The sequence below is a fragment of the Pseudomonas sp. SG20052 genome, from assembly GCF_031766055.1.
GTDB classification, from domain to species: Bacteria; Pseudomonadota; Gammaproteobacteria; order Pseudomonadales; family Pseudomonadaceae; genus Aquipseudomonas; species Aquipseudomonas mandelii.
In genome coordinates, this window is the sequence record NZ_CP134498.1 from 1,428,783 (window position 1) to 1,484,848 (window position 56,066).

General features: G+C 60.0%; 54 protein-coding genes and 1 pseudogene (2 of these 55 cut by a window edge). 18 read left to right on the top strand and 37 right to left on the bottom strand.

Annotated features, from left to right (window positions below):
- Positions 1–1,300: the 5' portion of an AmpG family muropeptide MFS transporter gene (locus tag RHP74_RS06380; RefSeq protein ID WP_010462667.1), read on the bottom strand. 260 nt of this gene lie to the left of the window's left edge; 1,300 of the gene's 1,560 nt are visible here — the first part of the coding sequence; the start codon lies at positions 1,298–1,300; its stop codon lies off the left edge, out of view.
- A 44-nt stretch (positions 1,301–1,344) separates the two neighbouring features.
- Positions 1,345–1,698 (bottom strand): MGMT family protein, encoded by a 354-nt coding sequence (locus tag RHP74_RS06385; RefSeq protein WP_077750279.1) that lies wholly within the window; start codon positions 1,696–1,698, stop codon positions 1,345–1,347.
- A 162-nt stretch (positions 1,699–1,860) separates the two neighbouring features.
- Between RHP74_RS06385 and RHP74_RS06390 the strand changes: the two genes are divergently transcribed.
- Complete coding sequence (locus tag RHP74_RS06390; protein WP_042932327.1) at positions 1,861–2,868, top strand: DUF481 domain-containing protein; 1,008 nt, start codon at positions 1,861–1,863, stop codon at positions 2,866–2,868.
- Between the two features lie 109 nt (positions 2,869–2,977).
- Here the strand turns inward: RHP74_RS06390 and RHP74_RS06395 are convergent, their stop codons facing one another.
- Positions 2,978–3,187 carry a cold-shock protein gene (locus RHP74_RS06395; protein WP_002554837.1) on the bottom strand — a complete coding sequence of 70 codons (210 nt, stop codon included), beginning with the start codon at positions 3,185–3,187 and terminating at the stop codon, positions 2,978–2,980.
- A 354-nt stretch (positions 3,188–3,541) separates the two neighbouring features.
- Between RHP74_RS06395 and dcd the strand changes: the two genes are divergently transcribed.
- Both dcd and RHP74_RS06405 read left to right on the top strand, forming a co-directional pair.
- On the top strand, positions 3,542–4,108 hold the full coding sequence (dcd, locus tag RHP74_RS06400; protein ID WP_010462661.1) for a dCTP deaminase: 567 nt from the start codon (positions 3,542–3,544) through the stop codon (positions 4,106–4,108).
- Positions 4,109–4,214: 106 nt separating this feature from the next.
- Complete coding sequence (locus RHP74_RS06405) at positions 4,215–4,424, top strand: hypothetical protein (RefSeq protein WP_010462659.1); 210 nt, start codon at positions 4,215–4,217, stop codon at positions 4,422–4,424.
- 112 nt (positions 4,425–4,536) lie between these two features.
- On the opposite strand, the gene pdeM is transcribed toward RHP74_RS06405, so the two are convergent.
- The 10 genes from pdeM to RHP74_RS06455 form a co-directional block, all read right to left on the bottom strand.
- Entirely contained in the window at positions 4,537–5,196 is a 660-nt protein-coding gene (gene pdeM / locus RHP74_RS06410; protein WP_311098403.1) for a ligase-associated DNA damage response endonuclease PdeM, read from the bottom strand.
- On the bottom strand, positions 5,196–7,679 hold the full coding sequence (locus RHP74_RS06415) for a ligase-associated DNA damage response DEXH box helicase (RefSeq protein WP_311098405.1): 2,484 nt from the start codon (positions 7,677–7,679) through the stop codon (positions 5,196–5,198). Before RHP74_RS06415 ends, pdeM begins: the two co-directional genes overlap by 1 nt.
- A gap of 196 nt (positions 7,680–7,875) precedes the next feature.
- Entirely contained in the window at positions 7,876–8,640 is a 765-nt protein-coding gene (locus tag RHP74_RS06420) for an ABC transporter ATP-binding protein (protein WP_010462652.1), read from the bottom strand.
- A gap of 13 nt (positions 8,641–8,653) precedes the next feature.
- Entirely contained in the window at positions 8,654–9,772 is a 1,119-nt protein-coding gene (locus RHP74_RS06425) for a M14 family metallopeptidase (protein ID WP_311098408.1), read from the bottom strand.
- Positions 9,773–9,801: 29 nt separating this feature from the next.
- The gene (locus RHP74_RS06430; RefSeq protein ID WP_311098410.1) at positions 9,802–10,512 is read right to left on the bottom strand and encodes an ABC transporter permease; all 711 of its coding nucleotides are present in this window, start codon (positions 10,510–10,512) and stop codon (positions 9,802–9,804) included.
- Positions 10,509–11,237: an ABC transporter permease gene (locus RHP74_RS06435; protein ID WP_010462647.1), complete on the bottom strand. Its 729-nt coding sequence runs from the start codon at positions 11,235–11,237 to the stop codon at positions 10,509–10,511. Before RHP74_RS06435 ends, RHP74_RS06430 begins: the two co-directional genes overlap by 4 nt.
- 56 nt (positions 11,238–11,293) lie before the next feature.
- Entirely contained in the window at positions 11,294–12,076 is a 783-nt protein-coding gene (locus RHP74_RS06440) for a transporter substrate-binding domain-containing protein (RefSeq protein WP_010462646.1), read from the bottom strand.
- Positions 12,077–12,394: 318 nt separating this feature from the next.
- A complete protein-coding gene (locus RHP74_RS06445; protein WP_311098412.1) occupies positions 12,395–14,083 on the bottom strand; it encodes an ATP-dependent DNA ligase in 1,689 nt (562 codons plus the stop codon).
- Positions 14,080–15,114 carry a ligase-associated DNA damage response exonuclease gene (locus RHP74_RS06450; RefSeq protein WP_154912954.1) on the bottom strand — a complete coding sequence of 345 codons (1,035 nt, stop codon included), beginning with the start codon at positions 15,112–15,114 and terminating at the stop codon, positions 14,080–14,082. Before RHP74_RS06450 ends, RHP74_RS06445 begins: the two co-directional genes overlap by 4 nt.
- Positions 15,115–15,306: 192 nt before the next feature.
- The gene (locus RHP74_RS06455; RefSeq protein WP_311098414.1) at positions 15,307–17,757 is read right to left on the bottom strand and encodes a penicillin acylase family protein; all 2,451 of its coding nucleotides are present in this window, start codon (positions 17,755–17,757) and stop codon (positions 15,307–15,309) included.
- A gap of 179 nt (positions 17,758–17,936) precedes the next feature.
- Between RHP74_RS06455 and RHP74_RS06460 the strand changes: the two genes are divergently transcribed.
- Positions 17,937–18,494, top strand: a complete 558-nt coding sequence (locus RHP74_RS06460; protein WP_311098416.1) for a cysteine hydrolase family protein — start codon at positions 17,937–17,939, stop codon at positions 18,492–18,494.
- Positions 18,495–18,615: 121 nt separating this feature from the next.
- On the opposite strand, the gene RHP74_RS06465 is transcribed toward RHP74_RS06460, so the two are convergent.
- The 4 genes and pseudogenes from RHP74_RS06465 to RHP74_RS06480 form a co-directional block, all read right to left on the bottom strand.
- Positions 18,616–18,825 (bottom strand): SEC-C metal-binding domain-containing protein, encoded by a 210-nt coding sequence (locus RHP74_RS06465; RefSeq protein ID WP_145307512.1) that lies wholly within the window; start codon positions 18,823–18,825, stop codon positions 18,616–18,618.
- Entirely contained in the window at positions 18,822–19,316 is a 495-nt protein-coding gene (locus RHP74_RS06470; RefSeq protein ID WP_311098419.1) for an LEA type 2 family protein, read from the bottom strand. Before RHP74_RS06470 ends, RHP74_RS06465 begins: the two co-directional genes overlap by 4 nt.
- A 45-nt stretch (positions 19,317–19,361) precedes the next feature.
- Entirely contained in the window at positions 19,362–19,838 is a 477-nt protein-coding gene (locus RHP74_RS06475; protein ID WP_010462636.1) for a YchJ family protein, read from the bottom strand.
- A 4-nt stretch (positions 19,839–19,842) separates the two neighbouring features.
- A pseudogene (locus tag RHP74_RS06480) lies at positions 19,843–20,339 on the bottom strand (DUF6231 family protein).
- 189 nt (positions 20,340–20,528) lie between these two features.
- On the opposite strand from RHP74_RS06480, the gene RHP74_RS06485 reads away from it, so the two are divergent.
- The 4 genes from RHP74_RS06485 (at position 20,529) to RHP74_RS06500 (ending at position 23,205) form a co-directional block, all read left to right on the top strand.
- Entirely contained in the window at positions 20,529–21,224 is a 696-nt protein-coding gene (locus RHP74_RS06485; RefSeq protein ID WP_311098422.1) for an OmpA family protein, read from the top strand.
- Positions 21,225–21,314: 90 nt separating this feature from the next.
- The gene (locus RHP74_RS06490) at positions 21,315–22,028 is read left to right on the top strand and encodes an OmpA family protein (protein ID WP_010462630.1); all 714 of its coding nucleotides are present in this window, start codon (positions 21,315–21,317) and stop codon (positions 22,026–22,028) included.
- Positions 22,029–22,175: 147 nt separating this feature from the next.
- On the top strand, positions 22,176–22,454 hold the full coding sequence (locus RHP74_RS06495) for a DUF1145 domain-containing protein (protein WP_010462628.1): 279 nt from the start codon (positions 22,176–22,178) through the stop codon (positions 22,452–22,454).
- Positions 22,447–23,205, top strand: coding sequence for a collagen-like protein (locus RHP74_RS06500; RefSeq protein WP_311098426.1), 759 nt, complete (start codon positions 22,447–22,449; stop codon positions 23,203–23,205). The genes RHP74_RS06495 and RHP74_RS06500 overlap by 8 nt, the downstream gene beginning before the upstream one ends.
- A gap of 121 nt (positions 23,206–23,326) precedes the next feature.
- On the opposite strand, the gene RHP74_RS06505 is transcribed toward RHP74_RS06500, so the two are convergent.
- Entirely contained in the window at positions 23,327–23,791 is a 465-nt protein-coding gene (locus RHP74_RS06505; protein ID WP_083374886.1) for a CopD family protein, read from the bottom strand.
- Between the two features lie 99 nt (positions 23,792–23,890).
- Between RHP74_RS06505 and dinG the strand changes: the two genes are divergently transcribed.
- From dinG to pdxH, 5 genes are all read left to right on the top strand, one after another.
- Complete coding sequence (gene dinG, locus RHP74_RS06510; RefSeq protein WP_077749573.1) at positions 23,891–26,035, top strand: ATP-dependent DNA helicase DinG; 2,145 nt, start codon at positions 23,891–23,893, stop codon at positions 26,033–26,035.
- Between the two features lie 96 nt (positions 26,036–26,131).
- Positions 26,132–28,642 (top strand): beta-galactosidase, encoded by a 2,511-nt coding sequence (locus RHP74_RS06515; RefSeq protein ID WP_311098431.1) that lies wholly within the window; start codon positions 26,132–26,134, stop codon positions 28,640–28,642.
- 204 nt (positions 28,643–28,846) lie between these two features.
- Positions 28,847–29,992 carry a serine hydrolase domain-containing protein gene (locus RHP74_RS06520; RefSeq protein ID WP_077749571.1) on the top strand — a complete coding sequence of 382 codons (1,146 nt, stop codon included), beginning with the start codon at positions 28,847–28,849 and terminating at the stop codon, positions 29,990–29,992.
- 113 nt (positions 29,993–30,105) lie between these two features.
- Positions 30,106–31,212, top strand: a complete 1,107-nt coding sequence (locus RHP74_RS06525; RefSeq protein ID WP_010462615.1) for an OmpA family protein — start codon at positions 30,106–30,108, stop codon at positions 31,210–31,212.
- Positions 31,213–31,236: 24 nt separating this feature from the next.
- Positions 31,237–31,884, top strand: a complete 648-nt coding sequence (gene pdxH, locus RHP74_RS06530; RefSeq protein ID WP_010462613.1) for a pyridoxamine 5'-phosphate oxidase — start codon at positions 31,237–31,239, stop codon at positions 31,882–31,884.
- A gap of 5 nt (positions 31,885–31,889) precedes the next feature.
- Here pdxH and RHP74_RS06535 read toward each other — a convergent pair whose 3' ends face one another.
- A complete protein-coding gene (locus RHP74_RS06535; RefSeq protein ID WP_077749569.1) occupies positions 31,890–32,126 on the bottom strand; it encodes a hypothetical protein in 237 nt (78 codons plus the stop codon).
- Positions 32,127–32,292: 166 nt separating this feature from the next.
- Here RHP74_RS06535 and RHP74_RS06540 point away from each other — a divergent pair, with 166 nt between their 5' ends.
- A complete protein-coding gene (locus RHP74_RS06540) occupies positions 32,293–32,757 on the top strand; it encodes a glycine zipper 2TM domain-containing protein (protein ID WP_010462609.1) in 465 nt (154 codons plus the stop codon).
- A 321-nt stretch (positions 32,758–33,078) separates the two neighbouring features.
- On the opposite strand, the gene RHP74_RS06545 is transcribed toward RHP74_RS06540, so the two are convergent.
- From RHP74_RS06545 to nhaA, 3 genes are all read right to left on the bottom strand, one after another.
- Entirely contained in the window at positions 33,079–33,309 is a 231-nt protein-coding gene (locus RHP74_RS06545; RefSeq protein ID WP_311098437.1) for a hypothetical protein, read from the bottom strand.
- Positions 33,306–34,493, bottom strand: a complete 1,188-nt coding sequence (locus RHP74_RS06550) for a colicin E3/pyocin S6 family cytotoxin (protein WP_311098439.1) — start codon at positions 34,491–34,493, stop codon at positions 33,306–33,308. The genes RHP74_RS06545 and RHP74_RS06550 overlap by 4 nt, the downstream gene beginning before the upstream one ends.
- Before the next feature lie 120 nt (positions 34,494–34,613).
- On the bottom strand, positions 34,614–35,801 hold the full coding sequence (nhaA, locus tag RHP74_RS06555) for a Na+/H+ antiporter NhaA (protein WP_311098441.1): 1,188 nt from the start codon (positions 35,799–35,801) through the stop codon (positions 34,614–34,616).
- Positions 35,802–36,038: 237 nt separating this feature from the next.
- Here nhaA and RHP74_RS06560 point away from each other — a divergent pair, with 237 nt between their 5' ends.
- Positions 36,039–37,136, top strand: coding sequence for a PLP-dependent cysteine synthase family protein (locus RHP74_RS06560; RefSeq protein WP_311100439.1), 1,098 nt, complete (start codon positions 36,039–36,041; stop codon positions 37,134–37,136).
- A 115-nt stretch (positions 37,137–37,251) separates the two neighbouring features.
- Here RHP74_RS06560 and RHP74_RS06565 read toward each other — a convergent pair whose 3' ends face one another.
- The 3 genes from RHP74_RS06565 to RHP74_RS06575 form a co-directional block, all read right to left on the bottom strand.
- Entirely contained in the window at positions 37,252–38,865 is a 1,614-nt protein-coding gene (locus RHP74_RS06565) for an NAD(P)/FAD-dependent oxidoreductase (protein WP_077749565.1), read from the bottom strand.
- Positions 38,866–38,959: 94 nt separating this feature from the next.
- Positions 38,960–39,613 (bottom strand): COG3650 family protein, encoded by a 654-nt coding sequence (locus RHP74_RS06570; RefSeq protein ID WP_010462597.1) that lies wholly within the window; start codon positions 39,611–39,613, stop codon positions 38,960–38,962.
- A gap of 181 nt (positions 39,614–39,794) precedes the next feature.
- The gene (locus RHP74_RS06575; protein WP_083374876.1) at positions 39,795–40,394 is read right to left on the bottom strand and encodes a short chain dehydrogenase; all 600 of its coding nucleotides are present in this window, start codon (positions 40,392–40,394) and stop codon (positions 39,795–39,797) included.
- A gap of 105 nt (positions 40,395–40,499) precedes the next feature.
- Here RHP74_RS06575 and RHP74_RS06580 point away from each other — a divergent pair, with 105 nt between their 5' ends.
- Positions 40,500–41,414 carry a LysR family transcriptional regulator gene (locus RHP74_RS06580; protein ID WP_010462593.1) on the top strand — a complete coding sequence of 305 codons (915 nt, stop codon included), beginning with the start codon at positions 40,500–40,502 and terminating at the stop codon, positions 41,412–41,414.
- 119 nt (positions 41,415–41,533) lie between these two features.
- Here RHP74_RS06580 and RHP74_RS06585 read toward each other — a convergent pair whose 3' ends face one another.
- The 9 genes from RHP74_RS06585 to RHP74_RS06625 form a co-directional block, all read right to left on the bottom strand.
- Entirely contained in the window at positions 41,534–42,028 is a 495-nt protein-coding gene (locus RHP74_RS06585) for a DoxX family protein (RefSeq protein ID WP_010462590.1), read from the bottom strand.
- A complete protein-coding gene (locus tag RHP74_RS06590) occupies positions 42,025–42,786 on the bottom strand; it encodes a DNA-binding domain-containing protein (protein ID WP_311098447.1) in 762 nt (253 codons plus the stop codon). The genes RHP74_RS06585 and RHP74_RS06590 overlap by 4 nt, the downstream gene beginning before the upstream one ends.
- Positions 42,783–43,637, bottom strand: coding sequence for a DUF692 domain-containing protein (locus RHP74_RS06595; protein WP_311098449.1), 855 nt, complete (start codon positions 43,635–43,637; stop codon positions 42,783–42,785). Before RHP74_RS06595 ends, RHP74_RS06590 begins: the two co-directional genes overlap by 4 nt.
- A 26-nt stretch (positions 43,638–43,663) precedes the next feature.
- The gene (locus RHP74_RS06600) at positions 43,664–43,972 is read right to left on the bottom strand and encodes a DUF2282 domain-containing protein (protein WP_010462585.1); all 309 of its coding nucleotides are present in this window, start codon (positions 43,970–43,972) and stop codon (positions 43,664–43,666) included.
- 300 nt (positions 43,973–44,272) lie between these two features.
- Positions 44,273–44,974 carry an ABC transporter ATP-binding protein gene (locus RHP74_RS06605; protein WP_010462583.1) on the bottom strand — a complete coding sequence of 234 codons (702 nt, stop codon included), beginning with the start codon at positions 44,972–44,974 and terminating at the stop codon, positions 44,273–44,275.
- Positions 44,975–45,742 carry a high-affinity branched-chain amino acid ABC transporter ATP-binding protein LivG gene (livG, locus tag RHP74_RS06610; RefSeq protein ID WP_010462581.1) on the bottom strand — a complete coding sequence of 256 codons (768 nt, stop codon included), beginning with the start codon at positions 45,740–45,742 and terminating at the stop codon, positions 44,975–44,977.
- A complete protein-coding gene (locus tag RHP74_RS06615; protein ID WP_145307490.1) occupies positions 45,739–46,995 on the bottom strand; it encodes a high-affinity branched-chain amino acid ABC transporter permease LivM in 1,257 nt (418 codons plus the stop codon). Before RHP74_RS06615 ends, livG begins: the two co-directional genes overlap by 4 nt.
- Positions 46,992–47,915, bottom strand: coding sequence for a high-affinity branched-chain amino acid ABC transporter permease LivH (gene livH / locus RHP74_RS06620; RefSeq protein WP_010462578.1), 924 nt, complete (start codon positions 47,913–47,915; stop codon positions 46,992–46,994). The genes RHP74_RS06615 and livH overlap by 4 nt, the downstream gene beginning before the upstream one ends.
- Positions 47,916–48,147: 232 nt before the next feature.
- Positions 48,148–49,275 carry a branched-chain amino acid ABC transporter substrate-binding protein gene (locus RHP74_RS06625; RefSeq protein WP_145307488.1) on the bottom strand — a complete coding sequence of 376 codons (1,128 nt, stop codon included), beginning with the start codon at positions 49,273–49,275 and terminating at the stop codon, positions 48,148–48,150.
- A gap of 350 nt (positions 49,276–49,625) precedes the next feature.
- On the opposite strand from RHP74_RS06625, the gene RHP74_RS06630 reads away from it, so the two are divergent.
- A complete protein-coding gene (locus RHP74_RS06630) occupies positions 49,626–49,931 on the top strand; it encodes a DUF2288 domain-containing protein (protein WP_311098457.1) in 306 nt (101 codons plus the stop codon).
- 299 nt (positions 49,932–50,230) lie between these two features.
- Here RHP74_RS06630 and RHP74_RS06635 read toward each other — a convergent pair whose 3' ends face one another.
- The gene (locus RHP74_RS06635) at positions 50,231–52,426 is read right to left on the bottom strand and encodes a hypothetical protein (protein ID WP_077749561.1); all 2,196 of its coding nucleotides are present in this window, start codon (positions 52,424–52,426) and stop codon (positions 50,231–50,233) included.
- Positions 52,427–52,624: 198 nt separating this feature from the next.
- Between RHP74_RS06635 and RHP74_RS06640 the strand changes: the two genes are divergently transcribed.
- Complete coding sequence (locus tag RHP74_RS06640) at positions 52,625–53,530, top strand: NAD(P)-dependent oxidoreductase (RefSeq protein ID WP_311098459.1); 906 nt, start codon at positions 52,625–52,627, stop codon at positions 53,528–53,530.
- Here the strand turns inward: RHP74_RS06640 and RHP74_RS06645 are convergent.
- The gene (locus RHP74_RS06645) at positions 53,483–55,693 is read right to left on the bottom strand and encodes a bifunctional diguanylate cyclase/phosphodiesterase (RefSeq protein WP_145307484.1); all 2,211 of its coding nucleotides are present in this window, start codon (positions 55,691–55,693) and stop codon (positions 53,483–53,485) included. The genes RHP74_RS06640 and RHP74_RS06645 overlap by 48 nt on opposite strands.
- Positions 55,694–55,824: 131 nt before the next feature.
- Positions 55,825–56,066: the 3' portion of a YkgJ family cysteine cluster protein gene (locus RHP74_RS06650; protein ID WP_042932325.1), read on the bottom strand. The gene runs 124 nt beyond the window's last position; the window shows 242 of its 366 coding nt (coding positions 125–366); its start codon lies beyond the right edge, outside the window; it ends in the stop codon at positions 55,825–55,827.

Sequence of the window (56,066 nt, forward strand, 5' to 3'; positions counted from 1 at the left end):
ACAGGTACGCGACGAACGCTGACGTCGCCAGGCCCGAGCTGAAGTTGTCCAGGGAAATGGTCAGGATCAGCATGTTCAGGTTGGCGCCCATGTCGGCGAGCATCAGGAACAGCAGGTTGGTGCCGGCCGATGTAATGCCGCCGATGAGCAGGATCGGCAGGATGCCGAAACGCACGATCAGCAGGCCGCCCATGCCGGCGCCGACCAGGGTCATGATCAGGCCGAAGATTTTGCTGACACTGGCGATCTGGTCCTTGGTGAAGCCCTGGTCGATGTAGAACACGTTGGCCATCACGCCCATGACCGTATCGGACATGCGGTAGGTGGCGATCAGCCCGAGCAGCAGGAACGCTTGCCAGCGGTAACGCAGAATGAAGTCGTTGATCGGCGTCAGCACCGGTGCCAGGCCGCGACGGCCCATGGCCGACAGGCACATAAACGTGAGCGTGGTGTAGAGGATGGCCCGCAGGAAGGCGCGGTCTTCGAGCAGCAGGTCGAGCGGGCTCGCGCCTTCGAACAGCACGCTGGCGAAGTCGGTGTTGTAGAGCTGGGTAAACATGGCCGGCACGGACACCAGCAGCACGATCAGCACGAACACCGACATCAGTTGATGCATAAAGCTGTAGCGGCCGGCTTGAAGTTGGGTGCGCAGGGGCACAGGCGGTTCGCGCATGAACAGCGTCGTCAGCAGCGCCGGGACCATCAGGGCGCCAAACAACACGTAGGTGCCGGCCCAGGCCGAATGCTGGTAATTGAAACCCGTGGAGCCAAAGCCTTCAGCGAAAAACAGCGCGCCGGCCGTCGCCAGCAACGCGGCGATCCGATAGCCGGACATGTAGCTGGCAGCGAGCGCTGCCTGGCGAGTGTCGTCGGCGATTTCCAGGCGATAGGCGTCAACCGCAATGTCTTGCGTCGCCGACGCGAAGGCGACGACCACGGCGATGGCGATCAGCCAGGACAAGTGCTTTTGCGGGTCGCAGAAACCCATCCCGATCAGACCGAGGATCACCAGTGCCTGGGAGAGCACCAGCCAGGAACGTCGTCGACCGAGTTTGCCGAGAAAGGGCAGGCGCCATTGGTCGAGCAGCGGGGACCAGACCCATTTAAAGGCATAGGCCAAGCCGATCAGACTTGCATAACCGATGGTTTCGCGGGCCACACCGGCCTCACGCAGCCAAACGGAGAGCGTCGAAAACACCAGCATGTAGGGCAGGCCGGCGGCGAAACCAAGCAACAACAACACAAGCGTCGAGGGGCTGGCATAGGCGGCGAGCGCGGCGCGCCAGGTTTTACGGGGCATGGGCTGGAGTCTGCCTCAAGAATTACGGAAACAAAGCGCGCACTCTAACCGCTGTGCTCTACCGGGCGCCAGCCATGGCGCTGAATATCAACACGATTGTTCAGGATACTGACGCCTTCGGAGCGCAATCGCGCGCGCTGCTCATCCCCTGAAGGGCTGCCCACGGGCAGGCTGATCCGACCGCCGGCACCCAGCACGCGGTGCCATGGCAGCTTGGTGTCGCCGGGCAGCTGGCTCAATGTGCGTCCCACCCAGCGCGCGGCTCGGCCCAGTCCGGCCAGTTCGGCGAGTTGACCATAGCTGACCACTTTGCCCTCGGGCACCTGCGCGAGGGTCAAGTAGAGCGCCGTGCGTCGGATTTGCGCTGCACTTTCGGTTTCAGTGGTTGGGTCGGTCACGTCCGTGGTTCCTGAAAAATTCGCCTTACCGTCCGTAGAGTAAGTCCTGGATGCGCAATTGAGAAATGAACTCAATAGAAATAGTCGGGTCAGTCCTTGCTAGGGTCTTATTCCCAGGGATAATGCCGACTTTTTTTCGCAAACTTGAGCCTGTATTTGCTTATGGTATCCAGAACCCTGCTGTGCCTTGCTGTCATGAGTGCCTCCACGCCGTTGCTCGCTGATACCGTCTGGTTGAAGAACGGTGACAAACTGAGCGGCAAGATCACGCTGTTCGATGGCGGTAAATTGCTGATACAGACCGAATATGCCGGTGCGGTTCCGATCGACTGGAAGCAGGTCAAGACCCTGGAAAGTGATCAGGAGTTGCTGGTCAAGCAAGATGCTTACACCGGCGAGAAGGCCAAGTCGCTGCATGCAGCGGACGACGGCAAGGTGACGCTGGAAAACGGCGAAGCGCCGAAGACGGTCGAGCTGGCGAGTATCCAGCAGATTCTCAAGCCCAAGCCAGTGGTTGAAGATCTGGTGTGGAAAGGCAATGTCGACGCGGCGCTGGATTACCAGCGGGCGGAAAAAGACACCGATGACTACGACATCGACTTCAAGACCACGGCGCGCCATGGCAAATGGCGGCACACGGCGGAAGGCGAGTACAACCGCGAATTTCAGGATGACGTGGTCACTACCGACAACTGGCGGGGCGAATACTCGCTCGACCGTTTCCTGACCGAGAAGTGGTTCTGGCAAGGCCGCGCGGTCTATAAGCGCGACAAGGTAGAAGACCTCTCCCGTCAGCGCACTGTCGGTACCGGTCCGGGTTACCAGTTCTGGGATAACGAACTCGGCGCATTCTCCCTGGGCTCGCTGGTCAACCGCACGGACTATGAGTTCTCCGACGGCAGCAAGGAAAACTTCTATTCCCTGGCGATGAAGTGGGACTACAACCGTTACCTGATCGGCAAGAAGGTGGAGTTCTTCACCAATGGCGAAGTGGGCAAGCCGTTGTCGGGCGTAGCGGATTACGCGCTCGATGCCGAAATGGGCTTGCGCTACAAGGTCACCGAGTGGGCTTCGCTTAACCTCAAGGCCGAGCGAGACATCATCAGCGGTACCGACGATGCTGATCTGGACAAGACGCGTTACACCGCAGGGTTTGGTGTGGCCTGGTAAGACGCAAAAAATCGCAGCCGTGGGCTGCGATTTTTTTTGCCTGCAAAACACACAGGCACAAAAAAGCCCCGCTTTTGAGGGCGGGGCCTTTTACTAAAGCAAGTACAAGTTAGATAACTTGAACTTCTTCAGCTTGCATGCCTTTCTGACCGCGGGTAGCGATGAAAGAAACCTGTTGGCCTTCTTTCAGGCTTTTGAAGCCGTCGGATTGGATAGCTTTGAAGTGAACGAACAGGTCGTCACCGGATTGTGGAGTGATGAAGCCGAAGCCTTTTTCATCGTTGAACCACTTAACGGTACCAGTTTGGCGATTAGACATGGTGTAACTCCTTGAACAAAGATAACTGCGACGCAGGAAGAACCCTGGCCGAGACTGAGTGCAAAGAGCAGGAAAAATTCTTGTAGATGGTTGGATCGAAATTCAACATATCGTGTAGAGATTCTCAGTGACACAAGCAGCACAGTGGCGCCACCTTAACCCTTTTTCCGGAACGTGCCAATGCTTCCGGTGAAGGTTTCTCTGATTTCATGACTGACGGTCCGCCAATTTACGGCGAAGGCCCAGATATCACAGGGGATCGGCGAGAATTATGCCCCGGACTTTGAACCCGGAGCGCGCGCCCGGTAAGATGCCGGACAGAATTTTTCCACCTCGCTATTCAGGACACCCGCCATGAGCATCAAATCGGACAAGTGGATTCGCCGCATGGCGCAGGAACACGGCATGATCGAGCCGTTCGTCGAGCGCCAGGTGCGCGGCAGCGACGATAACCGTGTGATCTCCTACGGCGTGTCGAGTTACGGTTACGACGTTCGTTGCACTAGTCATTTCAAGGTGTTCACCAATATTAATTCGGCCATTGTCGACCCGAAAAATTTTGATGCCGGCAGCTTCGTCGACATCCATAGCGACGTCTGCATCATCCCGCCGAACTCTTTTGCCTTGGCCAGCACCGTCGAATACTTCCGTATTCCGCGCAACGTATTGACCATCTGCCTGGGCAAAAGCACCTACGCCCGTTGCGGCATCATCGTCAACGTCACCCCGCTTGAGCCTGAGTGGGAGGGGCACGTGACCCTGGAATTCTCGAACACAACCAACCTGCCTGCGAAAATCTATGCCAACGAAGGCGTGGCGCAGATGCTGTTCCTTGAATCCGACGAAGAGTGCGAAGTGTCCTATAAGGACCGTGGCGGCAAGTATCAGGGCCAACGCGGCGTCACCTTGCCACGCACCTGATCCATTCATCTGGCAGGTCGCGGGAATTCTTGAGCGGGTAGACACTCTATTGGGTGTACTGCCCGGTTCGCGTACAGCGGACGGGGCCATCGCTCAGGAGTGCTTTATGAAGATCGATCCGCGAATAAGTGCCGAACTGGCAAGGCTTGAGCCCAATCAGATTGGCGTCCTGGCCTGGTCCTTGTTGGCACATCCAGCCATCAGCATGGCAGGGGGCATCCCCGGCCAGCCTGATCCTGATACCCCGAACGAACAGCCTACCGAGCCCGGTGAGCCTACCCTGCCGGATGAGCCACCTCCCGCGCCCGTAGCCTGATTGCTATTACCTGCAGGGGCGAAGCTTGCTTTGGACGGAGTTCCGACGAAGGCGGTGTGTCAGACAACATCATTCTTACCTGACACACCGCCTTCGCGAGCAAGCTTCGCTCCTACACGCTGACTGGCCATATTTCGTTGTCGCCGATGACAAAGATCCTGCAGCTGTCGTCCCGTTCGATCTGATAGCCGCCGGTAAACGCGCCGAAGGCCGGGAGCAGGCTGATGTCCTCGCCCAATCTGAAACACGCCAGGCGCAAACGTTGCCGACCTTTGCCGTTCAGCCGATAAACCGGATGCACATGCCCGGCGAGTACATGCCGGTGCGGATGCGGATCGGGCTCATGCTGCAAGGCGAACGGTCCGAGCAATAACGGTTCGGGCACTACGCGTATGTTTAACGAAGCCGGCGGGTCCCCGGCGCGTTTGTCGTGGTTGCCGCGGATCAGCGTCATTGGCAGATCCGGGTGCCGCGCTCGCCACTCAGCCAGGGCGCTTAACGTGCCGCAAGCATGGGAGCCGGGCCCGTGCAGAAAATCCCCGAGGAAAATCAGCTGACGGCAGGGTAGGGCGGCCAACATCCCGTCCAGCACTGCGACATTGCTGGCGGTGGTGCCATGGGGCACCGGCTGGCCAAGGCTGCGATACGCCGCCGCTTTGCCAAAATGCACGTCAGCGATCAACAGGGCTTGTTGCGCCGGCCAGTAAATGGCTTTTTCCGGCAGCAGCCACAGTTCTTCACCGGCCAGACTCACGGGATAGGGCGTACTCATCAGGTTTTCCCGGTTTCGGCGGTTTTCTCAAGGTCGGTGACCATGCGACGGATACGGTCCGCGAGTTTTTCCGAGCTTATGCTTTCCCGCATGCGTTCAACCAACAGGGGAAACCCCAGCGGCGTAGGACGTTTGATCTGATGCAGGTCCAGTTTCAGACGATTGATACGCGCCAATGTCTGTTCCAGACGATGAATATCCAGTTCTTCCCGTAGGACTTCTTCCCCGGCCTGCGCCAGCAATAGATTCCCCGCGTCGTACTGCTTGAACACCTCGAAGAACAGTCCGCTGGAGGCTTGAACCTGCCGTGTGCTTTTCGGTGCGCCGGGGTAGCCGGCAAACACCAGTCCGGCAATGCGGGCGATTTCCCGAAAGCGGCGAAGCGCGAGTTCGCCGGCATTCAAGCTCGCGAGGACATCGTTCAACAAGTGCTCGGCGCTCAACAGGCCTGGGTTCAACACCTGCGACCAATCCACAGAGGTGGCGCTGAGTAACTCCAGCCCGTAATCATTGACCGCGATGGAAAACGTCACCGCCTGCTGCTGGCTGACCCGCCACGCCAGCAAACTCGCCAGGCCCAGATGCACCTGACGCCCGGCAAAGGGGTACAGGAACAGGTGCCAGCCTTCGCGGGATTTCAGTGCTTCGGCCAGCAACGAGTTCGAGGTCGGCAACCCGGACCAGCGTCGCTGCACCTCCAGCAGCGGCCGCAGAGCCCGCATCTCCGGGCCGATGAACTCGCCTTGCTCCGCTGCACTGAAACGCGCGACCACCGCCTGCGCCAGTTCGTTGGAAAGGGGCATCCGCCCGCCATTCCAGCGCGGCACCGCGGCTTTTTTCGCGGTGCTGCGTTTGACATAAGCGGTCATGTTTTCCACCCGCACCAACTCCAGCAAGCGCCCCGCGAACAGGAAACCGTCGCCCGGCTTCAGTCGCGCAATAAAACCTTCCTCGACACTGCCCAACTGCTTGCCGCCGCCCTTGCTCCAGAACTTCAGCTGAATGCTCGCATCGCTGACGATGGTGCCGATGCTCATGCGATGCCGCCGCGCCAGCCGCGCATCCGGTACACGCCAGACGCCAAACTCGTCAGGCTCGACCCGGCGATAATCCGGATAGGCTGTCAGGGAAAGCCCGCCATGGCGTACAAACGCCAGCGCCCAGGTCCAATCCGCCGCCGTCAGGTCTCGATAAGCCCAGGTTCTACGAACTTCTTCATACAATTCGCCGGGAGCAAACCCACCGCCCAGCGCCATGCTGACCAGGTGTTGAACCAGCACATCCAGCGGTTTGTGCGGCGACTCCCGAGGCTCGATGCTGCGTTGCGCCACGGCATCTTGAGCCGCCGCCGCTTCGATCAGTTCCAGGCTGTGGGTCGGCACCAACGTCACCCGTGACACTCGCCCCGGCGCATGACCGGAACGCCCGGCCCGCTGCATCAGGCGCGCCACACCTTTGGCCGAGCCGATTTGCAGCACCCGTTCCACCGGCAGGAAATCCACCCCCAGGTCCAGGCTTGAAGTACAGACCACCGCTTTGAGCTGGCCTTCCTTCAGCGCTCGCTCGACCCAGTCGCGGGTGTCTCGCGACAGTGAGCTGTGGTGCAAGGCAATCAGCCCGGCCCAATCGGGGCGCGCCTCCAGCAACGCCTGATACCAGATCTCGGATTGCGCGCGAGTGTTGGTGAACACCAGGCTGCTGGGGCTTGAGTCTATTTCAGCGACGACTTGCGGCAACATCTTCAAGCCAATGTGGCCGGCCCAGGGAAATCGCTCGATGGCTGGCGGTAGCAACGTGTCGACCCGCAGTTCCTTGGACGTCTGGCCTTGAACACTGATGCCGCCACCTTGTGGGATCAACACCTGTTCGGCGTGGGCCTGATTACCCAGCGTCGCGGAAACGCCCCACACGATCAGGTCCGTATTCCATCGACGCAAACGGGCGAGGGCCAGTTGCAGCTGCACGCCGCGTTTGTTGCCGAGCAGTTCGTGCCATTCGTCGACCACCACCATGCGCAAGGTCGATAGCGCTGCTTGCGCATCGGCACGGGCGAGCATCAGCGTCAGGCTTTCAGGGGTGGTGATCAGCGTGGTGGGCAGGCGCCGGCTCTGACGCGCACGTTCGCTGCTGCTCGTGTCGCCGGTGCGCAGGCCGACGCTCCAGGGGATCTGCAGGTCGTGCAGCGGCGCTTCAAGGGCGCGAGCGGTGTCGGCGGCCAAGGCGCGCATGGGGGTTATCCACAGCACCGTCAGCGGTTCGGCCAGCGGTTTTCGTTTGCGAGGTTTTTCAACAGGGGCAATGGACTTGGCGTAGTGATTGAGCGCGGCAAACCAGACTGCATAGGTTTTACCGGCACCCGTGCTGGCATGCAGTAATCCGGACTCACCGCGCTTGACGGCCGTCCACACTTGCTTCTGAAAGACGAATGGCTTCCAGTCGCGGGCGCTGAACCATTGTGATGCGTAGTCGGTGGACGATCCCATGCCGGCGGTGTGCGCTCTGAAAGTCTTCTTTCAGTGACCGCGGCGTGGGTGAACAAGTTTAATCGCAGTACTGCTGATCGGAATCTGAACCCAGTAGGAGCGAAGCTGGCTCGCGAAGGCGGAGTGTCAGGCAACGATGATGTCGGCTGATACTCCGCCTTGGCGAGCCAGCTTCGCTCCTACAGGCTTTGCAGTGTTACTTGAGGTTGCCGCTCAGGAACTGCTGCAACCGCTCGCTCTTCGGGTTGCCCAGCACGTCTTCCGGCGCGCCTTCTTCCTCGACCAGGCCCTGATGCAGAAACAGCACCTGGCTCGACACCTTGCGGGCGAAGCTCATTTCGTGAGTCACCATGATCATGGTCCGGCCTTCTTCGGCCAGGCCTTGAATCACCCGCAGCACTTCACCCACCAGCTCAGGGTCGAGCGCCGAGGTCGGTTCATCGAACAGCATGACTTCCGGTTCCATGGCCAATGCCCGCGCAATCGCCACGCGTTGCTGCTGGCCACCGGAAAGAAACGCCGGGTATTGATCCGCCACGCGCGCCGCCAGCCCGACCTTGTCGAGGTAACGCCGCGCGCGGTCTTCGGCTTCCTCCTTGCTGCAACCCAGCACCCGGCGCGGGGCCATGGTGATGTTTTCCAGCACCGTCATGTGGCTCCACAGGTTGAAGTGCTGGAACACCATGGCCAGGCGGGTGCGAATTTTTTGCAGTTCATCGGGGTCAGCCACGTGCATGCCGTGGCGGTCCTTGATCATGCGGATGTTCTGGCCGTCCAGGGTCATGGCGCCGTCATTGGGCTGTTCGAGAAAGTTGATGCAGCGCAGAAAGGTGCTTTTGCCCGAGCCACTGGCGCCGATCAGGCTGATGACGTCGCCGGTGTTGGCCTTGAGTGACACGCCTTTGAGCACATGATGATCGCCATAGCTTTTATGCAGGCCTTCGATGGTCAGTTTGTACATGGGGCATGCATCCTCAAGGCGAAAGTAGGTAGCCGCTGCGATAGGCCTCGGTGCCCGCGACGTGCGCGATCACCATGCCGGCAGTGGCCATGCGCCGCAGCGAGCGGGCGTACATCAGGCCGGCGGCGGTGCAATGAACGGGTGTGACGCGATCGTTGATCGGGTCGATGATTTCGGCGATCAGTTGCCCGGCTTCGAGGTATTCCCCCGGCAGTGCGGTGAACACCAGCAGACCGCCCACCGGTGTCGACACCGGCTCGACGCCGGCCAACGGGGTGGCGGGGTAGGGCAGTTCGGGCAATGGCGCCGCTTCGCCGGCAATGGCGCCGAAGTGAATCAGGTAGTCGATCAGCGCCTGGCAGTCGAGACTGGCCAGAGGATGATTGACGTCGCCCTGGCCGCGCAATTCGACGGTGACCGAGAAACTGCCCAGCGGGATGTTGAACTGTTCGCCGAAGCGTTCTTTCAACTGCCACCAGAGCAGGGTGAAACATTCATCGAACGACTGACCGCCGGAATCGGTGGCCAGCAGGCTCGCTTCGGCGCCGATGTAACGGGCCAGCGGCTCGACCTGCGGCCAGGCTTCGGGTGTGGTGTAAAGGTGGGCGACTGCTTCGAAATCGCAATGCAGGTCCAGCACCATGTCCGCATCGCAGGCCAGCCGTTGCAGGGTCAGGCGTTGGGATTGCAGCTGAGTACTGGCGATTTGCCGAGCGAGGGCGTTGCGCAGGCTTTCGCGGATCAACTCGAGGTTGCGCTGCGGCTCATCGCCAAGCTGGCCTTCGATTTCGTTGCCCACCGCTTCGCTCAAGTCGACGAACCAGCGATTGAAGTTCTGCCCGCTTTCCAGCTCGTAGCGGCCCAGCGGCACATCCATCAGCACCTGTTCCAGGCCGACCGGGTTCGCCACCGGCACCAGCACGATTTCGCTGCGCAGGCGGCCGGTGGCTTCAAGTTCCGCCAGGCGCTGCTTGAGGTGCCAGGCCACCAGCATGCCGGGCATTTCATCGGCATGCAGGGACGACTGGATGTAGATCTTGCCTTTGGCCGACGTTGGGCCGAAGTGGAAACTGTGAATCTGTCGAGCGGTCCCCGGCAGCGGGGCCAGCAAGTCATGTATCTGGTGGCGCATGTTTGTCTCTTTATTCCTGAAAGCGGGTCCTAGTGGGACGGCCCGAGGAACGCCAGCCATCGGCGTTCGGCGAGGCGGAACAGGCCGACCAGCGCGAAGGTAACGGTCAGGTAGATCAGCGCAGCGATGCCGAACGACTGGAAGGTGAGGAAGGTCGCCGAGTTGGCGTCCCGCGCGACTTTCAGGATGTCCGGGATGGTCGCGGTGAACGCCACGGTGGTCGAGTGCAGCATCAGAATCACTTCGTTGCTGTAATAAGGCAACGAGCGACGCAGGGCCGACGGCATGATCACGTAGGCATACAGCTTCCAGCCTGTCAGACCGTAGGCCTTGGCCGCTTCGACTTCACCGTGGGCCATGCTGCGGATCGCCCCGGCGAAAATCTCCGTGGTGTAGGCGCAGGTGTTCAGGGCGAACGCCAGGATCGTGCAGTTCATCGCATCGCGAAAGAACGCATCCAGCACCGGTTGAGCGCGCACGGCGGCCAGGCTGTAGATGCCGGTGTAGCAAATCAGCAACTGGATATACAGCGGTGTGCCGCGGAACAGGTAGGTGTAGAACTGCACCGGCCAGCGAATGTAGAAGTGCGGCGAGACCCGGGCGATGGACAGCGGGATCGACACCAGGAAACCGATGACGATCGAGGCGGTCAGCAGCCACAGGGTCATGGCCAGCCCGGTGATGTTGTAGCCGTCGGTATAAAGGAAGGGTTTCCAGTATTCCTGCAAGAGTTCGATCATCGTACGGCCTCCCGGGAACCGGCGGCGTAGCGGCGTTCGAGCCAGCGCAGGACGAAGTTGGAAGCGCTTGTGATGAGCAGGTAAATCAGCGCGGCAAGCACCAGGAAGTAAAACAGTTGATAGGTGCTCTTACCGGCGTCCTGCGCTGCTTTGACCAAATCGGCGAGGCCGATGATCGACACCAGCGCGGTGGCCTTGAGCATCACCATCCAGTTGTTGCCGATACCCGGCAGGGCAAAGCGCATCATCTGCGGGAACACCACGATTCGAAAGCGCTGGCCACGTTTGAGGCCGTACGCGGTAGCCGCTTCGACCTGACCCCGAGGCACGGCGAGAATCGCCCCGCGGAAGGTTTCGGTGAAATACGCGCCATAGATGAAGCCCAGGGTGATGACCCCGGCGCTGAACGGGTTGATCTCGATGTATTCCCATTCCATGAAATCGGTAAACGACGTCAGCCAGGTTTGCAGGCTGTAGAAAATCAGCAGCATCAGCACCAGGTCCGGCACGCCGCGAATCAGCGTGGTGTAGATCTGGGCCGGAACCCGCACCAGTTTGACTTTTGACAGTTTGGCGGTGGCGCCGAGCAGGCCGAGCAATACGGCCAAAAGCAGCGACAATGCCGATAATTTGATGGTCATCCAGGTGCCTTCCATCAGCAACGGACCGAAGCCCTTGAGGCTGAAGGCTGAGAGCCCCAGGTTTTGTAATAGGTTTTCGAACATAAATCAGCAACCTGATCGGGTGAAAAAAGCGCCCATCGCGAGATGGGCGCCGGGCATTATTTGCCGCTGTACAGATTCAGATCGCCAAAGTGTTTCTTCTGAATGGTGGCGTAGGTGCCATCGTCGTGTAACGCTTTGATACCTTTATTCAAAAGCTCTTTGAGGTCTTTGTTACCTTTAGAGATACCGATAGCTGTTTTGGCCGGCAGCAATTCGCTGTCAACTGGCTTGCTGACTTCGTAGCCTTCGCCCTTTGGCGACTTCAAGAAGCCCAGTTCGGCTTGCAGCATGTCCTGGATCGCAGCGTCGAGACGACCCGACATCAGGTCGGAATACACCTGATCCTGGTTCTGATAGGCCTGGGTCTTCACGCCGGCCTTGTCCAGCACGGCCTTGGCGTACGCTTCCTGGATGGTGCCTTGCTCGTAACCGACAGTCTTGCCTTTCAGAGAAGCGACGTCTTCGCTCAGGCCGGAACCCTTCTTGAATACATAGGCGGTTGGGCCGGAGAAGAGTTCGTTGGAGAAGTCGATGACTTTTTCGCGGGCCGGGGTGACGGTCATCGAAGAGATCACACCGTCGAATTTATTGGCCTTGAGGCCCGGAATCATGCCGTCGAAATCGCTTTCGACCCATTTGCACTTGACCTTCAGCTCGGCGCAGATCGCGTTCCCCAGATCGATGTCAAAGCCCACCAGGCTGCCGTCGGCCGCTTTCGATTCGAACGGAGCATAGGAAGGGTCAACGCCAAAACGCAGTTCTTTGTATTCCTTTGCCATGGCGGAGCCAGCAGCCATGCACAACGCCAGTGCAGAAAGGGTCAGCAATGCTTTTTTCATTATTCAATCCCTAAGAACCAATATGAGCGCTTGTGGCGCAGAATTATTGTTACTGGAAAGCGTAAGACCCATTGAAAGTAGCAATTTCCGAACCAGAGTCCCGAACAAGCGTTTTAAAAGGTGATACAAGAAATGGCAACAGGGGATTTGTGCACGGAATCGGGCATCGGAAAATAGCCGCACCAAATCAGGTCATGGAGGCGCAAGTCCTGTGGCGAGGGAGCTTGCTCCCGCCGGAGCGCGAAGCGGTCCCGCTGTAGAAAATTTGCGACGGCTTCGCAGCCGAACGGGAGCAAGTTCCCTCGCCACAAAGTTCTTTCAGCCCAACAAATCTTGCAGCGTTGCGAGGTTGTCGGCTTCTTCCACTGACTTGTCCTGCCGCCACCTCAACATCCGCGGAAACCGCACGGCAATCCCGCTCTTGTGGCGTTTCGACAGGGCAATGCCCTCGAACCCCAGCTCAAACACCAGGCTCGGTTTCACACTGCTCACCGGCCCGAATTTCTCCACCGTGGTTTTGCGCACGATGCTGTCGACCTGGCGCATTTCCTCGTCGGTCAGCCCTGAATAGGCTTTGGCGAAAGGCACCAGGGTGCGTTCGCTGGCGTCCGGCGGGCCATCCCAGACCGCGAAGGTGTAATCACTGTAGAGATTCGCCCGGCGACCATGGCCGCGCTGCGCATAAATCAGCACCGCATCGACGCTGAAGGGGTCGACTTTCCATTTCCACCAGACGCCCATGTCCTTGGTCCGGCCGACGCCATACAGCGCATCCCGGGCCTTGAGCATCATGCCCTCGACACCGAGGCTGCGGGAGGCCTCACGTTGTCTGGCGAGGTCGAACCAGTCTTCGCCGGTCAGCACCGGTGAGGGGAGTAATACCGGGTTGTTGCAGTTGGTGATGAGCTGATCCAATTGAGCGCGGCGCCTGGCCTGAGGCTGGCTGCGCCAGTCCTCGCCTTGCCATTCCAGCAAATCGTAGGCGAGGACCACCACCGGCACTTCTTCGAGAATTTTCCTGTCCAGGGTTTTGCGGCCGATCCGCTGTTGCAACAGTGCGAAGGGCAGCACCGCCGGAGCGGACGGCGATTGTGGATTGAAGGCATCGTCAGTGTTGGGGCGAGGGGCTTTCCAGGCGACGATTTCGCCGTCGATCACTGTACCGTCAGGCAGTCCGTGCAACAGGCTGTCGAGTTCGGGGAAACGCTCGGTTACCAGTTCTTCGCCGCGTGACCAGACCCACAGGCGCCCGTCACGCTTGATCACTTGGGCGCGGATGCCGTCCCACTTCCATTCCACTTGCCACTGGCTGGCCGGGCCGAGCACGGCTTCGAATTGCTCGACCGGTTGTGACAGGGCATGGGCCAGGAAAAACGGGTAAGGCTGACCACCTCGCTGGGCATGTTCGTCGGGCGATTCGGCCGCGATCAATTTCAGGTAACTGACGGCGTTCGGGCGATTGGACAGGTCGGTGTACCCGACCAGCCGCTGGGCCACGCGTTTGCTGTCGAGTCCGGCCATGGCTGCCAGGGCTCGCGTCACCAGCAGTTTGGAGACGCCGACGCGGAAACTGCCGGTAATGAGTTTGATGCAAAGCATCAGGCTGTGACGGTCCAGTTGTGCCCAGAGTGCGGGCAATCGTGCGGCGAGGACTTCCGGGGATTCGCCACGCAGGGGCAGCAGCTTGTCTTCAATCCACACCGCCAGCCCGTCGGTGGAGCTGTGCAGGGTTTCAGGCAGGACCAGCGAAATGGTTTCCGCCAGATCGCCAACCGCCTGATAACTTTCTTCGAACAGCCACGGCTCAAGGCCGGAAAATTCGACGGCCAGCTCACGCAGCACGCGCACCGGCACCAGCTGCCGAGGTCGCCCTCCGGACAAAAAGTACACCGCCCACGCCGCATCTTCGGGGGCAGCCTTGGCGAAGTAAGCCTGCATCGCGGCCAGTTTGGCATTGCTTGACGTGGTGGCGTCGAGTTCGGCATACAGCTCGGCGAAGGCCTTCATGTCGCCACCTCGGCGTGCTCGGTTTCGACGGCCGCGTTGTCTTCCTCATCGTCGCCGTATTCGGTGCTGAAACCCATGGCATCAAGGCCCTGTTCGCGCAGATGCCGCACCAGCACCGCCACCGAACCGTGGGTGACCATGACCCGTTCGGCGCCGGTTTGTTCGATGGCCCAGAGCAGGCCGGGCCAGTCGGCGTGGTCGGACAATACAAAGCCACGGTCCACGCCGCGTCTGCGCCGCGTGCCGCGTAATCGCATCCAGCCGCTGGCGAAGCCGTCGCTGTAGTCGCCAAACCGGCGCATCCAGTTGCTGGCGCCAGCCGATGGCGGGGCGATGACCAGCGCCTTGCGCATCATCGGATCGCTCTTTTGCACGTCGCCGGCGTAGATCGTCGGCGGTATATAAACGCCGCTCTCGCGGTACACCCGGTTCAGCGGGTCGACCGCGCCATGCACCAGAATGGGGCCGAGGCTGGCGTCAATGCCATGGAGAATGCGCTGGGCCTTGCCGAAGGAATAGCAGAACAGCACGCTGGTTTTGTCGGCGGCGGCATTGGCCTGCCACCACTGATTGATCTCGTCAAAGATCTGCGCCTGGGGTTGCCAGCGATAGATTGGCAGGCCGAAGGTCGACTCGGTGATGAAGGTGTGGCAGCGCACCGGCTCGAAGGGTGCGCAGGTGCCGTCGGGCTCGATCTTGTAATCCCCCGAGGCGACCCAGACTTCGCCGCCATATTCCAGGCGCACCTGGGCTGAGCCGAGGACGTGGCCGGCAGGGTGAAAACTCAGGGTGACACCGTGGTGCCGCAAGCGCTCGCCATAGGGCAGGGTTTGCAGGCTGATGTCCTGGCCCAGTCGCGCACGCAAAATCCCTTCACCGGGCGCGGCCGCCAGGTAATGCTGGTTGCCGGTGCGGGCATGGTCGCCATGGGCGTGCGTGATGACCGAACGCTCGACCGGCCGCCACGGGTCAATATAGAAATCGCCGGCGGGGCAGTACAAACCTTCAGGGCGCGCGATAACAAGATCCATGTTGTTACCAAAATGGGGGGGCTTGTTAGCTATGAGGTTGGCGCGAAGCGAGAAGTTCTATCGAGTTTCGCGCGCTGATCGTTCCCATGCTCCGCGTGGGAATGCAGCCCGTGAAGCTCCGCGCCACTGGACGCGGAGCGTCCCTAGAGGCATTCCCACGCAGAGCGTGGGAACGATCAGTGGCGAAAGGGGTTACTTGCCGGGTGTCAGGGTCAACCGTGTCTTGCCGTACACCTTGTCAAAGTTCTGCGGTTGCATCGGCAGGCTCATGTATTGCCCCTTCAGCCATGGATCAATGCTGTCGAGGTAGTGCGGGCTCGCCGGGTTGCCGGACTGACCGGTGCTGTTCTGCCCCATCAGCGGTTCGGCCTGGCTGAAGTCCACGATAAAGCGCATGGCTGGCGCCAGCGTCGTGTTGAAGTCCTGACCCCAGGTGAAGGCCGCCGTGTTCAGCGTCGTGTGATCGCCGCCGGCCGCGAGCGGACCGCGCACGGTCTGGCCGCTGGCATTCTTCCACTCATAGCGGTGCAACTTGCCCCACTGCCAGGCTTTGTGATCGCCGCCCAATTGACTGTCACCGGCGCTGATCGCCGCCGCCAGACTGCGAGCGAGGATTGCCGGCTTGTCTTCTTTCTGCGGCGTGCGTGCGTCATCCCAGAACGGACTGTCTTCACGGCCCAGCAAGTGATCGGCCTGAGCCGCGTAGGACAACTTGCCGTTGGCGATAAAGGCTTTCCACGCCGGGCTGCTTTCCGGGCCCAGTTCGTCGAGGAAGATCTGTCTGGTGCTTTCCTGCAGGAACAGCTCGTAGATCGCCGCATCCGCAGAGGTCGGGCTGAGTTTGCCGTCGAAGGCCATCAAGCGGGTGTACGCCTCGCGAGCCTTGCCGCGATCGGCAACCGGCAGGGCTTCGATGGCTTGTTTGAGCGGCTGGGCCATGCCCGGCGCTTCAAACATTTTTTTCAGTTTGGCGGCGAACGTCGTGGTCTGGTCGTATTGCATCGCGATCACGCTGCGCGTGTCGTGTTTGCCCACACCCGCCAGTTCGGCCAGGCGTTCGCCACGTTCCGGAGCCGACCAGGAATTGGACAGCTGCATGCCGTAGCCATGGGGAATGACCCGCTGGTTGGCGGTGCCGAGCCAGCCTTGGGACGGGTCCTGGTCATACGGGTGGAGCATCGGGTCGGCGTAGCCGTCCCAATCGTAGCGACCTTCCCAGCCCGGCGACGGCAGCAGGCCTTCGCCTTCGCGACGGTTCGGGTAACGCCCGGTGACTTGCCAGCCGATGTTGCTGGCGTCGGCGAACACCAGGTTCAAGGCGATGGCGCGGATTTCACGGCTGGCGTCCGAGGCTTTCTCGACGGTCTGTGCCCGGGACAGGTCGAAAAACGCGTCCAGGGTTTTATCGTCGGTGAAATTCGGCGTCTGCAAAGCCAGGCCGAAACCATTGGCCAGCGTCATGCCCTGGGCGCTGTTGAGCAAAGGACCGTGGCGGGTTTCGTACACCACTTCGCGAATCGGCCGCTGGCCTTTGACGAAGTAGGTTTCGTTGCGCACGATCGCCGGCTGCCATTTGCCGCCGACTTCATAGGTGAGGCCGTTGCCCTGGCGTTTGATTTTTTCCAGGAACAGGTCCTGGTTGTCGCCCATGACCGAGGTCATGCTCCACGCCACTTTGCCGTTGAAACCGCCGAGCACCATGGGCAAACCGGCAATCGTCACGCCAGAGGCCTGGTACTTCGGTGCGCGAATCTGCACGTAGCTGAACAACGACGGCACACCCAAAGGCCCATGGCTGTCGCTGGCCAGCAGGCTTTTGCCACTGCGGCTGCGTTGCCGGCCGATGGCCCAGTTGTTCGACGAGGTGGCGCCCAGCAGATTCAGGTCGGACAGTTGCCCGGTGGCTTTGCTGATTTGCGTCAGGCCCGGGATGGCGCCATTGAGCTTGATGCCCTGCAGTTTTTCAGCTTCGCCCAGCGGCAGTTTTTCGTCGGGGGCGGACGGCGTCAGCCACCCGAGTTTGTCCGTGGTGACGGTCTGGGCCAGCATCAGCGCGTTGATTTCTTCCGGCAGGTTGGCCGACTGACTGAAGTTCATCAGGCAGAAAATCAGCGCCGAGTCTTCCGGTTGCCAGTATTCAGGCTTGTAACCGCTGGCGGCGAGGTCGGCCGGCAGCTTGTCGCGGAAACGGAACAGGTAGGCGTTGACGCCGCGCGCATAGACTTCGAAGAAGCGTTTGAGGCGCGGCGACGATGCCTTGTACAACTCGCCCGCGCTTTTCTTCAGATTGACGGCGCGCATGTAGCGGTCGGCGTCCAGCAGGTCCGAACCTGACATCTCTGACAAACGGCCCTGGGCCAACAGGCGCAAGGTGACCATTTGCGTGATGCGGTCGCTGGCGTGGACATAACCGAGGGCGAACAGGGCGTCGTGGAAGCTGTTGCTCTCGATCAGCGGCATGCCCATGGCATTGCGGCGCACCGAAACGTTCTGCGCCAGGCCCTTGAGCGGCTGTACGCCGGTGGTCGGCGGGAGGGTGTCCTGGGTGTTCCAGGTCTGACAACCGGTCAGGCTCAAAACACCGGCCACTGCTGCGGCAACGCCGAACCGGGGAAGAAAATGTGTAAGGGCTGGCGAGGCCATGGCAAAGCTCCTGCGGGGGGGTAGCGTCATTAAAGGCGCTACGTTAGTGAGCAGGAGGAGGGCGCGCAAGCAGGGTGTCAGGTTATTTCAGGATTTGTCCGATAAACACAATCTTGCCTGTAAGAGGAAGTGATGCTGAAGTGCCTGAAATTCAATGACCTGTTGTGAGAAAAGTCGGCATGGAGCTTAAGACCAACGCAGCACTGATCATCATCGACCAACAAAAAGGCATTTTGCAGCCCCGGCTCGGTTGCCGAAATAATCCTCAGGCCGAGGAACGAATTGTCGATTTGCTGGCGTATTGGCGGCGAACCGGACGGCCGGTGATTCATGTGCAGCACCTGTCCCGTTCACCGGAATCGGTGTTCTGGCCGCAGCAAGCAGGCGTTGAGTTTCAGGAACGCTTCATGCCCCAGGCCGGCGAACAACTGATTCAGAAACAGGTACCGGATGCATTTTGTGCGACCGGGCTGGAGGCGAGTTTGCGCGAGGCGGGGATTGAGCAGTTGATCATCGTTGGCGTTGCGACCCATAACTCGGTGGAGTCCACGGCGCGAACGGCCGGGAATCTGGGATTTGACGCGTGGGTGGCGGAGGATGCGTGCTTTACGTTCGACAAGGCCGATTATTTTGGCCATGCGCACTCAGCCGAGGAAGTGCATGCGATGTCGCTGGGGAATTTGCACGGAGAATATGCGACGGTCGTGAGTACTGCACAGATATTGAAGGCTGGCTGAGTTCCCTGCGGGAGCGACGCACCGTCGCTCCCGCAGGGGGGATGCGTGCACAGAACCAATGTGGGAGCGGGCTTGCTCGCGAAGTCGATTCAAGCGGCGAAGAAGTTTTTCGCCCGAAGCATCAAGCGCCGTGGCACTTCTTGAATTTCTTGCCGTTGCCGCATGGGCAAGGGTCGTTGCGGCCGACATCTTTCAGGGTGTTGCGCACCGGTTCCTGGTGGGCGTGGCCGCAGTTCGGGCCGTGGACATGGCCGTGGTCGTGATCATGGTGGTCGTGATGGTCATGATCGTGGTTGCAGTCAGGGCCATGGACATGGGGTTGCTGGGTCATCGGTTCTGCTCCGGAATTAAATCGGCGGGGATTATCACGCCATTGCGCGCCAGGTGCACGTAGTGCGCGATGAATAAACCGGTTTCCATTTCACCTTCCAGACGATAGGGGATGGGCTGATCGGGTTTTTTCAGCATTTTCACCAGGTCCCGCACCTTGGGCCACAGGTTGGTGCGGATCGGCACCTTGAAATAGGCGCTGCGTTTGGGGCCGACGGTGAACCAGTGTTCATGCTCGCCTTCGGCCAACAGCAGGTCGCCCAAGTGAATACGGTACTCGAGGCCGCGCACCGTCAGGTCGCTGTCATTGGGATTGTCGACGCGAAAGTGCAGAATGAATTTCTGCTCCAGCAGTTTGGCGCGGACCACTTCAACCTTCACCAGGTGCACCTGCGGGTCCGGCAGATCGTCTCCGAACCAGGACGCGCAGCCGCCGAGCCCCAGAAAGAGGAGCGAGGTGAAGAGAAAAAGTGCAAGGCGCCGGGTGATCATGGTCGTGTTTCTCCCTAGAACCCAGTCTAGCCCTTTGGAATCACCTCACGCGCCGAAATACCCCGCGCAACACTTCTTGAATTTCTGCCCGCTGGCGCACGGGCAGGCATCGTTGCGTCCGGCCTTGAGTGGCACGGTGGGGTCGATGAAGTACCAGTGCCCGGCGTTCTGCACGAACGAGGAGCGCTCGCGGTGGCTGTGTTCACCCCCACCGTCATGCCAGCGTGCGGTGAACGTGACGAATGCGTGTTCCGGTTGACCGCCCAATACCTCGGAGCTTTCCACCTCCAGACCCAGCCAGGTGCTTTGCGCGCTCCAGTCGCTGATGGACTGGCGATCCAGGCCGGCCTGTTGCGCGGGCAGGGTGGTTGCCACCAGATAGTCGATCAAACCCAGCACATAAGCGCTGTAGCGCGAGCGCATCAAGGCTTCGGCGCACGGCGCCGGATGCCCGGCATGGTAATGGCCGCAGCAGGCATCGAGCAGGGTGCCGCTGCCGCAAGGGCAAATGGATGTACTCATTGCGTTACCACCAATATTTCCCGAAGTTTTCCGGATTGGCCCAGAACCGCGAGTTGAGCCAGTCGGGCACCTGTTTATAGTCAAGCAGATCGTAGGTGAACAGCGTCAGCACTTGTTCATCGCGCTGGAAGCGTTCACTGGCTTGCAAGGCCAGGGAAAAGAAATCCGTCTCCTGCCAGCCGCTGGCCGGCAAATCCGCCAGCACCGCAATGCGGCTGGCGTTCAGATTACGGATCCCGCCTAAAAGATTCAGACCGTCACGCTTTGGCAGGTGTTCAAGGCAATCGACCACCAGCGCCAGATCAAAGCGGCGCGCCGCCAGTTCGGCCGGCAGTGCACCCGGTGCCGCATGCGCCACGCAGCTGTCCGGGTGCGCGAGCTTGAACGCCTCAAGTGCGGGAATTCGCTGGCGCCGATCAACAACAGGCGCGCGGGGGCGTATCGATCAAGCAAAGCGGCCAACGCCTGCTGGGGCGTGCGCGAAGAAATACCTGCAATCATCAGAGTTCCTCAAAAAGAGCACCAAGACTAGCCTGCCCAAACGTGCGGGCCTAGAGCGGGTTTGCACCAAAATCGGCGAACGGCCGTGAATACGTGACAAAACAGCGGTGGCCTATTGCTGGCGGAGATTAAAACTCCGGTCTTTACTCCCTGAATCGGTTTCAAGCCGATCCCTCAGGAGAAAACTAGATGAGCATAGTTCGGACAGCATTACCCTTGGTTCTGCTAACCAGTGTGTTGACTGGTTGCGCAGGTTTGCAGAAAACCGACTGGCCGACCTGTGCAGGGGTCGGTGGTGTCATCGGTGCGGGTCTCGGTGCGACCGAGAGTACGGCATGGGCGGGGTATGGCGCGCTGGCCGTCGGCAGTTTCGCCGCGGCTTATTGCTGGGTGCATGGCGATGGTGACGAAGACGGCGATGGTGTGCCGGACAGTCGCGACAAGTGTCCGGGTACGCCTCGAGGCGTGAAGGTCGATGCCGACGGCTGCCCTCCACCGGTACCTGCGCCAATGGTCGAAGAAGTCGTGGTGGTCAAGGAAGAAGTCATTGTCATCCGCGATGTCCACTTCCAGTTCGACAAAGCCACACTCACGCCTGCCGATAAAGATGTACTCAACACAATCGCCACGCGCCTGAAACAGGAAGCCTCCACCGCTCAATTGACCGTGACCGGCCATACCGACAGCGTGGGCAGTGATGCCTACAACCAGAAACTGTCGGATAAGCGTGCTCACTCGGTGGTTGAATACCTCATCCAGCAAGGCGTCCCACGCAGCAGCTTCGTGTCTGTGACCGGTGCCGGTGAAAGCCAGCCGGTGGCCGATAACAAAACCGCTGACGGCCGTGCGCAGAACCGTCGCACGGAAATCAAAATCAACCGCTAAGTCCCATCCGCTCCGCGGCTTGTGCAGTCGCGGATGCGGGTCTTTACTCCTGTGTAACCGGTATGGGCCGGTAACACAGGAGCTTTCACAATGAGCGTTCTCACAAGGACCGTCTTGCCGGTTCTGCTGCTAGGCAGCCTGTTGACCGGTTGCGCCACTCACAGCGATGGCACCGCCCCTCTCAATCAACGTACCTGGCCGATCTGCAGCCTCATCGGCGGACTGGTCGGCGGCGGTCTGGGCGCGATTGAAAGTGCCGGCTGGGCAGGCGGTGGCGCAGCACTCGGTATCTTGACCGGTGGCTTGATCTGTTACGCCCAGGATGGCGATGAGGACGAAGACGGCGTTTTCGATCGGCGTGATCGTTGCCCCGATACCCCGGCCAATACGCCTGTCGAACACCATGGTTGTCCGCTGCCGCAGTACCCGGCCAGCGTGAAACCTGTCGAAGTTGTTGAGCCCGAAGTCATCACGCTGCCCAGCGACGTGCTGTTTGCCTTCAACAAGTCTGACCTGAGTCCCGCCGCGCAGAGTCAGTTGGATTCGCTGATGTCCAAACTGCAATTCGCCGATGTGGTGAGCATCAAGGTGATCGGTCATACCGACAGCGTCGGTTCGGATGAATACAACCAGGCACTTTCGGAGCGTCGCGCCAGCAGTGTGGCGGCTTATCTGTTGAGCCAGGGCATTGCGCCGAGCAAACTCACCAGCGAAGGCAAAGGCGAAAGCCAGCCGTTGGCCGACAACGAAACGGATGAAGGACGCGCGAAAAACCGTAGGGTGGAGTTACACATTAATCGCTAAGCCCCGAAATAGAGCCGTCGGACAACAGTGGCTGTTGATTCGACGGCCATTCGGCGGCCTTCATGAAGAATTTTCTGTTGCCCTCTGGCTTATCCCTCGCGGAAGCCGTTACTGTGCGCGCAAAGAATAATTCTCAACGGGGGGCGTATGAAGGTGTTTTGGGGGCTGGGGAAGTTGTTGACCCTGCTGTTTTGGCTGGTGGTGCTGGTCAATCTGCTGATGCCGTTTGTCAATCCGTTGCACCTGCTGGTCAATCTGGCTGGCGGCGTGTTGGCGTCTCTTCATCTGCTTGAGGCGGTGTTCTGTTTCCGCAGCCTCAGAGGTCGCGCCCACCCTTGGCGTGATCGCTTGAAGATCCTGTTTTTCGGCGTATTCCACCTGCAAACCCTCCCGGCTCCGACCGTATCGAAGGCTTCCCATGCGTAAACTCTGTCTGCTCGCCGCACTCATCAGCCCATTGGCCTGCGCCCAGGTGGTCAGTGTCGAAACCAATTCATTGATGCGCCTGCCCAACACCGCCAGCACCTTGCAGCTTGAACGCCTGGAAGTCGCCGATTACGGCACTTTGTTGATTCCTTCGAACGTGACCGAAGTCACCGTCGGCGAATTGCATCTGGGGCGTGAGGCGCGGATCGCCATCGTGCCAAGTGAACAGGTACTGGAATTGAAAGTCAGTCGTGCTGAATTGTCTGAAGGCAGCCAGATCACGGCTCGTGGGGCGCCGGGGACTTACCTCAAGGCCGCTCGCTCCGGACGCAACCTGAATTTGCAGATCAAGGTACTGAATGCACCGCTGTTGTCGGTAGACGCTCGCGGTGGCGCGGGCGCGCCAGGTTTTGTCGGCCTCGATGGGGCCAACGGTCAGGCGCCGGGTTGCACATGGGGCCAGGCCGGCCGCGGTGCCGATGGCAGCAATGGCAGTGATGGTCAGCCGGGGGCGCCGGGGGCGCTGGTCAGGCTGGGAGTGCCACGGGATTATCCGGTTGAACAGATCAAGGTTCAGGTGGCGGGTGGTGCCGGTGGCATCGCGGGGCCTGGCGGCAAGCCGGGCGCGGGCGGCAAGGCCAAGGGCTGCCTCGTTTACGAGGCCGATGGCGGCAAAAGCGGTCGTCCTGGGATTGATGGACAGCCGGGGCCTGCGGGTGCGGCGGGTTCGGTGACCGTTCAAAGGTTGTAAGAACGACCGAGATCCTGTGGCGAGGGAGCTTGCTCCCGCTGGACTGCGCAGCAGTCCTATTTTGGGGCCGCTTCGCAACCCAGCGGGAGCAAGCTCCCTCGCCACAGTTGTACTGTTTGCTTTAGAACATCGGTCTGGCCGCAGCAATCGCCACCAGCACCAACCCGACAATCAAATTGATCCCCACCAACTTGCGAATCTTCCCAAGCGTCGCAGCCCCGGTCGGCCAATCCTGTGCGCCCACCGCCGTGCGCAACTCTGGCAGCAGCAACGCTTGAATCCGGATAAACAGCGCGGTCATCACCACATACAAGCCCATCATCACCTGCACATACCGCGGCGCCGCCTCAAACCCGGCGTATTGCAGATGAATCATGCCCACGCCACTGATCGGCAACAGCACCACCGCGACCCAGACCCAGCGGAAAAAACCTTGAAACACTTCCACCCACAGCTTCAAACGGGCAGGCCCCTCCAGCGCCTTCATCGCTGCAGGCCGCAAGACCATCCAGGCGAAAAACATACCGCCGACCCACACCAGGGCGGACAGGACGTGCAGGGTGTAAACGATGCCAAAAGGTGTCATTGAGGTACTCCGTTCTGCGCGGGATTAATTAGCGGGGTATGATAGCGGCCCATACGAACCACTGAAAATTTATCCAGCGTTTTTTGCGCCCGACAATCCATGATCAGCACCGAACTCAAAACCACGATCCAGGGCGCCTACTCGCGTTTTCTTGAAGCCAAGAGCCTCAAACCACGCTACGGCCAACGCCTGATGATCGCCGAAATTGCCAAAGTCCTCGGTGACATCGACACCGACGACGAAGGCCGGCGCAGTGGCGACCCCGCGATTGTCGCGGTGGAAGCCGGCACCGGTACCGGTAAAACCGTGGCCTACAGCCTGGCGGCGATACCCACCGCCAAGGCCGCCGGCAAACGCCTGGTCATCGCCACGGCCACCGTGGCCCTGCAAGAGCAGATCGTCTACAAGGATTTGCCCGACCTGATGCGCAACAGCGGTCTGAATTTCAGCTTCGCCCTGGCCAAGGGGCGCGGGCGCTACATGTGCCTGTCCAAGCTCGACATGTTGCTCCAGGAAGGTCACGCGCAAACCGCCACGGCTCAGCTGTTCGAAGAAGAAGGTTTCAAGATCGAGGTCGATGAGGCCAGTCAGAAGCTCTTCACCAGCATGATCGAGAAGCTCGCCGGCAATAAATGGGACGGCGACCGCGACAGTTGGTCCACCGCCCTGGAAGACGCCGACTGGGCGCGCCTGACCACCGATCACAGCCAGTGTACTAACCGTCATTGCCCCAACTTCGGCCAGTGCGCCTTCTACAAGGCCCGCGAAGGCATGGGCAAGGTTGACGTGATTGTCACCAACCACGACATGGTCCTGGCAGACCTGGCGTTGGGCGGCGGCGCCGTGCTGCCGGACCCGCGCGATACCATTTACGTATTCGACGAAGGCCACCACCTGCCGGACAAGGCCATCGGCCATTTCGCCCACTACACGCGCCTGCGTTCCACCGCCGACTGGCTGGAAACCACCGCCAAGAACCTCACCAAACTACTGGCCCAGCATCCGCTGCCGGGTGACCTGGGCAAGTTGATCGAGCAGGTGCCGGAGTTGGCTCGCGAGATCAAGACCCAGCAGCAGTTCATGTTCACCGCGTGCGAGCAGGTGGCCGATTTCAAGCCCGGCGAAGACGTCGAAGGCCGCGAACGCCCGCGTCACCGTTTCGTCGGCGGGGTGATTCCCGAGCACATGCGCGAAATGGGCGTCGAGCTGAAGAAGGGCTATGCCCGTCTGACCGACCTGTTCACCCGGCTCACCGAACTGCTCAAGGAAGGCATGGACGGCGAGGTCAACATCGGCATCGCCAGCAACCAGGCCGAAGAGTGGTATCCGCTGTTCGGCAGCCTGTTGTCCCGTTCTTCGGGCAACTGGGAATTGTGGGTCGCGTTCACCGCTGAAGACCCGGAAGACAACCCGCCCATGGCCCGCTGGCTGACCCTGGCCGAAAGCGGTTCGCTGTTCGACATCGAGGTCAATGCCAGCCCGATCCTCGCCGCGGAAATGCTCCGGCGCAACCTGTGGAACGTCGCTTATGGCGCACTAGTGACTTCGGCGACCCTGACCGCTCTCGGCACCTTCGACCGTTTCCGCATGCGTGCCGGCCTGCCAAAAAAAGCCGTGACTGCCGTGGTCCCGAGCCCGTTCCATCATGCCGACGCCGGTGTGTTGCGGGTGCCGGACCTGAAAGCCGACCCGCGTGACGCACCGGCCCACACCGCCGCGATCATCCGTGACTTGCCAGCCTTGGTGGAAGGTTCGCGCGGCACCCTGGTGCTGTTCTCCTCGCGCAAACAGATGCAGGACGTGTTCGACGGCCTGGACCGCGACTGGCGCAAGCAAGTGTTCATTCAAGGCAACCTGTCGAAACAGGAAACCCTGAACAAGCACAAGGCGCGTGTTGATGGCGGAGACTCCAGCGTGCTGTTCGGCCTGGCGAGTTTTGCCGAAGGGGTCGACTTGCCCGGTGCGTATTGCGAACACGTGGTGATCGCGAAGATTCCGTTCTCGGTGCCCGACGACCCGGTCGAAGCGGCCCTGGCCGAATGGATTGAAGCCCGTGGCGGCAATCCGTTCATGGAAATCTCCGTGCCCGACGCTTCGCTGAAACTGGTCCAGGCCTGCGGTCGCTTGCTGCGTACCGAGGAAGACCGCGGCACCATCACCCTGCTGGATCGGCGCCTGGTCACCCAGCGCTATGGCAAAGCAATCCTCAACGCATTGCCGCCATTCCGTCGCGAAATTTCCTGAAACACCGGTGGGCTTTTTTGCCCACCGCGTTGTCTATCGTTCAGCCACCACCTTTCCATTGGCCCATTGAGGGTCGTTCGGGAGAAACACGTTCCTATGATTCGCTGTTCGTTGCCTGCTGTTTTCGCCCTGATGTTCGCAGCCCCTTTGCTGGCAGCCCCTGCCGGCCAACAGACGCTGTTCAACTTTGTGCGCCCCGCCGATGTGGTCCAGGTGGCAACTCAGGATGCCAGCCTGCCGCAATCCAATGCGGAGCAAACGGCCGAAGGTGAAGTGCTGCGTCGGGTGACGTTCAACCCGGTGGCGCAACCGACCTTGCGTCTGACCCCGCAAACCGGCGCCTGGGACTGGTCCCAGTCAGGTGTCATGAGCTTGCGCATTCAGAGCGCGATGGACTGGGCCGTGACCCTGTACGTGAAAATCCAGAGCAACGATGGCAAGACCCTGATCAGTCGTGTCGACTTGCCCGCCGGACCGGCGCAGACCCTGTTGGTGCCGCTGCAACCGAGTTCGCCGCTGAGCCAGGGCATGAAGGCCGGGCCGCCGATGCCGATGACGTTTGACGGCCAACGGGTATTGCTGGCCAGCAGCGCCGGTGAGCTGGATCGCAGCCAGGTGGTGTCGGTGACGTTGTCGATGGATCAGCCGAAAGTAGCTCAAAGTATCCTGCTTGAGCGCTTCGGCGTGCAGGACGGTGAAGCGGTGACCAAGGCGGCATACGGCGGCCTGGTGGACGCTTACGGTCAATCGACCCGGGCCAAATGGCCGGAGAAGGTCGGTAGCGATGAGCAACTGAAAAGCGCCGCCGCCAAAGAACGGCAACAAACCAGAACCTGGCTCGCCGAGCGCCAGAAGTTGTCCCTGGACAAGTTCGGCGGCTGGAACAAAGGCCCGACGTTCAAGGCCAGCGGTTTTTTCCGCACGGAAAAACGTGACGGTCGCTGGTACCTGGTGACCCCGGAAGGGCATCCGTTCTATTCGCTGGGGGTCAATACCGTTACCCCGAACGTCAACCAGACCTACATCGCCGGCCGCGAGTGGATGTTTGAATCCCTGCCAAAACCGGAAGAACCCTTGGCCAGTCATTATGGCGAAGGCGACAACCGTGGTGGCAACGGCGCCGATCAGGGCCGTGGTTATAACGCCGGTCGCTGGTACGATTTCTATGGCGCTAACTTGCAGCGCCTGTACGGCGAACCGTGCGCGCTGGGCAGCGACACCAAGGCCGGTGTCGCCGAAGCGGCCAAGGCTGATGCGGTCGAGGCCACGGCCGACAAGGCCGCCGATCAACCTGTCGCACCTACGACTGCCGAATCCGGCGTCGCCGAAGCCGCCAAGACCGGCGCGGAGGAAGCGACCGTCGCCAAAGCCGTCGAGCAAAAACCTGCTGAACCCTGCAAAGCCGTGGTTGATGAACAACGCTGGGCCAGCCATACCCTGGACCGCCTGCAAGCCTGGGGTTTCAACACGGTCGGCAACTGGAGCGCTCCGGCGCTGGCCAATGCTGACCGTGTGCCGTACACCTTGCCGCTGTCGATCGTCGGCGATTACGCCAGCATCAGCACCGGCACCGATTGGTGGGGCGGCATGCCCGACCCGTTCGACCCACGCTTCGCCATGGCCACCGAACGCGCCGTTGCCATCGCCGCCCGCGACCATCGCGACGATCCCTGGCTGATCGGTTACTTCGCCGACAACGAACTGGCCTGGGCCGGCCCCGGCGACGATCCGAAAGCCCGTTACGCACTGGCCTACGGCACCTTGAAAATGACCACCGACGTGCCGGCAAAACGGGCGTTTCTCAAGCAGTTGCGCGACAAGTACCGCAATCAGGCCGGCCTTTCCAAGGCGTGGGGCATCGACTTGCCGGCCTGGGAATTGATGGAAGACCCGGGTTTCGTGCCGCCGCTGCCGAGCGCCGAACACCCGGAAATCGAGGCTGATTTCAAATACTTCCAGAAGGTCTTCGCCGATACCTACTTCAAGACACTCTCCGATTCGCTCAAGTGGCACGCTCCGAACCAGTTGCTGCTGGGCGGTCGCTTCGCCACCAGCACCCCGGAAGCCGTTGAGTCCTGCGCCCAGTATTGCGACGTACTGAGCTTCAACATGTACACCCTGCAACCGCAAGACGGCTATGACTTCGCCAAATTGCGCAGCCTGGACAAACCGGTGCTGATCACCGAGTTCAACTTCGGCTCCGCTGATCGCGGTCCTTTCTGGGGCGGCGTGACGCAATTGGCCAAGGAAGAAGACCGTGGCCCGGCTTATGCCAACTTCCTCAAACAGGCGCTGAGCGAACCGTCGATTGTCGGCGTGCACTGGTTCCAGTACCTCGATCAACCGGTGACCGGACGTCTGCTGGATGGCGAGAACGGTCACTTTGGCCTGGTGGGCATTACCGATCTGCCGTTCCAGGGCTTTGTCGACAGCGTGCGCAAGAGCAACCTGGCGACCGTTGACCAGTTGGGCAAGGAGGCTGAGAAGGCCAAGGCTGAAGCGGATAAAGCCAGCCATGAAGGCGAGGGCGGTAAAAAAGGTGATGCGGGCAAAGGCGTGGGGCAAGGTGTGGGCCATGCCGGCGGCCATTCGGCCAACGGTCACTGAGTTCTGCTCGACCGCGTTATCGTTCTTCGCGAGCAGGCTCGCTCCCACCATGGTCCTGCGTGATCCCTGGGGAGCGAGCCTGCACGACAAATTTCTGATCCAATCCATGGGCAACCGACCGCCCGGCTCACGCCTGTTCCCAAAACCTTCAATGGCTGGAACAATGCGGGCCACTTTGTAGAACGATAGTCCGGGGAGTTGCGGGTGCAGATTCAGGGTCATTACGAGCTTAAGTTCGAAGCAGTGCGTGAAGCGTTCGCGGCGCTGTTCGACGATCCTCAGGAACGTGGCGCGGCGTTGTGCATCCAGGTCGGTGGCGAAACCGTCCTCGACCTCTGGGCCGGTACCGCCGACAAGGATGGCCTTGAAGCCTGGCACAGCGACACTATCGCCAACCTGTTCTCCTGCACCAAGACCTTCACTGCCGTCACCGCCCTGCAATTGGTGGCCGAAGGCAAGTTGCAACTGGATGCCCCGGTGGCGCGCTACTGGCCCGAATTCGCCGCTGCCGGCAAAGACTCCGTCACCTTGCGCCAGTTGCTCTGCCATCAGGCCGGTCTGCCGGCACTGCGCGAGTTGCTGGCACCCGAAGCGCTCTACGACTGGTACACCATGGTCGATGCCCTTGCTGCCGAAACGCCGTGGTGGACACCGGGCGAAGGCCACGGTTACGCGGCAATCACCTATGGCTGGCTGGTGGGCGAGTTGCTGCGCCGTGCCGACGGTCGTGGGCCGGGCTCATCGATTGTGGCGCGGGTCGCCAAGCCGTTAGGGCTGGATTTCCATGTGGGCCTGGCGGACGAAGAGTTCCATCGCGTGGCGCACATCGCCCGCGGCAAGGGCAACGTTGGCGATGCGGCGGCCCAGCGCTTGCTGCAAGTGACTATGCGCGAGCCGACCGCCATGACCACCCGGGCCTTCACTAACCCGCCGTCGATCATGACCAGCACCAACAAACCCGAATGGCGCCGGATGCAACAACCCGCCGCCAATGGCCACGGTAACGCCCGTAGCCTTGCTGGTTTCTACGCCGGCCTGCTTGATGGCAGCCTGCTGGAAAGCGAAATGCTCGAGGAACTGACCCGCGAACACAGCCTTGGCGAAGACAAGACTTTATTGACCCGGACCCGTTTTGGCCTGGGTTGCATGCTCGATCAACCGGACGTTCCCAATGCGACTTACGGCCTCGGCCCGCGTGCATTCGGCCATCCGGGCGCTGGCGGCTCCATCGGTTTTGCCGACCCGGAACATGATGTGGCCTTCGGATTTGTGACAAATACACTGGGGCCTTACGTCTTGATGGATCCGCGCGCGCAGAAGCTTGCGCGGGTACTGGCCACTTGTCTGTAATACGCACTCTCGGGCTCCAGGGCCGGAACCCGAAGGCCATTATGGTTTCCAACCGTCTGTTTATCCGGTCACGCCGGCCTGATTTTTTATGATTTCATTTTTGTGGATATCCAATGTCATTCAATAAAACCACCCTTGCCTTGGCCCTGTGTGTCGCGATCACCGGTTGTGCACAGACCCCACAAAGTGATTCGGATGGCAGCAGCTGGTGGCCGTTCGGCTCCTCCGACAAAGTCGCAGCGAAAGAGCCGGCTCCGGCCCCGACCCCAGCCCCTTTGAAAACGGCCGCCGCGGCTCCAGTGACCAAAGCTGAAAGTTCCAACCCTTGGTATTGGCCGTTCGGCTCCGATGAAGCGCTCGACAAAAAGCCGGAAGTAAAACCCGAAGCCAAGCCTGTCGAAGTGGCCAAGGCTGAAGCTGAAGCCGGTGGAAAGTGGTGGTGGCCGTTCGGGGGTAAAGATCAACCCACCGCCAAAGCCGTGCCGATGCCGGATCCTAAAGTCACTCAAGCCTGGCTCGACGACTACGAGCCGCGCCTGCGTGAAGCGATCAAGGACAGCAATCTGCAACTTGAGCGTCGTGAAAACGTATTGGTCGTGACCGCGCCGGTAGAAGGCTCGTTCAACCCGGACCGTCCGGCCATGTTGCTGCCCGTTACCCTAGGCCCGTTCACTCGCGTCGCGAAAATCCTGGAAGTCGATCCTAAGACCGCCGTCCTGGTACTGGGTCACAGTGATACCTCGGGCGCCGCACCGGCCAACGTCAAACTGAGCCAGGAGCGTGCGCAAGCCGTCGCTGCTATCTTCCGCCTCAGCGGTTTGCAGCGTGATCGCCTGATGCTGCGCGGCATGGGCGGTGAAGCCCCTCGTGCAGCCAACGACAGCAACGAAGGTCGCTCCTTGAACCGTCGTGTGGAATTGCTGGTGACTCCGCAAAACACCATGGTCGCGTTGCTGAGCAAGTACAACATGCCGGCTCCGGCGCCCGTTCGCCTGGTCGCTGCCCAGGACGTCAAGCCAGTGGTCAAGCCTGTCACGCCTGCACCTGCGGCGAAAAAAGCGGCTGTGCCTGCTGCGAAAAAAGCCCCGGCCAAGAAAGCCGCCAAGGCTCCAGCCAAGAAGACACCGGCTAAAACCGCGACCCCGGCGAAAAAGACTGCCCCAGCAAAAGCCGCAGCGGCTGACAAGAAAGTCGCCGCTGCCGATGCTGCAAAGAAGTGATTCGTTAACCAAAAGGAATGCGCCATGACCCAGGGCCTGGCTGATATGCGTCGCGACTACACCCGTGACGGTCTGACCGAGGCGCAAGCTCCGGCCGAGCCGTTCGGACTGTTCCATCAGTGGTTTGCGGACGCGGTGAAAACCGAGCAACCGCCGGTGGAGGCCAATGCCATGACCCTGGCCACCGTCGATCAGGACGGTCGGCCGCATTGCCGCATTCTGCTGCTCAAGGGCCTGGACGAAGAGGGTTTCACCTTCTTCACCAACTACGACAGCGCCAAAGGCCAGCATCTGGCGGCAAACCCGTTCGCCGCCATGACGTTTTTCTGGCCGACCCTGGAGCGCCAGGTGCGCATCGAAGGGCGGGTGGTGAAGGTTACGGCTGAAGAGTCCGACGCCTATTTCCAGGTCCGCCCGCTGGGCAGTCGTCTCGGTGCCTGGGCTTCGCCCCAGAGCCGGGTGATCGCCGATCGTGCTGAACTGGAAGCGCTGCTCAAGAACACCGAGCAACGTTTCAGCGACACTCAACCGCACTGCCCGGAACATTGGGGCGGTTACCGCTTGCTACCCGAGCGCATCGAGTTCTGGCAAGGCCGTCCGAGCCGCCTGCACGATCGCCTCAACTACCGTTTGCAAGGCGCCGACTGGATTCTTGAACGTCTGGCACCTTAAGCAGTCTACCGATCGGGATAGCCTGCCGCAGCGGCTTCAAGCCACTGGGGCAGGTCCCGGCGCTTGATCTTCTGCGCCTGAGCGCTTGCCAGTTGCTCGAGCATGAACGCTTTTTTCTGCTCGTCTTTACCCGCCAGCGCCAACGCCAGATCGCGGTCCATCCAGCGTTTGATCCGCACGTACAGCCACCAGTGGAAGTACAAACCGGCGACCGTGGTGACAACAATGATGAAGTAATCCATGAAAATCCTTGGGTCAGTGGGGCAGGTTTTTCGGTTTGCCGCTACTGTGTGGTGAGTTCCGAGGCGCCTGTACCGAGCCTGAATGAAACCAATTTTATCCGGGCGATGCCGTGACAGACGTCAAGCTGCGGAGTTTAATGAATACTTGTCCTTTGGAGTTGATGCTATGCGTAAGTCTGTTCTGCTGGTTGCTTCCTTTTCCACGATGGCGATGTTGCTTACCGGCTGCCAATCAAGCCTGACCGGTGACTCCTATTCCCGTGACGAAGCGCGTCGTGTGCAGACCGTTCGCATGGGCACCATCGAATCCTTGCGTCCGGTGAAAATCGAAGGCACCAAGACCCCGATCGGCGGCGCAGCGGGCGCAGTCGTCGGCGGTGTCGGCGGTAGCGCCATCGGCGGCGGTAAAGGCAGCATCGTCGCTGCGGTCATCGGCGCCGTGGCGGGCGGCCTGCTCGGTTCAGCCACTGAAGAAGGCCTGACCCGCACCCAAGGCGTGGAAATCACCGTCCGTGAAGACGACGGCAGCATGCGCGCCTATGTGCAGCAGGTTCAGGAGAATGAAGTGTTCCGCGTGGGCGAGCGGGTACGGATTGCGACGGTTGACGGTACGAGCCGCGTTACGCACTAAGCGGGAACGAGCGGTAAAAGAAAACCCCGGCCGGGTGACTGGTTGGGGTTTTTTGTGCGAGTAGAAAATTACTTGCTTGCATGGCTTCCGATCTGAAAATCGTACTGCGGGTCGTAGAACGTAATGCCGATCAGAGCTTCCAACTGCGTTATCTGAGCACTATCAAGATCGTAACCATAGATTTTGTCTTCTGGTTCGCCCCATTTCATTACTAGTCTCGGTTGTTCAATATTCTCCCTGGGGATGGCACTTCAAACACTAAAAACTCTGTTTTTTTATCGAAGACCTCAACTGCATGGCGTACATCTGGATAGCTCCGAGTCATTCTGTGCATACCAGTTGTACGATGTTATTTGCACTCATGAGGGATTTTCCTGTCCAGTCTTCCAATACCTTTACTTGTTCTGCAGACAAGTCGTGACCGTCGAATTCGTCGTCCGGTTGCTGCCAGTTCATCAGCACTCTCAAATCTTTACGTCGACTGGCAGGGACCTCTACGGTAAGAAGCAGATCTTCAGTCTGACGGTCGAAAACCTCTATTACATGTTTCATTTTTCTACTCTCCTTGCCGGGTCGGCAGGTTTTGTCTGCTCTCCGGTTTCCGGGTTGTACTCTCCCAGATGTTTTCCTTGTTTCGTGTACAACTCAACCTTGCCATGTTGTGAGTCCCATTCATAAATTCTTCCTGACGGATCCTTCCAGCGTCTGCGTTTTTTGCCGCCGCCCCGCACGGAAGTTTTCATCGGCGCAGGTTTTATATCTGGAAAAGCTGGTAATGCTGTTGGCGCAGGGTAGTACTTCAGGTCTCCCGCGACACTCAGAACGATGTAGACCGGTTGCACCCCCGACCCCACCGGAAACACAAGAATGAAATCCTTGTAATCAGGCGGATACACCGGATTCACAATAATCCCGTCAGCCGCTTTCGTCGGCGGATACACCCAAATATGCGGCGCTTGCGGAGCAGCCTCCAGCGCCGGAATCCCAAGGATGTCTGAACCATCCACTGCCGGTGTCCAGATCAGCTCAACCCCATCCCCTAGATCCGCCACCTGCTGACTGTCGCGCAAGGTGAACTGCACGACATCGACCATTTCCCAATCGCGGTTCTTGCCGGTGTAGAAGCCATAACCCTTGAGACGGCCATCCGCCTGTTGCTCGACCTGCAAGCGAACGCGGGTCCTGGCCTGTTTCAGAGCGCGCAACTGATCTTCGGTATACAGCGCGCTGTCGCCCAGGCTTGGCGTCCAGAACAGCGCGACCACCGTAGCCAGCGCGGTGGCCCCGGCGGCGCCGATTGCGGCCACCGGAGCCGCGAGCGTCGGAGCACTCAGGGCGAGTCGGCCAATGCCGAGCGAGAGCGTACTGCCGCTGATGGTTTCGAGATTCAGCAGCCCGGCATCGTCCGCTTCGCGGGCACCTAGCCAGGCGATTTCCCCGTAATCCTTGAGGCAGTCGGTGGGTACCATGCCCGAAGGATTCGAGTAGTCGATGATGGCGTCCGGCAGTTTGCAGGACTTGGCGAAGACGCATCCAGCACGAGCCGATTCGTCCCTTTTGGGGGCGATCTCACGACTGAGCTCGAAGGCCTCTTGCCTGGCGAGCATGGCGTCGTAAGCGTTTTGTCGGGCGTCCCGCTCGGCCAGTTCGGAGGCCGTCATGAAGCGGTGAGTGACGTGGTGTCCGTCGCCGGACGGTGGGTTTTTAACCCGGGGGATATCCTTGTTTCCAGCCATTGATCTTCCTTGCGCTCGCACATCGACAGCCCCGGATAAGGGGCTGTGCGACGTTAACGAACGAGGTCAAACGTGGCTGTAGGACGAATCCTGATTGTCGTTAAGAGGGTTCTCTTTCGCTCAGGATGGCAGTGCGGTGCGCTTGCGGCTCGCTGCCGCTGTCACCGCATAACCGATCAATGCCGCCAGAATCGAACCGGTCAAAATACCCATCCGGTCCATTCCGGCGTATTCACTGACACCCGGCTCGAAGGCCAGGGAGCCGACAAACAGGCTCATGGTGAAGCCGATACCACAGAGGATCGCGACACCCAGCACCTGGCCCCAGTTGGCGCCTTGGGGCAGGGCGGCGATGCCAATTTTCACGGCCAGCCAGGTCAGGCCGAACACACCGACGGTTTTGCCCAGCAGCAGGCCCACCGCAATGCCCATCGGCACGTGGTGAGTGAAGCTTTCCATGGTCACGCCGCTGAGCGACAGGCCGGCGTTGGCGAAGGCGAACAGCGGCAGAATGCCGTAGGCCACCCAGGGATGCAGGGCGTGTTCGAGGGTCAGCAGCGGTGACGGTTCGGCATTTTTTGTGCGCAAGGGAATGCAGAACGCCAGGGTCACACCAGCCAGCGTCGCGTGGACGCCGCTCTTGAGCACGCAGACCCAGAGGATCAAACCGATGATCATGTACGGCCCGAGCTTGACCACGCCGAGCCGGTTCATCGCGATCAAGGCGACGATGCACGACGCAGCCAATGCCAGCGAAAGTGTCGACAGCGTGCCGGAGTAGAAGATCGCAATGACGATAATGGCGCCGAGGTCGTCAATGATCGCGAGGGTCATCAGGAACAGTTTCAGCGACACCGGCACGCGCTTGCCTAGCAGGGCGAGAACGCCGAGGGCGAAGGCGATGTCAGTGGCCATCGGAATGGCCCAGCCACTCAGGGCTGCCGGGTTGTCACGATTGAGAAACCAATAGAGGAGTGCCGGAACGACCATGCCGCCAATCGCTGCCGCGCCGGGCAGGACGATCTGCGAAGGTTTCGACAGCTGGCCGTCGAGGACTTCGCGCTTCACTTCCAGGCCGATCAGCAGGAAAAACAGGGCCATCAGGCCGTCGTTGATCCACAGCAGCGCCGGTTTGGCGATTTGCAGCGCACCGATCTGCGCCACCACCGGCGTGTCGAGGAAACTGCTGTACAGCCACGACAACTGGGAGTTGTTGATGATCAAAGCCAGGGCTGCCGCGGCGATCAATAACAGACCGCTGGCAGCTTCCAACTGAAAGAAACGCGTGAAAGTGCTACGCAGAGGCAAGGTCGCTCTCCATCGAAAAATCAAAAAGGTGGCACACCCTAACCCGTACCGTTAGTTGTTAAAACAAAAGTTATATTCTTTTTTGTTATATACCGTTGCAGCGCGAGGGGTTGGCACGGAGATGAGCCTAGCAGTTGCCAAACGTATTGGGCCTCAGCTGTATCTGTGCGTGGCGTGGGATTTTTCCTAAGCTTATGGGCTGAGCCTTGCACGAAGGCCGACTCAACGAGAAAAACCATCATGAGCGACAACCGACAGTGGGCCCGCGAAGCCATCCGGATCATCGAAGCCGACTTCCAGCGCAGCGCCGACACCCACCTGATCCCTTTGCCGCTCCCGGGGTTTACGGGCATCGAGCTGTACTTCAAGGACGAGTCCAGCCATCCCACCGGCAGCCTCAAGCACCGACTGGCGCGCTCGTTGTTCCTCTATGCCTTGTGCAACGGCTGGCTCAAACCCGGCGCGCCGGTGATTGAAGCGTCCAGCGGTTCGACGGCGATTTCCGAGGCTTACTTCGCCAGGTTGCTGGGCTTGCCGTTCATTGCGGTGATGCCGGCGACCACGTCCAAAGAGAAGATCGCGCAGATCGCGTTCTACGGCGGCAAGAGTCATCTGGTCGACGATCCGACGCAGATCTACGCCGAGTCCGAGCGCCTGGCCCGCGAACATGACGGGCATTTCATCGACCAGTTCACCTATGCCGAACGCGCCACTGACTGGCGGGCGAACAACAACATCGCCGAGTCGATCTTCCAGCAAATGCGTTTTGAACGGTACCCGGAGCCGAGCTGGCTGATTTCCAGCCCCGGCACCGGCGGCACCACCGCGACGCTGGGTCGATACGTGCGTTATCGCCAGCATTGCACCCGCGTGTTGTGCGCCGATGCCGAGCGTTCGGTGTTCTTCGATTTCTACAAGACGGGGGATGCCAGCCTGCGACTGGACCATGGTTCTCGGATTGAAGGCATTGGCCGGCCACGGGTCGAGGCGTCGTTTCTGCCCAAGGTGATCGATGCGATGGTCAAGGTGCCGGACGCGTTGTCGCTGGCAGCCATGCATTACCTGGCGCAACATTTGGGACGGCGTGTCGGCGGGTCGAGCGGGACCAACCTGATCGGTGCCTTGATGGCGGCCGGGCAGATGGCAGCGGCGGGGGAGTCGGGGTCGATCGTGGCGATTCTGTGCGACGGCGGCGAGCGGTATGAGACCAGCTATTACGACCAGGATTGGCTCAAGGCCCAAGGGTATGAGTTGAGTGGGTTGATGGAGGTTGTGGCGGGGAGTGTCGAGCGCGGTGAACCGCTTCCCACCAACGTTTTACGCGCGAATATCTGATACCACCCCCCTGTAGGAGCGAGGCTTGCCCGCGAAGAAGTTGACGCGGTCTTCCTAAAAGACCGCATTATCGTTCTTCGCGAGCAAGCCTCGCTCCGACAAGTGGGGTGTTATTTCAGGCTTCCAGGCCGAGGATGTCGCGGGCCACGGCTTCGGCGATCCGAATCCCGTCGACACCCGCCGACAGAATCCCGCCCGCATAACCCGCGCCTTCACCCGCCGGGAACAGACCTTTCACGTTCAGGCTCTGCATCGACTCGTTGCGGGTAATGCGCAGCGGCGACGAGGTGCGCGTCTCGATCCCGGTCAACACCGCGTCATGCAGCGAGTAACCGCGAATCTGCTTTTCGAACGCCGGCAGAGCTTCACGAATGGCTTCAATGGCAAACGCAGGCAGAGCCAGCGCCAGATCACCCAAGGCAACACCCGGTTTATAGGACGGTTCTACGCTGCCCAACTCGGTGGACGGCTTGCCGGCGATGAAGTCACCGACCAACTGCGCCGGGGCTTCGTAGTTGCTGCCGCCCAACACGTAAGCGTGGGATTCCAGGCGTTCCTGCAACTCGATACCCGCCAGCGGGCCGCCCGGGTAATCGACTTCCGGGGTGATCCCGACGACGATCCCGGAGTTGGCGTTACGCTCGTTACGCGAGTATTGGCTCATGCCGTTAGTGACCACGCGGCCCGGCTCGGATGTCGCCGCTACCACGGTGCCGCCCGGACACATGCAGAAGCTGTACACCGAACGACCGTTCTTGGCGTGGTGCACCAGTTTGTAGTCGGCCGCCCCGAGTTTCGGGTGGCCGGCGTACTTGCCCAGGCGTGCGCGGTCGATCAGCGACTGCGGGTGCTCGATGCGGAAGCCCACCGAGAACGGCTTGGCTTCCATGAACACGCCACGGCTGTGAAGCATGCGGAAGGTGTCCCGGGCGCTGTGGCCCAAGGCAAGAATCACGTGTTTCGAATGAATCTGTTCGCCACCATTGAGCTCGACGCCGACCAGTTGGCCGTCCTCGATCAACACGTCGGTGACCCGCTGCTGGAAGCGCACTTCGCCGCCCAGCGCGCGAATCTGCTCGCGCATGTTTTCCACGACGCCGGTCAGTCGGAACGTACCGATGTGCGGTTTGCTGACGTAGAGGATTTCTTCCGGGGCGCCGGCCTTGACGAACTCGTGCAGGACTTTGCGACCGATGAATTTCGGGTCCTTGATCTGGCTATAGAGCTTGCCGTCGGAGAATGTCCCCGCGCCGCCCTCGCCAAACTGCACGTTGGATTCAGGGTTGAGTACGCTTTTGCGCCACAGGCCCCAGGTGTCTTTGGTGCGCTGACGCACTTCGGTGCCGCGTTCGAGGATGATCGGCTTGAAGCCCATTTGCGCCAGCAGCAGCCCGGCGAAAATCCCGCACGGACCAAAACCCACGACGACAGGACGTTGTTCAAGATCCGCCGGCGCCTGGCCGACCACTTTGTAGCTGACATCCGGTGCCACGTTGACGTTACGGTCATCGGCGAACTTGTGCAGCAACGCGGCCTCATCCCTGGCGGTGAGGTCGATGGTGTAGATGAAGCACAGTTCAGAGGACTTTTTGCGCGCATCGTAGCTGCGCTTGAACAAGGTGAAATCGAGCAGGTCATCGCTGGCGATGCCCAGGCGCTGCACGATGGCAGGGCGCAGGTCTTCATCGGGATGGTCGATCGGCAACTTGAGTTCGGTGATTCGTAACATGACGGGATCCGGTTCGCGGGGCGCACAACTGCGCCAAGGCGTTTGAAGGCGGCGATTATAAGCCCCAAACGCCGGTCCCGTGAGGCAAAAACGATCAGTCGTTACGCGAGCCGCCGAAATACCCGCAACCGCGTTGCACCTGACCATCGATGCGCAGCTCGGCGCTCATGTGCTGGACGCTGCCGGTGGTGCTGTCGACGCAACGTTGCGGCGCGACCCACAGTTCGATGTGCTGGTTATTGGCTTCGGTGCTGAGATTGAAACGGCCATCGCCCAGCTGTTCTTCAACATAGGGCACGGCCAGGGGCGGCTGGCCGGCACGGTCGATAACCATGCCTTTGCCGCTGACCTTGACGTTCCACTCTGGCGAGTGGCCGGCGGCGCGCAGGATCAGCAATTTGAAATTGGGATCGTCGCAGGCGGCGCCGGAGCGTTCGACGCGGTACAGCTGTTCAAGATCAAGGCGACTGTCGACGATTTGCCCACGCACGTCGGCGAACAGCTTGCCCTGGGCATCGGCGAGGGCCGCGGCCTCTTGCAAGACGCTGGTGCCACCGCTGTCATTGACCACATAACTGCGCTGTTCATTGCACGGCTGGAACAGCAACTTGCCGTCCGCTGCCGTCAACTGGCCCTGCAGGCGGGTCTGGCCCACGTGGGAGGCGCTTTCACGCGGGCCATCAAACAATTGGCAGGCGGCAAACAGCGGAAGCAGGGCGACAAGGACTAAGGAACGGGCAACACGCATCTTTGGCTCTCCAGACAAGTGCCGCCACGTTACGCAGCCTGACCGTTCATCACAACCCCGGCGATGTTCGATCTCCTGTAGGAGCGAAGCTTGCTCGCGAAGGGGCCAGTGCATCCAGCATCGTCATGAATGACAGAACGCTTTCGCGAGCAAGCTTCGCTCCTACAGTGAGGGTGGTGTGTCAGCCGACGTGAAAGGTCTGGCCGGTCTGTAGGCCCTCTACGCTTTTGGCGTAGGCCAATGCCACATCCGCTGCGGGAACCGGCTTGTAGCCCCGGAAGTACGGCGCGTAACTGCCCATGGCTTCGAGCAGAACGGTCGGGCTGATCGAGTTCACCCGCAAGCCGCGGGGCAGTTCGATGGCCGCCGCACGCACGAAGCTGTCGAGCGCGCCGTTGACCAATGCCGCCGAGGCGCCGCTGCGAATCGGGTCGTGGCTGAGCACGCCAGTGGTCAAGGTGAACGAGGCGCCGTCATTGGCGAATTCACGGCCGATCAGCAGCAGATTGACCTGGCCCATCAGCTTGTCTTTCAAGCCCAGCGCAAAGCTTTCTTCGCTCATTTCATCCAGCGGTGCAAAGGTCACGTTGCCGGCAGCGCAGACCAGCGCATCGAATTTACCGGTTTGCTCGAACAGCTTGCGGATCGAGGCGCTGTCGCTGATATCCACATTGAAGTCGCCGCTGTTACGGCCGATGCGAATGATGTCGTGGCGCTGGGACAGTTCCTTGTCGACCGCTGAACCGATGGTGCCACCTGCGCCTATCAAAAGAATTTTCATCGTGCTGTTCCTCGAAGTGGTTGAACGAGGTTGCAGTCTAGAGTGGTTTTTTCCATTGATAAGCGCGCTAATAGGCAACCTTTGGTTTTCAAATGGAAACAATCCATGAGCGAGATGGATGATCTGGCGGCGTTCGCGGTGTTGATCGAAGCGGGCAGTTTCACCCTGGCGGCGCAGCAATTGGGTTGCAGCAAGGGGCAGCTGTCCAAGCGCATCAGCTTGCTGGAAACACGGTTCTCTGTGGTCCTGCTGCAACGCACCACCCGCCGTTTGAGTTTGACGGCGGCGGGCGCGGCGCTGTTGCCTCAAGCCCAGGCGCTGGTGGTTCAAGTCGAGAAGGCGCGTCAGGCGTTGGCGCGGTTGAAGGACGACATGGCCGGGCCGGTGCGCATGACGGTTCCGGTCTCGCTGGGGGAAACCTTCTTCGATGGCTTGTTGCTGGAATTTTCCCGCCAATATCCCGAGGTGCAGATCGAGTTGGACCTCAACAACAGCTTTCACGATTTGTCCCGAGACGGTTTTGACCTGGCCATCCGCTCCGAAGTGGCCAATGACCAACGCTTGGTCGCGCGTCCTCTGCTGGCCTGGCACGAAATGACCTGCGCCAGCCCGGCCTATCTCGAACAGTACGGTGAGCCGCAGACGCCCCAGGCGTTGGCCGACCATCGCTGTCTGCTCAACAGCCATTACAGCGGTCGCGAAGAATGGCTGTATCACCAGCAGCACGAGTTGCTGCGGGTGCGGGTGTCGGGTCCGTTTGCCAGCAATCACTACAGCCTGTTGAAAAAAGCAGCGCTGGCAGGGGCCGGCATTGCGCGGTTGCCTTCCTACCTGCTGCAAACGGAATTGGCTGACGGGCGATTGCGCTGGCTCCTGCGTGATTATCAGACGCGGAGCATGCCGATGTACCTGGTGCATCCGTATCAGGGCGGACTGCCCAAACGCACGCAGGTGTTGGCGGACTACTTGATTGATTGGTTTAAACGCAGCGGCGAGGCATTGGCGCGTCTCCAGCAATAGCCGCCCACATCCACCCCTTGTAGGAGTGAGCCTGCTCGCGATAGCGGTGTGACATTCAGCATTGATGTTGACTGACACAGCGCTATCGCGAGCAGGCTCACTCCCACAGGGGAAGGTGTTTACCGGGCGAAATGGCGGGCGATCAGATGATCGATCGACAATTTCCCCGGCCCGGTCGCCATCAGGTACAGCAACACCGCCGCCCAAGTGCCATGGGTCGGGTAGGCGTCGGGGTACACGAACAGTTGAATGGTCAGGGTCATGCCCAGCAAGGCCAGCGCCGAAAATCGCGTGGCTAAGCCGATCAGGATCAGCATCGGGAAGACATGCTCGGCGAAGGCGGCCAGGTGCGCCGCCAGTTCCGGGGACAGCAATGGCACGTGGTACTCGCTCTGGAACAGCGGGATGGTCGAGTCCGCCAGATGCGGCACGCCAAGCTGGAAGGAGCCGTCAAACAGGTCGATGGCCAGGCCTTCGACCTTGGTTTGCCCGGACTTCCAGAACACCGCCGCAATCGAGAAGCGCGCGATAAAGGCGATCAGACTGCGGGGAATCATCTCCAGTAACGCGATGGCGCGAACGATGGGGTTCTGTGATTCGGTCCGGATGTTCATGGCGATACCTTGTTGTTATGCAAGTGAGTGATGGCGTTGCGGCTGATCAGCAGCGCCAGGGTTTGGCTGAGGTCGAAGGCGGGGGCGGCTTCCAGCGCTTGCATCAGTGACTGGCCGTTTTGCAGATACTGGATGAACGCGCTGGCACCTTGATCAAGGGCGAATACTTCAACGTCCAGGCCATTGCGTAACACCAGCGCGTGTTGTCCCTGGCTCAGGTCAATCCCCGCCAGCGTTGTTTCCTGTTGATGCGCCGCCCAGATCGCCACCACCGCGAAGGCAGAACTCAACAGGTTGAGAGAGGGATGAAGTTCGACGGTGAGCTCGCTCAGGGCTTGCGGGTCGACCAGTGCTGCGGCGATCTGCTCATGCTCCAGGGGCTGCGCATCGGCCGCGTGATACGCGATGACGCGCAGGCGCTCCAATCGGGCGACATCGGCCAGATAAGGCACGCTGGCGGCGGGCGCAAAGCCTTCGATGAAGGCTGCGAAATCATGCCCGTAGTCATTCATCAGCGGGCTGCGGGGCGGGGAGCCTTGCACATGAACACCGGCCATGGCCCGGAAGAATTCATCGCCGACCAATTGCACAATCACGGGGTAACTGTCCGCCAACGCGTTGATCAGCGAGGCCTGCACATTGTTGCGATACACCGCGAAACGGCTGGCCGGATCGGCGCCATTGACGCTGAATAATCCGTCAGGGCAGGGCCGCTCCGGATCAAGCAGGGCGGCGGCGAAATCGGCGTGATTGCTCATGACCGGGCCTCGGCGCATCGCAACAACTCATCGGCCTGACGCGCTTCGGCGTGTAATACGCCGAAGGCTGGCACCTGATTGTCGCGTTCGATCAGCGTTGCTACTGGCCCGACACGCTCCAGCACTTGCACGTACAGCGCCCACACGGCGTTGTCGATGGGCGCGCCGTGATCGTCGATCAACAGACGGTCACCGAGGCTGTCGGTGTCTTCGGCAAATCCGGCCAGATGAATCTCGCCGACGGCATGAAGGGGCAGGGCATCGATGTAGGCCACAGGATCGCGTTGATGATTGATGCTCGACACGTAAACGTTGTTCACGTCCAGCAACAGCCCGCAGCCTGTGCGGCGAATGACTTCGCTGATGAAGTCGGCCTCATCGATCGTCGAGCGTTTGAACGCCAGGTACGTCGCCGGGTTCTCCAGCAGCATTGGGCGTTTGAGAGTGGTTTGCACCTGGTCGATGTGTTCGCAGACGCGGTTCAACGTCGCGTTGTCGTAGGCCAGTGGCAGCAAGTCATTGAGAAACACCGGGCCATGGCTGGACCAGGCCAGGTGTTCGGAAAAGGAGTGGGGTTGATAGCGCTCGATCAGCTCGGCAAGGCGTTGCAGGTGTTGAACATCCAGCGGACCTTCGGCACCGATGGACAGGCCAACGCCATGCAGCGACAGCGGATACTGCTCGCGGATCAACCCCAGGTAATGATGAAAAGGGCCGCCGGCCACCATGTAGTTTTCGGCGTGGACTTCGAAGAAGCCGATGTCCGGCTTTGAACCGAGCACTTCACGCAAGTGCCCGGTCTTGAGCCCCAGCCCGGCGCGGGGCGGGAGCCCGAACAGTGAATTGTTCATGGTCGACACTCAGGCTGGGAGGCGGATCAGGCTTTGGCTTTGAAGGCTTCCATCTGACCGAAACCGGTCGGCGAGGTTTTGCTTTCGGTGGTGGCGCACGTGCCTTTCGGAACGAGTTTCCAGGCGTTTGCCTGGTGGTCCATCTTGGCAGTACCGGCGCAGGTGGTGCCTGCACCTGCGGCGCAATCGTTATGACCTTTCATGGCCACGCCGAAGCATTTTTCCATGTTGCTGTTGTCGGCGGCCTGGACGGTGGAGACAGCGGCCATGCTCAGCGCAGAACCAAGGGCCAGGACGAGGGCGGTGGCGGACAGGGTGCGGGTGGTAGCAGTCATGATGTTTCTCCGTTGTTTGAGTTTTGGTAAGCCGCATGTCTGCTGGCTTACCCCTCTAGAGAGAGGTCATCGCGATGCGTTACAGCCCAGTGCAAAACTTTTTAAAAAACCTCAAAACACCACCGAGCCCTTGTGGGAGTGAGCCTGCTCGCGACAGCTGTTTCGCATTCAACGGTTTTGTTGACTGACACTCCGCTATCGCGAGCAGGTTCGCTCCCACAGGGGGGCTTTATTGCCGTGAAGGTTTATGGCGGGCACAAAAAAACGGCCCGAAGGCCGTTTTTTGTTTACCGCAATTGCTTAGCCGCCGAGATACGCTTCGCGCACTTTCGGATCAGTCAGCAGTGCTTCCCCCGTGCCGGTCATCACCACCCGGCCGTTCTCCAGAACGTAGGCACGGTCGGCAATTTTCAGCGCCTGGTTGGCGTTCTGCTCTACCAGAAACACCGTCACGCCATCCTTGCGCAGCTGTTCGATGATGTCGAAGATCTGCTGGATGATGATCGGTGCCAGGCCCAACGATGGCTCGTCGAGCAGCAGCAGTTTGGGTTTGCTCATCAGCGCACGGCCGATGGCGAGCATTTGCTGTTCGCCGCCGGACATGGTGCCGCCGCGTTGGGCAAAGCGTTCTTTCAGGCGTGGGAAAAGTCCGAGAACCTTGTCCATCTGTTCCTGATAATCGCCCTTGCTGGTAAAGAATCCGCCCATGGACAGGTTCTCTTCCACGGTCAGGCGGGCGAACACTCGACGACCTTCCGGCACGACGGCAATGCTTTTACGCATGATCTGCGACGAGTCCTGGCCGACGAGCTCTTCACCCATGTAGCGGATGCTGCCGCTGTGGGCTTGCGGCGAACCGCAGAGGGTCATCAGCAAGGTCGACTTTCCGGCACCGTTGGCGCCGATCAGGGTCACGATCTCGCCCTGGCGGACTTCGACGTTGACGCTGTGCAGCGCCTGGATCTTGCCGTAGAAGGTGGAAACGTTTTCAAATTGCAGCATTTACGCTTCCCCCAGGTAGGCTTTGATCACTTCAGGATTGTCGCGGATCTGTTCCGGCGTGCCGTCGGCCAGAGGCGTGCCCTGGTTGATCACGACGATGTGGTCGGAAATGCTCATGACCAGTTTCATGTCGTGTTCGATCAGCAGCACGGTGACGTTATGCTCTTCACGCAGCATGCTGATCAGCGCCTTGAGGTCCTCGGTTTCCTTCGGGTTCAGGCCGGCGGCCGGTTCGTCGAGCATGAGGATCCGCGGGCGGGTCATCATGCAGCGAGCGATTTCCAGACGGCGTTGCTGACCGTAGGCCAGGGTGCCGGCCGGGCGGTTGGCGAACTGCGTGAGGTTGACCTTGTCCAGCCAGAACTCGGCAAACTCCATGGCCTCGCGTTCGCTTTTGCGGAATGCCGGGGTCTTGAACAGACCAGACAGGAAGTTGGTGTTCAGGTGACGGTGTTGCGCGATCAAGAGGTTCTCGACCGCGGTCATGTCCTTGAACAACCGCACGTTCTGGAAGGTGCGCACCACGCCTTTGAGGGCGATCTTGTGGCCCGGCAGGCCTTCGATAGGCTCGCCGTCCAGCAGGATGCTGCCGCCACTCGGCTTGTAGAAACCGGTCAGGCAGTTGAACACCGTGGTTTTGCCGGCGCCGTTAGGGCCGATCAGTGCAACCACCTGTTTTTCCTTCACGGTCAGGGCCACGCCGTTGACCGCCAGCAAGCCGCCGAAGCGCATGCTCAGATTTTCGACTTTAAGGATCTCGCGGCTCATTTGCGCAGCTCCATGTGAGGACGTTGCATGGGCAGCAGGCCTTGAGGACGCCAGATCATCATCAGCACCATCAAGGCGCCGAACATCAACATGCGGTACTCACTGAACTCACGCATCATTTCCGGCAGCAGGATCATCACCACGGCCGCGAGGATCACACCCAACTGCGAGCCCATGCCACCCAATACGACGATGGCGAGGATGATCGCCGACTCGATGAAGGTGAACGACTCCGGTGTCACCAGGCCCTGACGGGCAGCGAAGAAACTGCCGGCGAAACCTGCGAAGGCGGCGCCCAGGGTGAAGGCGGAAAGCTTGATGACCGTAGGATTCAGACCCAGCGCACGGCAGGCGATCTCGTCTTCACGCAACGCTTCCCACGCACGGCCGATCGGCATGCGCAGCAAACGGTTGATCACGAACAGCGCAGCCAGGGCCAGCAACAGTGCAACCAGGTACAGGAAAATCACCTTGTTGATCGAGTTATAGGCCAGGCCGAAGTACTCGTGGAACGTCTGCATGCCCTCTGCCGCTTTGCGCTCGAAGGTGAGCCCGAAGAACGTCGGCTTCTCGATGTTGCTGATGCCGTTCGGGCCACCAGTGATATCGGTGAGGTTACGCAGGAACAGACGGATGATTTCACCAAAGCCCAGGGTCACGATCGCCAGGTAGTCGCCGCGCAGACGCAGTACCGGGAAGCCGAGCAGGAAACCGAAAGTGGCCGCCATCAGGCCGGCGATCGGCAGACAGATCCAGAAGCCCAGACCCAGATAGTGCGACAGCAATGCATAGCTGTACGCCCCGACGGCATAGAAGCCGACGTAACCCAGGTCGAGCAGGCCGGCCAGGCCGACCACGATGTTCAGGCCGAGGCCGAGCATCACGTAGATCAGCACCAGCGTGGCGATATCCACCGCACCACGAGAGCCGAAGAACGGCCAGACCAGGGCAGCGGCGATCAGCGCAATGATGATCCAGCGTTGGGTGGTCGGCAGGGTCAGGAAGTTACTGGCCTTGGCCGGAATCAGCGGCATGTTTGGCGACGAGCGCCAGGCCGAGCTGATCTGTTGATCGAACAGCACCCGCAGGAACATCAGCACCGAGCACACCGCGATAGTGATCAGTGTGGCGCTGCTGGTGCCGTGCACTTCGAGGTGGATGCCGACGATGGTCAGTTTCAGACCGAGTACCGGGTAGGCCACGGCCCACACCAGCAAAGCACTGAACAGTGCCTGTTTAAGATTCCTAGTCATACTTTTTCAACCTCCGGACGGCCAAGGATGCCGGTCGGCCGGAACAACAGAACCAGAACCAACAAGCCGAAAGCCACGACGTCCTTGTACTGGTCGCCGAAGATATCGGCACCAAAGGCTTCCGCCACCCCTAATACCAGCCCGCCGAGCATGGCTCCCGGGATGCTGCCGATACCGCCCAGTACCGCTGCGGTGAACGCCTTGAGTCCAACGAGGAACCCGGCGTTCGGGTTGATCACACCGTATTGCATGCTCAACAAGACGGCCGCGATGGCCGCCAATGCGGCACCGATGACGAAGGTCAGGGCGATGATGTTGTTGGTATTGATGCCCAGCAAGTTGGCCATCTTGATGTCTTCGGCGCAGGCGCGGCAGGCACGTCCGAGACGAGAGCGGGAGATGAACATTGTCAAGCCGAGCATGGCGACGAAGGTCACCACGAATACCACGATTTGCATGTAGGAAATCAGCACTTCATGTGCGCCACCTGGCCCGAAGGTGAAGCTGCCGGGGATCAGGTTGGCTATGGATTTGTCCTTGGAGTCTTGCGCCAGCAGAACCGTGTTCTGCAGGAAGATCGACATGCCGATGGCGGAAATCAGCGGGATCAGACGGTTGCTGCCGCGCAAAGGGCGGTAGGCGACGCGTTCGATGCTGTAACCGTAGGCACTGGTCACGACGATGGTCGCGATGAAAGCAGCGGTAATCAACAGCGGAACGCTGTCGAGTCCCAGCATGGCCAACCCGGCGATGGCGATGAACGCCACGTAGGAGCCGATCATGTACACCTCGCCGTGGGCGAAGTTGATCATTCCAATGATGCCGTAAACCATCGTATAGCCGATGGCGATCAGAGCATACGTACTGCCAATGGTCAGGCCATTAACCAGCTGTTGGAGGAAGTGATAGATGTCAGGCATTACAGCGCTCCTAAAAACCTGATACGCATTTCACTGGTGGAGTCATTTTCCCGCTCGAGCCCCGTGGATCTGCATCCACTTCGAGTTCGAGGTTTGCCAGCGAACCGCTGATGACGGTTTTGAGATTTTCAGGTGGGGAGACTGGCGGATCACGCCAGCGCGGCCCAATACATTCGTAAAACAAAGCCCACGGCACGCCGTGGGCTTTATTGGCAGTCAGTCAGGCAACGCCTTACTGAGGCTTGGCTTCAGTTTTTGGTTTGCCGAAGTGCCACTCGTAAACCACAAATTTGAAGTCTTTCAGGTCGCCCTTGTCGTCGAAGCTCAGGTCGCCGGTAGGCGTCTTGAAGGTGCCTGCGTGGATGGCAGCAGCCACTTTGGCAGTGTCTTCGGACTTGGCGGCCTTGATGCCTTCGGCAATCACTTCCACAGCCGAGTAGGACGGGAACACGAACGGACCGCTCGGGTCTTCTTTCTTCGCTTTGAACGCATCAGCCAGGGCGATGTTGGCCGGATCCTGGTCGAAGGATTTCGGCAGCGTCACCAGCAGACCTTCCGAAGCTTTCTGAGCGATCTGCGAGATCGAGTCGTTACCCACGCCTTCCGGACCCATGAACTTGGCTTTCAGGCCTTTTTCATCTGCCTGGCGCAGGATCAGACCCAGCTCAGGGTGGTAGCCACCGTAGTAAACGAAGTCGACGTTGGCTTGCTTGAGTTTCTGGATGATCGACGAGAAGTCCTTGTCGCCGGCGTTGATGCCTTCGAACACGGCAACCTTGGTGCCTTTTTTCTCGAGGGTTTGCTTAACGGCGGTGGCGATGCCTTCACCGTATTGCTGTTTGTCGTGCAGGACAGCAACGATCTTCGGTTTTACGAAGTCGGCGATGTAGTTACCGGCGGCAGGGCCTTGGGCGCTGTCCAGACCGATGGTGCGGAACACCATTTTGTAACCACGGGCGGTGATGTCCGGGCTGGTGGCAGCCGGGGTGATCATGATCACGCCTTCGTCTTCGTAAATGTCCGAAGCCGGTTGGGTGGAGCTGGAGCACAGGTGACCGACCACGAACTTGACGCCGTCGTTGACGACTTTGTTCGCGACCGCTACCGCTTGTTTTGGATCACAGGCGTCATCGTATTCAACGGCTTCGAGTTTCTTGCCGTCTACGCCGCCTTTGGCGTTGATCTGTTCGATGGCCATTTTGGCGCCACTGAACTGCATGTCGCCGTATTGGGCTACAGGGCCGGTTTTAGGGCCGGCGATGCCGATCTTGATGGTGTCAGCTGCGAACGAATGGCTGGCAACCCCGGCCAGAACCATAGCGGCAAACAGTTTGGAAATCTGCTTAGTAGCCTTAGTCATAGTGCTCCACTCTTACTGTTGTAGTTTTTATAGTCCTGGCGCCGTAGCAGCAGAACCGGGTCAGATATCTTCGATATCCTCCGGAAAATGCCCCCGACAACTGTACCGGTACAGTGTAGAGCGCCAATTGTTAGCCTGGGAAGCTGGCGCCGGGGGGCAAAACCTGAGGGTGTCGCTTAATTGAAAGAAAAAGACAGAATAGCGGCGGGATGTTAGCTGGCTAATTGCTTGATTCAGCAGCATTCCCTGGCTTTCCTGCTCTTTTCTTTCGGTGACTCAATTGCATCCGGGTTTTTCTGCCAGACCACCGACGTTATCATTCGCGTCGATTTCTTTTCCGGACAGTGCCCATGAATGAAGAACCTAGCACCCTCTATGCCAAGCTGCTTGGTGAAACCGCATCTATTACGTGGAAAGAGTTGGAGCCCTTCTTTGCCAAGGGTGCCCTATTGTGGGTCGATCCCGGCCTGGATTTGATCGCTGCTGCCCACGCTGTTGCGACGGATGAAGGTGAGAAAGTGGCTGCCTGGCTGGCTGCCGACAAGGTCGCCAAGCTGTCTGAAACGCGGGCGCTGGATCTTTTTGAACGCGACCCGCAGCTGTGGGCTGTGGTGGTTTCACCGTGGATTCTGATCCAGGAAAGGGCGACGAGCTGACTGTCCGCACTTTATTGGTGCGTCTGGCGGGCGAGCAAAAGTGTGTAGGTGAGTAGCGTGATGGCATGTTGCCGTAGAGAAAGGCCACAGAAGGGTCTTGGCGAGGGTGACGTAAACGTAACGGGAACAGTTTATTGAGCAGCCTTCGGGCTGCTTAATTGTTTCTGGATGTTGGATTTTTCGGTGAATCCGATGCCGCCATCGCGAGCAGGCTCGCTCCCACAAGTTAACCGCGTTTCTTCAGAAGAAATGCGGTCCTTGTGGGAGCGAGCCTGCTCGCGATTGGGCGCGACGCGGTTTTAGAAGGTTTTACCGGTATGGTTATTGAGCGAAATAACCTTGGTCTTGCCAATCCGGTGACGGTAGATCTCACGCAGGTACTTGATCGCCTTCTTCACGCAGTCGCGCGACAGGCGAATGTCGTTGATCGAGACGAATTTGTCCTTGTCGTTGATCAGCTCGCGGTACTTCTTCTCGTACATCGGTTTGATCGCGTACCAGTTGGTGTCGAGGATCTTCGCCGGGTTCTCGAACTCGTTCAGCAGATCGTCGATCAGGTCTTCGTCGAAGTCTTCATTGATGATGAAGTCGAGGATCGAGTTATCCAGGGTGTCGTCGAAGCGGTACGGGTTCTTCGCGAAGCAGCGCTTGATGAAGGCCACGATCAGCGTCAGGAAATCGTCCGACAGACACGGGCTCTTGGCGATCAGGGTGGTCAGCGACAAGTTGGCCGAAGCGCCGATCACCAGGGCATAACGCTTGAGCGTAGTGTTGGGGAACAGGCTGTTGAGGTGGGTCTTCAACCGGTTCAAGTCCATGTAGGACAGCTTGTAGTCTTTCGGCAGCGAGACAATCGACACCACCGACGAGCAGTTCTTGAAGAAGTGCAGGTCGTGCAACGCGGCCGCGTCGTAACCGGAATTCTTGTACTGCTCCAGCGAGGCCCGATAGCGCTTGGACTCGATCGGCAACAGGCTGATGCCTTCGATCGCCTGGGTCACTTTGTTGAAGTGCGGCAGGTCGATGGAACGGAAGAACAGGTCGTCGATGTTCAGACGCTGTGGCTCTTTCTCGAACACCTTGAACTTGTCGCTGCTCGGCGGCGGGGTTTCCGGCACCACGGACTCGGCGTAGGCAATCGCCACCGGGCCGGCCAGGCTCATGAACAGGTCGTTGGCGTCGAGGCGAATGGTTTCGCCGATATCGATGCCGGCGCGACGGAAATAGTTCTGGTCGTAGTCAGTCGTGACCGCCTGCGCCGTCAGAATGTTGAAAATCTGCTGCGAGATGTATTGGTTGGCGTGCTTTTCCATCGCGTTGACGTCGATGTTCTGAATGTTGCCGTCATCGCTTTCTTCGGCATACCGCATGATGTCGTTGGAGATCAGCATCATGGCGTTCCATGGGCGGATCCGGCCCATGACGCTGGCCTCGCTACTGTCTTCGTTGGCGAAGTTATAGGAGAAGTCCCACTCTTCCGACAGGTATTTGCACAGCAGGCGACCGGCGTTGATGTGCAGCGCCTCGGACATTTCGCTGCGGTGATCGGAAATGTTCGGCAGCACGCAGATGCCGCTGGTGAAGATCGGCTCGAAGACGAAGGAGTGACCGCTCTTGCCGTCGTGCTCATCCATCGGCTTGGTGTCGAACGTCTTGTTCATGTACGAGTGTTGCTGGGCCAGGCCGAATTCCGAGGCCATGCCCGAACCGGTACCGCCGCCGGCACTGAAGATCGAGAAATACAGGCGCGACTGGTTGGCCTTGATCCCGCAGCTGTCGATCAGGTACGAGTGAATCATTTTCCAGTCCGGGCTGGAGAAACGCTGGGTGTCCTTGTTCAGGATGATCTTGGCCAGGTACTGACCGAGGATCGGCGCGTTACCGGCGCCACCGGCGTGGACTTCCGACAAGTCCATGATCTTCATTTTGCTGTAGTCGCGCAGGAAGCCACTCTTTTCGCCCTTGCGCGAGAAACGGATGCGACCGGCGATGTCTTTGTCCAGGTCGCCGAGCATCACCAGCGGCTCGACCAGGAACACCGGTTTGGTGGCCTTGTTCGGCCCCAGGCGCAGGTTGTTGCGAATCCACTGCGCCGGGCTGTAACCCTTTTCGGCGTAACGTTTGTCCGGCGACAGGCGGTCTTCGTTGTTGAATTCGTTGAGGTAGAACTTGCGGGCGTTGTACACCAGCTCAGCGACGTCGAGCGCGATGTTGGAACCGCAACGTCCCAGGCCGATCAGGCACACCGACGGGAATTCCTGATCGCTGTGCTGTTCGTTGTCGCCTTCTAGGTGCGGTGGGCGCGGGAACACCATGTCGCGCAGGCCATCGAGGTTATCGAGGATGCGGTCGGTGTTGGTTTCGGTGAAATACAGGTATTGCTGACTGGCCAGAGGACGTGACGGGATCAATGGCTTCGACGATGAGGGGCTGTTCGCCGCGGGGCTCAGTGTCAGGTCGGAAACCGTAGTGGCCGGATTATTTTTAGAGGTCATTGGGCGCCATGTACCTGGGCTGGTTAGCTCGGCGACACGGTGTCGTCGAACCTTCACGGAATAGGAACTCGCGACTTTTTTAGCGCGTATTTTGCCCAAGCGTCAGGGACTAAGCCTGAGCGTCGCTCGGGGGAATCCTTTCCTTAGTCATGATGAATCGGCCAATATTCTGCGATCTTTAATCAAAAAGAAGGCTAAATGATGTCAACGCTACCTTCGTTGAGTTTTGCCGGAATCGGCCTGATGGGCTTGCCCATGTGCCGCCGCCTGTTGGCGGCGGGGTATCCGCTGACGGTGTGGAATCGCAACCCGGCCAAGTGCGCAGCGCTGGTCGAGGCCGGCGCCCGGCAAGTGGCAACGGCGGCTGAATTGGGTCAGCACGCTGATGTGGTGATGCTGTGCCTGGCGGACACGGCGGTGGTGCGCGAGGTGGTTTTCGGTCCGGCTGGCATTGCCGAGGGGGCGAAAAGCGGTCAGTTGCTGGTGGACTTTTCCAGTCTGGAACCGACGGCGACGCGGGACATGGCATCGGCGCTTGTCGACCAATGCGGCATGCGTTGGCTGGACGCGCCGGTGTCCGGCGGGGTCGTCGGCGCCGAGGCCGGCAGCCTGGCTATTATGGTCGGCGGCGAAGCGGCAGACCTTGAGCGAGTCAGGCCGGTGCTGTTGAACCTCGGTCAGCGGGTGACTCACATGGGCGGTGTCGGCGCCGGGCAGGTGACCAAGGCCTGTAATCAGATGATTGTTGCCTGCAATGCACTGGTGATTGCTGAAGTGGTGGCACTGGCCGAGCGCTCCGGGGTTGACGCCAGCCTGATCTCCGAGGCGCTGGCGGGAGGGTTCGCTGATTCAAAACCGCTGCAGATCCTCGCCCCGCAAATGGCCGAGAGTCGTTTCGAGCCGGTGAAGTGGCACGTGCGTACGCTGCTCAAAGACCTCGACACCGCGGTGAAATTCTCCCGCGAACAGGGCTCGGCCACGCCGATCAGCGGCTTGGCCGCACAACTGATGCGCCTGCATGGGGGGCAGGGCTTTTTGGAAAAGGATCCGTCGACGTTAGTGCAGTTGTACCGTAGCCAGGCTCAAAGAACTGACACTGCGTGAATGTTTGCGCTGATTGATTTCGGCCAGCACCGCAGGCAGCTCGGCCAGCGGTACCGGGCGGCTGAGCAGGTGGCCTTGAACCAGGTCGCAGCCCTGGCGTTCGAGAAAGTCATGTTGCTCGGGCGTTTCGACGCCCTCGCTGACGACCTGTAAATGCAGGGTGTGGGCCATGATGATAATGGCGTGGACAATTTCCATGTCCTGGGTGGCCTTGGGGATGTCCTGAATGAACGAGCGGTCGATTTTCAGTGTGTTCAGCGGCAGGCGCTTGAGGTAGGCCAGGGATGAATAGCCCGTGCCGAAGTCGTCGATCGAGAGCGAGACGCCGAGAGAACGGATCTGCTTCAACAACGCCAGGGTGTTGGCGAGATTGCCCATCAGCGCGTTTTCGGTGACTTCGAGTTCCAGCCGTTGTGGTGACACTCCGGCGATGCGCAGGGCGTTTTCGATTTCATCGGCCAACTCTTCGCGGGCGAGGTTCAGCGGCGAGCAGTTCACGGCGATCTTGAGTTCTTCGCGCCCCTGGCGAGACAGCACTCCAAGATCCTCACAGGCCTTGTGCAATACCCAGTTATCCAGTTCGTTGATCAGGCCGTTGGCCTCGGCAATGGCAATGAACCGATCCGGTGCCAGCAACCCGTGAACCGGGTGTTGCCAGCGAATCAGCGCTTCGAGTTTGGTGACCTGGCCGCTTTTCAGGTCGTAGATCGGTTGGTAATAAAGGATCAGACCGGCGTCGTTGCGCAGGGCGTACCGCAGTTCTTCTTCGAGTTGCAGCTCCAGCGTGGCACGGTTTTTCATGTGTGGACTGAAAAAATGCAGCCCGTTGCGCCCGCTGCCCTTGGACTGGTAAAGCGCCAGGTCGGCGTTTTTCAGCAGCTCCTCGCAGGTCGTTCCATCTTGCGGAAAAACGCTGATGCCGATGCTGGTGGTCATGACCATGCTGCGGCCGGACAGCTCGATGGGCTCTTTCATCTTCAGCATGATGCGTTGGGCCATGCTCCGGGCTTCTTCAAGCTCATGCAGCCCGATGAGGATGCAGAACTCGTCCCCGCCAAAGCGCGCCACCACATCGTCATGGCTGCGTACCGAATCCTTGATATGGCTGGCCAGGACCTTGAGCAATTCATCGCCGGCGTCATGGCCCAGGCTGTCGTTGATCCGCTTGAAGTGGTCGATGTCTAGGAACATCACTGCAAGCATCCCGCCTTCGTTGGTCTTTTCGAGCAGTTTTTCGGCAAAAATCTGATTGAAGCCGCGGCGGTTGATCAGGTTGGTCAGCGCGTCGTAGTGCGCCACCTGTTGCAGCGACAAGCGCGCCTGATCCAGTTGGCTGAGCAGGATGTTGACCCGCTTCAGGTCGGATTCCTTGTGTTGCAGCTTCTTGTCGGCCAATGCCGCGCTGATGCTGCTGCCGATGATCAGCAAGGTCATTACCGCCACCGTCAGCCCCAGTTGCAGGTGGGTGTTGTCGTCGGGCAATGGCTGGGGGCTATCGATGGGAAGCACCAGGTTGAGCGCCGCCATGCCAGTGAAATGCATGCTGACGATGCCGGCACCGAGCACCAGGCTGGCGGTGTATTTGAGCAGTTGATGAACCACGCCGCTGCCCTCGCACAGGTGACGGGAAATCAACAGGGCCGCCAGGCTGGCGCCAATTGCGATCACGATAGAGAGCGCGAACAGGGCAGGGTTGTAATAGGCCGTCGCGTAGGAGCGCATCGCGGCCATACCCACGTAATGCATGGTCGCGATACCCAGGCCGATCCATACCGCGGCCCGCAGTGTTTTCCAGAAAGTCAGATGAGGATGGCTGAGGGTATGCATCGCCAGCCACGAAGCTGTCAGTGCAAACAGCAACGAGATCAGGGTGACGGGTAACTGATAATGGATTTCGATCGGGGCCTGGAAGGCCAGCATGCTGACAAAGTGCATGGCCCAGATACCGCCCGCCAGACACCCGGTACCAACCCAGCGCCACAGACGTTGGGACGCCGCTTTCTCGGCGTGGCCGATCCGCTCGGTGATGTCCAGTGTGGCGAAGCCGGTCGCACAGGCGACCACATAGGCCAGCAACACCAGAAAGGGGTTATGGGTGCAATTGAGGATGACCTGGCCAGTCTCAGGCAGTTGAGTCGTGAAATATAAAGCTGGCCACTCCATCGGACGCCTCGTATTTATCCAGCCGACACCATGAACCCTGGCGAATGTCTTGGAGTATAGAGGTCACACAAAGAGTGCAAACGGTAGTGGCACATTGCATTCGAACATTTTGTAATTACAGGCGCTGATATTCAGGCGATCTGCTCATAAGGGAACTCGAATTCCGGTTGCAGGGCCGGCAATCCGAACGCTGCCCGTGCCGCATCGCAATCCACATTTGCCTCGCCGTTGGCCCAGGAGGCGTCGAACTCCCGACAGGTGCTGGAACGTTGGTCGTAAATCGAGCATTGCACGGTGCTGCCGACTTCGCCGACCAGCCCGACGCAGCGAGTGGGTTTGCAGTCCGTGCCCAGCATGGCCACCCGGCTGGGGC

What these genes read in the sequence shown, in the direction of transcription:
- RHP74_RS06450 (WP_154912954.1), bottom strand. Translation starts at nt 15,114, where the DNA reads ATGGATCTTGTTATCGCGCGCCCTGAAGGTTTGTACTGCCCCGCCGGC.
- RHP74_RS06550 (WP_311098439.1), bottom strand. Translation starts at nt 34,493, where the DNA reads ATGGCTGGAAACAAGGATATCCCCCGGGTTAAAAACCCACCGTCCGGC.
- RHP74_RS06570 (WP_010462597.1), bottom strand. Translation starts at nt 39,613, where the DNA reads ATGCGTGTTGCCCGTTCCTTAGTCCTTGTCGCCCTGCTTCCGCTGTTT.
- RHP74_RS06545 (WP_311098437.1), bottom strand. Translation starts at nt 33,309, where the DNA reads ATGAAACATGTAATAGAGGTTTTCGACCGTCAGACTGAAGATCTGCTT.
- RHP74_RS06600 (WP_010462585.1), bottom strand. Translation starts at nt 43,972, where the DNA reads ATGACTGCTACCACCCGCACCCTGTCCGCCACCGCCCTCGTCCTGGCC.
- RHP74_RS06475 (WP_010462636.1), bottom strand. Translation starts at nt 19,838, where the DNA reads ATGAGTACATCCATTTGCCCTTGCGGCAGCGGCACCCTGCTCGATGCC.
- RHP74_RS06630 (WP_311098457.1), top strand. Translation starts at nt 49,626, where the DNA reads ATGAATGAAGAACCTAGCACCCTCTATGCCAAGCTGCTTGGTGAAACC.
- RHP74_RS06460 (WP_311098416.1), top strand. Translation starts at nt 17,937, where the DNA reads ATGGAGCTTAAGACCAACGCAGCACTGATCATCATCGACCAACAAAAA.
- RHP74_RS06495 (WP_010462628.1), top strand. Translation starts at nt 22,176, where the DNA reads ATGAAGGTGTTTTGGGGGCTGGGGAAGTTGTTGACCCTGCTGTTTTGG.
- RHP74_RS06515 (WP_311098431.1), top strand. Translation starts at nt 26,132, where the DNA reads ATGATTCGCTGTTCGTTGCCTGCTGTTTTCGCCCTGATGTTCGCAGCC.
- RHP74_RS06470 (WP_311098419.1), bottom strand. Translation starts at nt 19,316, where the DNA reads ATGATCACCCGGCGCCTTGCACTTTTTCTCTTCACCTCGCTCCTCTTT.
- RHP74_RS06585 (WP_010462590.1), bottom strand. Translation starts at nt 42,028, where the DNA reads ATGAACATCCGGACCGAATCACAGAACCCCATCGTTCGCGCCATCGCG.
- RHP74_RS06505 (WP_083374886.1), bottom strand. Translation starts at nt 23,791, where the DNA reads ATGACACCTTTTGGCATCGTTTACACCCTGCACGTCCTGTCCGCCCTG.
- RHP74_RS06525 (WP_010462615.1), top strand. Translation starts at nt 30,106, where the DNA reads ATGTCATTCAATAAAACCACCCTTGCCTTGGCCCTGTGTGTCGCGATC.
- RHP74_RS06580 (WP_010462593.1), top strand. Translation starts at nt 40,500, where the DNA reads ATGAGCGAGATGGATGATCTGGCGGCGTTCGCGGTGTTGATCGAAGCG.
- RHP74_RS06465 (WP_145307512.1), bottom strand. Translation starts at nt 18,825, where the DNA reads ATGACCCAGCAACCCCATGTCCATGGCCCTGACTGCAACCACGATCAT.
- livH (WP_010462578.1), bottom strand. Translation starts at nt 47,915, where the DNA reads ATGCCTGACATCTATCACTTCCTCCAACAGCTGGTTAATGGCCTGACC.
- RHP74_RS06390 (WP_042932327.1), top strand. Translation starts at nt 1,861, where the DNA reads ATGGTATCCAGAACCCTGCTGTGCCTTGCTGTCATGAGTGCCTCCACG.
- RHP74_RS06420 (WP_010462652.1), bottom strand. Translation starts at nt 8,640, where the DNA reads ATGTACAAACTGACCATCGAAGGCCTGCATAAAAGCTATGGCGATCAT.
- RHP74_RS06445 (WP_311098412.1), bottom strand. Translation starts at nt 14,083, where the DNA reads ATGAAGGCCTTCGCCGAGCTGTATGCCGAACTCGACGCCACCACGTCA.
- RHP74_RS06430 (WP_311098410.1), bottom strand. Translation starts at nt 10,512, where the DNA reads ATGATCGAACTCTTGCAGGAATACTGGAAACCCTTCCTTTATACCGAC.
- RHP74_RS06485 (WP_311098422.1), top strand. Translation starts at nt 20,529, where the DNA reads ATGAGCATAGTTCGGACAGCATTACCCTTGGTTCTGCTAACCAGTGTG.
- RHP74_RS06615 (WP_145307490.1), bottom strand. Translation starts at nt 46,995, where the DNA reads ATGACTAGGAATCTTAAACAGGCACTGTTCAGTGCTTTGCTGGTGTGG.
- RHP74_RS06500 (WP_311098426.1), top strand. Translation starts at nt 22,447, where the DNA reads ATGCGTAAACTCTGTCTGCTCGCCGCACTCATCAGCCCATTGGCCTGC.
- RHP74_RS06535 (WP_077749569.1), bottom strand. Translation starts at nt 32,126, where the DNA reads ATGGATTACTTCATCATTGTTGTCACCACGGTCGCCGGTTTGTACTTC.
- dinG (WP_077749573.1), top strand. Translation starts at nt 23,891, where the DNA reads ATGATCAGCACCGAACTCAAAACCACGATCCAGGGCGCCTACTCGCGT.
- RHP74_RS06395 (WP_002554837.1), bottom strand. Translation starts at nt 3,187, where the DNA reads ATGTCTAATCGCCAAACTGGTACCGTTAAGTGGTTCAACGATGAAAAA.
- RHP74_RS06575 (WP_083374876.1), bottom strand. Translation starts at nt 40,394, where the DNA reads ATGAAAATTCTTTTGATAGGCGCAGGTGGCACCATCGGTTCAGCGGTC.
- RHP74_RS06405 (WP_010462659.1), top strand. Translation starts at nt 4,215, where the DNA reads ATGAAGATCGATCCGCGAATAAGTGCCGAACTGGCAAGGCTTGAGCCC.
- RHP74_RS06640 (WP_311098459.1), top strand. Translation starts at nt 52,625, where the DNA reads ATGATGTCAACGCTACCTTCGTTGAGTTTTGCCGGAATCGGCCTGATG.
- RHP74_RS06415 (WP_311098405.1), bottom strand. Translation starts at nt 7,679, where the DNA reads ATGGGATCGTCCACCGACTACGCATCACAATGGTTCAGCGCCCGCGAC.
- dcd (WP_010462661.1), top strand. Translation starts at nt 3,542, where the DNA reads ATGAGCATCAAATCGGACAAGTGGATTCGCCGCATGGCGCAGGAACAC.
- pdeM (WP_311098403.1), bottom strand. Translation starts at nt 5,196, where the DNA reads ATGAGTACGCCCTATCCCGTGAGTCTGGCCGGTGAAGAACTGTGGCTG.
- livG (WP_010462581.1), bottom strand. Translation starts at nt 45,742, where the DNA reads ATGAGCCGCGAGATCCTTAAAGTCGAAAATCTGAGCATGCGCTTCGGC.
- RHP74_RS06435 (WP_010462647.1), bottom strand. Translation starts at nt 11,237, where the DNA reads ATGTTCGAAAACCTATTACAAAACCTGGGGCTCTCAGCCTTCAGCCTC.
- RHP74_RS06540 (WP_010462609.1), top strand. Translation starts at nt 32,293, where the DNA reads ATGCGTAAGTCTGTTCTGCTGGTTGCTTCCTTTTCCACGATGGCGATG.
- RHP74_RS06645 (WP_145307484.1), bottom strand. Translation starts at nt 55,693, where the DNA reads ATGGAGTGGCCAGCTTTATATTTCACGACTCAACTGCCTGAGACTGGC.
- RHP74_RS06590 (WP_311098447.1), bottom strand. Translation starts at nt 42,786, where the DNA reads ATGAGCAATCACGCCGATTTCGCCGCCGCCCTGCTTGATCCGGAGCGG.
- RHP74_RS06625 (WP_145307488.1), bottom strand. Translation starts at nt 49,275, where the DNA reads ATGACTAAGGCTACTAAGCAGATTTCCAAACTGTTTGCCGCTATGGTT.
- RHP74_RS06605 (WP_010462583.1), bottom strand. Translation starts at nt 44,974, where the DNA reads ATGCTGCAATTTGAAAACGTTTCCACCTTCTACGGCAAGATCCAGGCG.
- RHP74_RS06595 (WP_311098449.1), bottom strand. Translation starts at nt 43,637, where the DNA reads ATGAACAATTCACTGTTCGGGCTCCCGCCCCGCGCCGGGCTGGGGCTC.
- RHP74_RS06455 (WP_311098414.1), bottom strand. Translation starts at nt 17,757, where the DNA reads ATGGCCTCGCCAGCCCTTACACATTTTCTTCCCCGGTTCGGCGTTGCC.
- RHP74_RS06440 (WP_010462646.1), bottom strand. Translation starts at nt 12,076, where the DNA reads ATGAAAAAAGCATTGCTGACCCTTTCTGCACTGGCGTTGTGCATGGCT.
- RHP74_RS06635 (WP_077749561.1), bottom strand. Translation starts at nt 52,426, where the DNA reads ATGACCTCTAAAAATAATCCGGCCACTACGGTTTCCGACCTGACACTG.
- RHP74_RS06565 (WP_077749565.1), bottom strand. Translation starts at nt 38,865, where the DNA reads ATGTTACGAATCACCGAACTCAAGTTGCCGATCGACCATCCCGATGAA.
- pdxH (WP_010462613.1), top strand. Translation starts at nt 31,237, where the DNA reads ATGACCCAGGGCCTGGCTGATATGCGTCGCGACTACACCCGTGACGGT.
- RHP74_RS06425 (WP_311098408.1), bottom strand. Translation starts at nt 9,772, where the DNA reads ATGCGCCACCAGATACATGACTTGCTGGCCCCGCTGCCGGGGACCGCT.
- RHP74_RS06490 (WP_010462630.1), top strand. Translation starts at nt 21,315, where the DNA reads ATGAGCGTTCTCACAAGGACCGTCTTGCCGGTTCTGCTGCTAGGCAGC.